This window comes from Amycolatopsis sp. NPDC041971, from assembly GCF_055588925.1.
Genome location: NZ_JBVJCE010000010.1, coordinates 79334 through 123020, shown reverse-complemented (window position 1 = coordinate 123020; position 43687 = coordinate 79334). Strand labels below are relative to the sequence as shown.

36 protein-coding genes (1 of these 36 only partly in view) are annotated in these 43687 nt (G+C 68.1%); 19 read left to right on the top strand and 17 right to left on the bottom strand.

The annotated features are described in order from the left end of the window. The first annotated feature begins 139 nt into the window (after nucleotides 1–139). The 3 genes from ACZ6DT_RS20750 to ACZ6DT_RS20740 are packed head-to-tail and all read left to right on the top strand — an operon-like array spanning nucleotide 140 to nucleotide 3382. The gene (locus tag ACZ6DT_RS20750; RefSeq protein WP_465597490.1) at nucleotides 140–1000 is read left to right on the top strand and encodes an ABC transporter permease subunit; all 861 of its coding nucleotides are present in this window, start codon (nucleotides 140–142) and stop codon (nucleotides 998–1000) included. After that, nucleotides 987–2690 (top strand): branched-chain amino acid ABC transporter ATP-binding protein/permease, encoded by a 1704-nt coding sequence (locus ACZ6DT_RS20745; protein WP_465597487.1) that lies wholly within the window; start codon nucleotides 987–989, stop codon nucleotides 2688–2690. The genes ACZ6DT_RS20750 and ACZ6DT_RS20745 overlap by 14 nt, the downstream gene beginning before the upstream one ends. Continuing rightward, nucleotides 2687–3382: an ABC transporter ATP-binding protein gene (locus tag ACZ6DT_RS20740; RefSeq protein WP_465597484.1), complete on the top strand. Its 696-nt coding sequence runs from the start codon at nucleotides 2687–2689 to the stop codon at nucleotides 3380–3382. The genes ACZ6DT_RS20745 and ACZ6DT_RS20740 overlap by 4 nt, the downstream gene beginning before the upstream one ends. A gap of 83 nt (nucleotides 3383–3465) precedes the next feature. Here ACZ6DT_RS20740 and ACZ6DT_RS20735 read toward each other — a convergent pair whose 3' ends face one another. Beyond that, entirely contained in the window at nucleotides 3466–4263 is a 798-nt protein-coding gene (locus tag ACZ6DT_RS20735) for an SDR family NAD(P)-dependent oxidoreductase (protein WP_465597481.1), read from the bottom strand. 14 nt (nucleotides 4264–4277) lie between these two features. Continuing rightward, nucleotides 4278–4997 carry an SDR family NAD(P)-dependent oxidoreductase gene (locus ACZ6DT_RS20730; protein WP_465597478.1) on the bottom strand — a complete coding sequence of 240 codons (720 nt, stop codon included), beginning with the start codon at nucleotides 4995–4997 and terminating at the stop codon, nucleotides 4278–4280. Between the two features lie 113 nt (nucleotides 4998–5110). Here ACZ6DT_RS20730 and ACZ6DT_RS20725 point away from each other — a divergent pair, with 113 nt between their 5' ends. Genes ACZ6DT_RS20725 through ACZ6DT_RS20710 form a run of 4 tightly spaced genes read left to right on the top strand, consistent with a single transcriptional unit; the run spans nucleotide 5111 to nucleotide 10044 of the window. Continuing rightward, entirely contained in the window at nucleotides 5111–6976 is a 1866-nt protein-coding gene (locus ACZ6DT_RS20725) for a primary-amine oxidase (protein WP_465597476.1), read from the top strand. A gap of 9 nt (nucleotides 6977–6985) precedes the next feature. Then, nucleotides 6986–7777 carry a molybdenum cofactor biosynthesis F family protein gene (locus ACZ6DT_RS20720; RefSeq protein WP_465597473.1) on the top strand — a complete coding sequence of 264 codons (792 nt, stop codon included), beginning with the start codon at nucleotides 6986–6988 and terminating at the stop codon, nucleotides 7775–7777. Between the two features lie 3 nt (nucleotides 7778–7780). After that, a complete protein-coding gene (locus ACZ6DT_RS20715) occupies nucleotides 7781–9415 on the top strand; it encodes an amidohydrolase (RefSeq protein WP_465597471.1) in 1635 nt (544 codons plus the stop codon). Nucleotides 9416–9456: 41 nt separating this feature from the next. Beyond that, nucleotides 9457–10044, top strand: a complete 588-nt coding sequence (locus tag ACZ6DT_RS20710; RefSeq protein WP_465597468.1) for a TetR/AcrR family transcriptional regulator — start codon at nucleotides 9457–9459, stop codon at nucleotides 10042–10044. A gap of 69 nt (nucleotides 10045–10113) precedes the next feature. Here the strand turns inward: ACZ6DT_RS20710 and ACZ6DT_RS20705 are convergent, their stop codons facing one another. Continuing rightward, nucleotides 10114–11049, bottom strand: a complete 936-nt coding sequence (locus ACZ6DT_RS20705; RefSeq protein ID WP_465597464.1) for an alpha/beta hydrolase — start codon at nucleotides 11047–11049, stop codon at nucleotides 10114–10116. Further along, a complete protein-coding gene (locus tag ACZ6DT_RS20700; protein ID WP_465597461.1) occupies nucleotides 11046–12032 on the bottom strand; it encodes a methyltransferase family protein in 987 nt (328 codons plus the stop codon). Before ACZ6DT_RS20700 ends, ACZ6DT_RS20705 begins: the two co-directional genes overlap by 4 nt. A gap of 233 nt (nucleotides 12033–12265) precedes the next feature. Here ACZ6DT_RS20700 and ACZ6DT_RS20695 point away from each other — a divergent pair, with 233 nt between their 5' ends. The 5 genes from ACZ6DT_RS20695 (at nucleotide 12266) to ACZ6DT_RS20675 (ending at nucleotide 18190) form a co-directional block, all read left to right on the top strand. Beyond that, the gene (locus ACZ6DT_RS20695; RefSeq protein WP_465597459.1) at nucleotides 12266–14026 is read left to right on the top strand and encodes a dipeptide ABC transporter ATP-binding protein; all 1761 of its coding nucleotides are present in this window, start codon (nucleotides 12266–12268) and stop codon (nucleotides 14024–14026) included. Next, nucleotides 14023–15603, top strand: a complete 1581-nt coding sequence (locus ACZ6DT_RS20690) for an ABC transporter substrate-binding protein (RefSeq protein WP_465597456.1) — start codon at nucleotides 14023–14025, stop codon at nucleotides 15601–15603. Before ACZ6DT_RS20695 ends, ACZ6DT_RS20690 begins: the two co-directional genes overlap by 4 nt. Then, nucleotides 15600–16544: an ABC transporter permease gene (locus ACZ6DT_RS20685; RefSeq protein ID WP_465597453.1), complete on the top strand. Its 945-nt coding sequence runs from the start codon at nucleotides 15600–15602 to the stop codon at nucleotides 16542–16544. The genes ACZ6DT_RS20690 and ACZ6DT_RS20685 overlap by 4 nt, the downstream gene beginning before the upstream one ends. Continuing rightward, a complete protein-coding gene (locus tag ACZ6DT_RS20680) occupies nucleotides 16541–17461 on the top strand; it encodes an ABC transporter permease (protein ID WP_465597450.1) in 921 nt (306 codons plus the stop codon). The genes ACZ6DT_RS20685 and ACZ6DT_RS20680 overlap by 4 nt, the downstream gene beginning before the upstream one ends. Nucleotides 17462–17536: 75 nt before the next feature. Then, nucleotides 17537–18190 (top strand): alpha/beta fold hydrolase, encoded by a 654-nt coding sequence (locus ACZ6DT_RS20675; RefSeq protein WP_465597918.1) that lies wholly within the window; start codon nucleotides 17537–17539, stop codon nucleotides 18188–18190. Between the two features lie 169 nt (nucleotides 18191–18359). Here the strand turns inward: ACZ6DT_RS20675 and ACZ6DT_RS20670 are convergent, their stop codons facing one another. Next, entirely contained in the window at nucleotides 18360–19301 is a 942-nt protein-coding gene (locus ACZ6DT_RS20670; protein ID WP_465597447.1) for an aldo/keto reductase, read from the bottom strand. 69 nt (nucleotides 19302–19370) lie between these two features. Here ACZ6DT_RS20670 and ACZ6DT_RS20665 point away from each other — a divergent pair, with 69 nt between their 5' ends. After that, complete coding sequence (locus tag ACZ6DT_RS20665; RefSeq protein WP_465597915.1) at nucleotides 19371–20087, top strand: SDR family NAD(P)-dependent oxidoreductase; 717 nt, start codon at nucleotides 19371–19373, stop codon at nucleotides 20085–20087. On the opposite strand, the gene ACZ6DT_RS20660 is transcribed toward ACZ6DT_RS20665, so the two are convergent. Beyond that, entirely contained in the window at nucleotides 20004–21383 is a 1380-nt protein-coding gene (locus tag ACZ6DT_RS20660) for an amidohydrolase (RefSeq protein ID WP_465597444.1), read from the bottom strand. The genes ACZ6DT_RS20665 and ACZ6DT_RS20660 overlap by 84 nt on opposite strands. 50 nt (nucleotides 21384–21433) lie before the next feature. Here ACZ6DT_RS20660 and ACZ6DT_RS20655 point away from each other — a divergent pair, with 50 nt between their 5' ends. The 3 genes from ACZ6DT_RS20655 to ACZ6DT_RS20645 are packed head-to-tail and all read left to right on the top strand — an operon-like array spanning nucleotide 21434 to nucleotide 24425. Next, complete coding sequence (locus tag ACZ6DT_RS20655) at nucleotides 21434–22537, top strand: zinc-binding dehydrogenase (protein WP_465597441.1); 1104 nt, start codon at nucleotides 21434–21436, stop codon at nucleotides 22535–22537. Between the two features lie 8 nt (nucleotides 22538–22545). After that, a complete protein-coding gene (locus ACZ6DT_RS20650) occupies nucleotides 22546–23505 on the top strand; it encodes an aldo/keto reductase (protein WP_465597438.1) in 960 nt (319 codons plus the stop codon). After that, nucleotides 23502–24425, top strand: a complete 924-nt coding sequence (locus ACZ6DT_RS20645; RefSeq protein WP_465597435.1) for an alpha/beta hydrolase — start codon at nucleotides 23502–23504, stop codon at nucleotides 24423–24425. The genes ACZ6DT_RS20650 and ACZ6DT_RS20645 overlap by 4 nt, the downstream gene beginning before the upstream one ends. On the opposite strand, the gene ACZ6DT_RS20640 is transcribed toward ACZ6DT_RS20645, so the two are convergent. Next, nucleotides 24409–25854, bottom strand: a complete 1446-nt coding sequence (locus tag ACZ6DT_RS20640) for a GMC family oxidoreductase (RefSeq protein WP_465597432.1) — start codon at nucleotides 25852–25854, stop codon at nucleotides 24409–24411. The two genes, ACZ6DT_RS20645 and ACZ6DT_RS20640, sit on opposite strands and share 17 nt — an antisense overlap. Nucleotides 25855–25992: 138 nt before the next feature. Between ACZ6DT_RS20640 and ACZ6DT_RS20635 the strand changes: the two genes are divergently transcribed. Both ACZ6DT_RS20635 and ACZ6DT_RS20630 read left to right on the top strand, forming a co-directional pair. Continuing rightward, entirely contained in the window at nucleotides 25993–27426 is a 1434-nt protein-coding gene (locus tag ACZ6DT_RS20635) for an aldehyde dehydrogenase family protein (protein WP_465597429.1), read from the top strand. Continuing rightward, nucleotides 27423–28094 (top strand): GntR family transcriptional regulator, encoded by a 672-nt coding sequence (locus ACZ6DT_RS20630; RefSeq protein WP_465597426.1) that lies wholly within the window; start codon nucleotides 27423–27425, stop codon nucleotides 28092–28094. Before ACZ6DT_RS20635 ends, ACZ6DT_RS20630 begins: the two co-directional genes overlap by 4 nt. Before the next feature lie 435 nt (nucleotides 28095–28529). Here the strand turns inward: ACZ6DT_RS20630 and ACZ6DT_RS20625 are convergent, their stop codons facing one another. The 10 genes from ACZ6DT_RS20625 to ACZ6DT_RS20580 all read right to left on the bottom strand — a co-directional run bounded on the left by ACZ6DT_RS20625 (nucleotide 28530) and on the right by ACZ6DT_RS20580 (nucleotide 43038). After that, nucleotides 28530–29504: a hypothetical protein gene (locus tag ACZ6DT_RS20625; protein WP_465597423.1), complete on the bottom strand. Its 975-nt coding sequence runs from the start codon at nucleotides 29502–29504 to the stop codon at nucleotides 28530–28532. Between the two features lie 72 nt (nucleotides 29505–29576). Beyond that, nucleotides 29577–30071, bottom strand: coding sequence for a hypothetical protein (locus tag ACZ6DT_RS20620; protein WP_465597420.1), 495 nt, complete (start codon nucleotides 30069–30071; stop codon nucleotides 29577–29579). Continuing rightward, nucleotides 30043–31020 carry a hypothetical protein gene (locus tag ACZ6DT_RS20615; RefSeq protein ID WP_465597417.1) on the bottom strand — a complete coding sequence of 326 codons (978 nt, stop codon included), beginning with the start codon at nucleotides 31018–31020 and terminating at the stop codon, nucleotides 30043–30045. Before ACZ6DT_RS20615 ends, ACZ6DT_RS20620 begins: the two co-directional genes overlap by 29 nt. Then, nucleotides 31017–33242, bottom strand: coding sequence for an SPOR domain-containing protein (locus ACZ6DT_RS20610; protein WP_465597414.1), 2226 nt, complete (start codon nucleotides 33240–33242; stop codon nucleotides 31017–31019). The genes ACZ6DT_RS20615 and ACZ6DT_RS20610 overlap by 4 nt, the downstream gene beginning before the upstream one ends. After that, complete coding sequence (locus tag ACZ6DT_RS20605) at nucleotides 33235–34308, bottom strand: toll/interleukin-1 receptor domain-containing protein (RefSeq protein WP_465597411.1); 1074 nt, start codon at nucleotides 34306–34308, stop codon at nucleotides 33235–33237. The genes ACZ6DT_RS20610 and ACZ6DT_RS20605 overlap by 8 nt, the downstream gene beginning before the upstream one ends. Before the next feature lie 23 nt (nucleotides 34309–34331). Next, a complete protein-coding gene (locus ACZ6DT_RS20600) occupies nucleotides 34332–36809 on the bottom strand; it encodes a hypothetical protein (RefSeq protein ID WP_465597408.1) in 2478 nt (825 codons plus the stop codon). 4 nt (nucleotides 36810–36813) lie between these two features. Next, entirely contained in the window at nucleotides 36814–40116 is a 3303-nt protein-coding gene (locus tag ACZ6DT_RS20595) for a tubulin-like doman-containing protein (protein WP_465597405.1), read from the bottom strand. Between the two features lie 17 nt (nucleotides 40117–40133). Next, nucleotides 40134–41687, bottom strand: coding sequence for a hypothetical protein (locus ACZ6DT_RS20590; protein WP_465597402.1), 1554 nt, complete (start codon nucleotides 41685–41687; stop codon nucleotides 40134–40136). Further along, complete coding sequence (locus tag ACZ6DT_RS20585) at nucleotides 41684–42709, bottom strand: hypothetical protein (protein WP_465597399.1); 1026 nt, start codon at nucleotides 42707–42709, stop codon at nucleotides 41684–41686. Before ACZ6DT_RS20585 ends, ACZ6DT_RS20590 begins: the two co-directional genes overlap by 4 nt. Continuing rightward, on the bottom strand, nucleotides 42709–43038 hold the full coding sequence (locus tag ACZ6DT_RS20580) for a hypothetical protein (RefSeq protein WP_465597396.1): 330 nt from the start codon (nucleotides 43036–43038) through the stop codon (nucleotides 42709–42711). Before ACZ6DT_RS20580 ends, ACZ6DT_RS20585 begins: the two co-directional genes overlap by 1 nt. 298 nt (nucleotides 43039–43336) lie before the next feature. Between ACZ6DT_RS20580 and ACZ6DT_RS20575 the strand changes: the two genes are divergently transcribed. Further along, nucleotides 43337–43687, top strand: partial view of a hypothetical protein gene (locus ACZ6DT_RS20575; protein ID WP_465597393.1) — the start only. The gene runs 1923 nt beyond the window's last position; the window shows 351 of its 2274 coding nt (coding positions 1–351); its start codon is at nucleotides 43337–43339; its stop codon lies off the right edge, out of view.

Sequence of the window (43687 nt, the reverse complement as noted above, 5' to 3'; positions counted from 1 at the left end):
GGGGTGCGGGGGGTGGTTGTGTGGCTGTGCGCTCTCCCCCTCCCCCTCCCCCCCCCCCCCCCCCCCCCCCCCCCCCCCCCCCCCCCCCACCACCTGGACCGAACGACCACTCGCCCCTCCCCCTCACAAGGAGGATTCGATGCTGCAGGGAGCGCTGGCAGGCCTGGCCGCCGGCGGACTGTACGCGGTGTTGGCGGTCTGCCTGACGCTGATGTCGCACCTGGTGCGGGTGGTGAACTTCGCCCAGTCCGCCACCGGGATGGTCGGCTGTTACGTGGCGGTGTTCCTGTCCGTCCACGCGGGACTGCCGACGTGGCTCGCCACGGTGGCGGGGATCCTGCTCGGCGGGCTGCTCAGCGCGCTGCTCGGCTGGATCGTGTCCACCTGGCTCGCCGAGGCGGACACCGGCACCCGCTCGGCGGTCACCGTGGCGGTGCTGCTCCTGCTGATCTCGTTGTCGTTCATCCTGTTCGGCAACAAACCGCAGCCGTTCCACCCGATCCTCGACGGACCGGCGGCCACCGTCGGCGGCGTGGTGATCAGCCAGGTCACCGTGGTCACCGTCGCGCTGGCGGTGCTGGTGGCGGTGGCCAGCCGGATCGTCCTGAGCCGGACCTCGGCGGGGGTCCAGCTCAGGGCGCTGTCGGAACGTCCGACGACGGCGGAACTGCTGGGCATCCCGGCGAAACGGCTCAGCGTCGCGGTCTGGGCGGTCACCGGCGTGGTCAGCACGCTGGTCATTTCGATCGTGGCGCCGTCGCAGTCCAACGACGCGACTTCGCTGGCGATGCTGGTGGTCCCCGCGGCCGCGGCGGCCCTGCTCGGCGGGTTCCGCCGTCTCGACCTCGCCGTCGCGGGCGGCCTCGGCCTCGGCCTGGTCCAGGGTGCGGCGGCGCAGGTCGACGGACTTTCGGTGGTGCGGTATTTCCTGCCGTTCGCAGTGATCGTCGCGCTGCTGCTCTGGTCGCAACGCAAGGAGGTGTGGGATGCGGCTCGCTGAACGAGGGATGCCGTTCGTCGTCGCGTTGGTGGCGATCGCGGCGGGCTACGGTCTGAGCGTCGGGCTCGACGGGTATTTCGTGTACCTCGGCATGAGCGCCGTCGTCGCCGGGATCTCGTTGCTCGGGCTGGGCGTGGTCACCGGGAGCGCGGGCATGATCTCCCTGTGCCAGCTCACCTTCGGCGCGGTCGGCGCCTGGACGGTGTCCGCGCTGAACGAGGCGCAGGCTCCGGGCGGGTTCCTCACCTGGCTGCTGCTCGGCGGGCTCGCCGCCGGGCTGGTCGGGGTGCTCGTCGGTCTCCCGGCGTTGCGGCTGCGCGGGATCAACCTCGCCGTCGTCACACTGGGACTCGCCGCCGCGGCCGACCTAGCGCTGGTGCAGCTCCAGTTCCCCGGCGTCGCCGGCGGGATCTCGGTCGAGCGGCCCGACGCCTTCTCCGACGACCGGTCCTACTTCCAGCTCGCGATCGTGGTGCTGGTGCTGTGCTGCCTGGCCGTGTACTTCCTGCGCCGCGGGCGCTGGGGCAGCGCCTGGCAGGCGGTGGCGTTCTCCGAACGCGGCACGGCCGCCGCGGGGACGAGCGTGCGGATGTCGAAACTGACCGCGTTCGCGGTGAGCGCCACCCTCGGCGGGATCAGCGGTGGCCTGCTCACCGGTCAGGTCGGGCTCGCCTTCCCGGCCAGTTTCACCGCGATCCAGTCGCTGGCGCTGTACGTGCTGGCGATCATGTCGGGCGCGCATCTGATCGACATGGCCGTGTTCGGCGCGGTGTTGTGGGTCGGTGTACCGGAACTGCTGAAGCGCTGGGGAATCCCGCAGGACTGGGGTTTCGTGGTTTTCGGCGTGCTCGGGGTCCAGGCGCTGGCCAGTGGCGGGAACCTCGGCACCACGGTGCGGAACGTCTGGTACCGGCGGTCCAAGAAGGAACCCGCGAAACTCGACCTCGCCGCCGGGACCGCGGACATCGAGTCCAAGGCGCCCGGCCCGCCGGTGCTCACCGTGCGCGGGCTGAGCGTGAACTTCGGGCACGTCGCCGCATTGTCCTCAGTGGACATATCGGTGCCGGAGCACGGAGTGCTCGGCGTCATCGGGCCGAACGGCGCGGGCAAGTCGACGCTGGTCGACGCGATCAGCGGATTTCTGCCGAACGCCGAAGGCCGGGTCGAACTCGGCGGCGGCCCGCTGACCGGATCGCCGTCGAACCGGGCCCGAGCCGGGTTGCGGCGGACGTTCCAGCAGGATCGGGTCCCGCCTGGGCTGACGGTCGGGGCGTACCTCAAGTTTCTCGCCAGGCGGCGGCTCACCGCCGAGGAGATCGGCGAGGCGCTGGACTTCTTCGGCTGCCCCTCCGCCCGCACTCCACTGTCGCAAGTGGACGTCGGCGCGCGCAGGCTGGTCGAGGTCGTCGGGCATCTGCTGGCGCGGCCGCGTGTCCTGCTCCTCGACGAGCCGGCCGCGGGACTTCCACACGAGGAGCACGTCGCGTTCGGGGAACGGCTGCGGCAGGTTCCCGCCCGGTTCGGGGTGTCGGTGCTGCTCATCGAGCACGACCTCGACCTGGTGCGCTCGGTCTGCGACACGATCACCGTCCTCGACTTCGGCCGCGTCCTCGCTTCCGGCCCGCAGGCCGAGGTGCTCGCGGATCCGGCCGTGCTCAAGGCGTACATGGGTGAAACGGAGCTGTTGTGAACGCTTTGCGGATAGCGGGGCTGACGGTCACCCGCGGCGCCGGACCGGTGATCTCCGGAGTCGACCTGACACTGGAACCGGGCCGGATCACCGCGCTCGTCGGCCCCAACGGCGCCGGGAAGACCAGTCTGCTGGAAGCCGTTTCAGGTGTGGTGCCCGCCTCGGCGGGCACCGTCCACATCGGACCGGACGAGATCACGAAGCAGTCGCGCGTTTCCCGTGCGCGGCGGGGTCTGGCGCATATCGAGCAGGGGCGCGCGGTGTTCGGCGGCCTGACCGTGCTGGAGAATCTGATGCTGACCGCGCGCACCCGCACGCGGGCCGACGAGCTGTTCGAACTGTTCCCCGAACTGGAGAAACGCCGTGACTCACCGGCCGCACTGCTCAGCGGGGGCGAGCAGCAGATGGTGGTGCTCGCCCGCGCTTTCGCCGCGCGGCCGTCGTTCCTGCTGATCGACGAGATGTCGCTGGGACTGGCGCCCGTGGTGTTCACCCGGCTGCTGCCGATGGTGACCCGGTTCGCCGAGGAGGGCGCGGCGATCCTGCTCGTCGAGCAGTTCACGCATCTGGCCCTCGGGGTGGCGAGCGACGCGCTGGTGGTGTCTTCGGGCCGCGTCACCTACGCGGGTTCCGCGCAGGACCTGCTGGACTCCCCCGGCACCCTGCACTCGGCGTACCTCGGCGAATCCTGATCGTTCGGAATTCCGTGAAGGCCTCCTTGAGGGACTCTGGGTCCCTCAAGGAGGCCTTCACGGACAGGTTAGGCGCCTGCGCACTAGGAACCCATGCCCGCCCGTTCGAAGGCCAGCGTCGGCAGATCGACGGCGTGCGCGCCGCCGTCGGCCACGATCACCGCGCCGGTGATGTACGACGACTCCGAAGACCCCAGGAACCGCACGATCGACGCGATCTCCTCGGGTTCGGCGGGACGGCGCAGCGGGACCTCGGCGGTGACCCGCCGGTAGCCCTCGGCGTGCCCGCCGTCGAAGCCCGCGGCCTCCGCGAACTGCTCCATCTCGCCGTCCGCCATCGGGGTGCGCACCCAGCCGGGGCAGACCGCGTTCGCGCGGACGCCCTTCGGCCCGTAGTCGCGGGCGATCGAGCGCGTCAGGCCGATCAGCGCGTGCTTGGCGACGGTGTAGCCGGCGACGTTCGGCCCGGCGAACAGCCCGGCCAGCGACGACACGATGACCACCTGGCCACCGGTTTCGACCAGCGACGGCAGCGTGGCCCGGCAGAACACGAACGCGCTGGAGAGGTTCGAGCGCAGAGCCAGTTCCCATTCCTCGTCGCCGGTGTCGACCACCGAAGACAGACCGTGCCCGCCGGCGTTGGCCACCACGACGTCCAGCCTGCCGAACTCGCCGACGATCTCCGCCGCGGCGGACTCGGCGGCTTCGCGATCGCTGGCGTCACACGCGATGACGCGCGCGCCGGTCTCGACGGCCACCTTCTCCAACGGCTCGCGTCGCCGTCCGAGCACCACCACCTGGGCACCCTCGTCGGCGTACCGGCGGGCCACCGCGGCACCGATACCGGTACCGCCACCCGTGATCGCGACAACCTTCTTCACTTGCGGAGTCCTTTCTAAGCGGGAAAACCGGACCGGGCCGAGACGCCGAAGTCGGCGAGCACGGCCTGGCCGTTGACCGCCCGCGAACGCGCGGACGCGAGATGGAGCACCTGCCAGGCGACTTCTCCAGGAGCCTGCACCGGGAACGCGGGATCGTCGAGCACCTCGCCGAGATCGCCGCGCGCCATCGGGGTGTCGACCACCGAGGGGCAGACACAGTTCACCCGGACGCCGGGAAGATCGACCGCGAGTGCCCTGGTCATCGCGACCACGGCCCCCTTCGAAGCGCAGTACGGCACCATGCCGGGCGCGCTGGTGAACGCCGAGTCGCTGGCCAGCAGCACGACCGAGCCGCCTGACGCCGTGAGCCACGGCGCGGCGTGTTTGACCAGCAGGAACTGGCCGGTGACGTTGACCGCCATGAGCGCGGCGAAGTCCGCCGCCGAGGTTTCGGTGACCGGTGTCCCCACCGGACCGGAGATCCCGGCGCAGCCGACCACGACGTCGAGCCCGCCGAACCGGTCGGCCACGGCGCCGACCGCGGCGGCCACCGACGGCTCGTCGGTCACGTCGGCCTGGACCGCCAGGAGACCGTCGGCGAGGGTGGGCACGGGCGCCCGGTCGAGGGCGCCGACCCGCGCGCCTTCGGCGAGGAAGGCGTCGACGCAGGCAAGGCCGATACCGGACGCCGCGCCGGTCACCAGCACGGCCTTGCCCGCGAGATCCAGTCGCATGACGCCATCCTCCGGTCCGGGCCACGAACGGGCTTGGCCATCAGTGCACCCTTCTTGTCCGCAGCCGCACGGCGGCCTTTTCAGTCGGGGACGGACCGGCAAGACTGCGAAGCATGACCAGGCCGCATCCGCTCGACCCGTTGACCGCCGACGAACTCATCGCGGGCCGCGCGATCCTGGCCGGCGAGGGCCTGCTCACCGAGACCACGCGGTTCCCGGCCGTGCTGCCGGTGGAGCCGGGGAAGGACGACGCCGCCCCCGACCGCCGCGTCCAGTACACGCTGCTGGACACCGCGACCGGCCAGGCGTGCGACGTGGTCGTCTCGTTGGCGAAGCGCGAAGTGGTCTCCAACGACGAATGCGGCGAAGGCCAGCCCGCGTACCTGTTCGAGGAGTACGACCTCGCCGCGTCGATCACCAAGGCGTCGCCGGAATGGCAGGCCGCGATGGAGCGGCGCGGGCTCGGCGACCGGATCGGGCACGCCTTTTGCGCTCCCCTGGCGCCTGGCTTCTTCGGCAGGCCCGATGAGACCGGCCGGGTCATCCGCTCGCTGACCTTCCTGCGCGACGACGAATCCGACAGCCCCTGGGCACATCCGGTCGAAGGCCTGATCGTGCACATCGACCTGACCGGGCAGCGTGTCATCCGGATCGAAGACGAGGGCGACGTGCCCGTCCCGCCGGAGCACGGCCGCTACGACGGTGTCCCGGCCCGCACCACCCTCAAGCCGATCGAGATCACCCAGCCGGAGGGCCCGAGCTTCACCGTCGACGGCAACGAGGTCACCTGGGAGGGCTGGAAACTCCGGGTCGGCTTCAACGCCCGCGAGGGCCTGACACTGCACCGGATCTCGTTCCAGGACCGCTCGGTGCTCCACCGGGCCTCGGTACCCGAGATGGTGGTTCCCTACGGCGACACCGCACCCGGACGGTTCTGGATCAGCTACTTCGACGCGGGCGAGTACCTGCTCGGCAAGAACGGCAACGACCTGCGGCTGGGCTGCGACTGCCTCGGCGTCATCCACTACTTCCCCGCGTTCGTCGCCGACGACCACGGCCATCCGGTCGAGATCCCGCGCGCGATCTGCATGCACGAGGAGGACTACGGGATCCTCTGGAAGCACACGGATCTCGGCGGCCGTGCCGAGGTGCGCCGGTCGCGGCGGCTGGTGATCTCGTCGATCTCCACCATCGGCAACTACGACTACGGCTTCTTCTGGTACCTCTACCTCGACGGCACCGTGGAACTGGAGGCCAAGGCCACCGGCATCGTGTTCGCCGGCGCCGCGCATCCCGGCACGGGACAGCCGCACGCCAACGAGATCGCGCCCGGTCTGTTCGCGCCGGTGCACCAGCACCTGTTCTGCGCGCGGCTGGACGTGGCGATCGACGGCGAACGCAATTCGCTCGTCGAGATCGACGTCGAGCGGGTGGCGATGGGCGAGCGGAATCCGTACGGGAACGCCTTCACCTGGAAGGAGACTCCGCTGCGGACCGAACGGGAGGCGCAGCGGCTCGCGGATCCGGCCAAGGCACGTGTCTGGGAGATCCGCAGCGCGGAACGGACCAACCGGCTCGGCTCGCCGACGGCCTACCAGCTCGTGCCGAGGCCGTCCGCGACTCTGATGGCGCAGCCGGAATCGACCGTCCACCAGCGGGCGACGTTCGCCACCCGTCACCTGTGGGCGACGCCGTACCGGGCGGACGAACGCTTCCCGGCGGGCGACCGGCCGAACGCCCATCCGGGTGGAGCGGGCCTGCCGTCCTGGACCGCCGCCGACCGCGATCTCGTCGACGCCGATCTCGTGCTGTGGCACGTATTCGGCCCGACCCACATCCCGCGTCCGGAGGACTGGCCGGTCATGCCGGTCGACTACTCCGGTTTCTCCTTGCGCCCCTACGGCTTCCTGGACCGCAACCCGGCTCTGGACCTGCCTTCCGGCGCCGCCGGCGATCACTGTTCATCCCACGAGCACTAGGACTCATCGATGCCCGAACTGACCCTGTCCGACACCTCCACCTGGCTGCCGCTCGACGGTCTTGCCCCCGGTTTCGACGCGAACAAGGCCCTCACGGTCGGCGACCTGCACGGCCGTACCGTCGACCTCGCCTGTGAAGACGGCACCACGTTCACCGCGGCCTTCTCGGGCACCCGGATCGAATGGACCTACCACGGCACGGGTACCGACTGCTGCGAGACGTTCCTGGTCGACGACGACCTGTACTACGTCCAGTTCCACCCGCAGGCACGGCAGGACGAGGCCTTCACGCTGCTGCTGGACCTGCGCCGCGGCCGCGCCCTCCTGGTGCTGAGCAAGATCGGTGACACCTCGCCCCGGGTGACGCAATCCTTCGTGGCCGCCACGATCGGCGGCATCGAGCCGACCGGGGAGTCGCTCGCGCCGACGACGTCGCTGGTCGGGCGCCGGGTGCTGTGGGTGTACAGCACCGAGCACGCCTACGAGCACGTGTACCTCAGTCCGCACTGGTACACGTGGCAGTGTCTGGCCGGTCCGGAGCGCGGGCTCGCGGACACCGACGAGAACTCGGTCTACGAACTGCGGCCGGGCATTTACGTCTTCGCGTGGCGGGAGAAGGTGATCCCGTGCGCCTCGGTGACCGTGGCCGACCACCGTGACGCGAAGCGGCTGCGCTCGCACGGTGTCCTTTTCGGACTGGACGCCACCGGGAGCACTCCGACCCATTTCACCTTCGGCGCGCACGGCAAGCTGCTGAGCACCACCGTGCACCCCGAGGCTTACGACCCGGCCGGGAGCTGAGCCTTGACCGCCGACCTCGTCCTCACCAACGCCACCGTGTACACAGTGGACGGTGGCAGACCTTGGGCCTCGTCGCTGGCGATCAAGGACGGCAAGGTGCTGTCCCTGGAGGACATCGAACGCGGGCCGAACACCGAGGTCGTCGACCTCGAAGGTGCCTTCGTGATGCCTGGTCTGGTCGACGTGCACAACCACCACGCCCTCGCCGGTCGCGCGGCCCTGTTCGAACTGAACTTCGGCCTCGACGCCGGACTGGACGACATCCTCGCGGCCGTCCGCTCACGGGCCGCCGGGCTCGGGCCGGACGAGTGGGTGGTCGGCGGTGCCTGGGCGTCCACTTTGGTCAGCGCCCTTTCGCGGTCCTCGGCTCGGCACGCCCTCGACGAAGCCGCCGGCGGACGGCCCGTCATGCTCTCGGACGACAGCAGGCACAACCGCTGGGTGAGCAGCCGGGCGCTGGAGCTGGCGGGCGTCTCCGTCTCGACACCCGACCCGGCGGGCGGGGAGATCGTCCGCGATCCTTCGACCGGGGAGCCCGTCGGCATCCTGCTCGAGGCGGCGGGTGTCGCCGTCGAGCGGGCGCTCAGCGAGACCCGGACACTCACCGCGGAGCAGCACGTCGCGGCGTCACGGCACGGCATCGGCACTCTGCATTCGTACGGCGTGACCGCGTTCCAGGACGCCGGTGTCTCCTCGGACATCCTGCGCGCGCTGAAGTCACTCGACGACGCGGGTGAGCTGCACGCGTGGGTCGTCTCGTCGCTGCTGATCAACGATCCGATCTTCGGTTTCGACCCGATCGGGGCGCCGCTGCTGGAGGTCGCCGGGCAGTACCGGAGCGAGCACCACCGGCCGGACTTCGTGAAGATCTTCCTCGACGGTGTCCCGCCGACCCGGACCGCCGCGTTCCTGGAGCCGTACCTGCCGGACGCCGCGCACGGAGCCTGTCACCACGGTGCCACCACCATGCCGGGTGACGAACTCGTGGGCTGGCTGCGCACCGCGGCGGCGGCCGGGCTTTCGGCGAAGGTCCACTGCACCGGGGACGCGTCGGTGCGCGCGACGCTCGACGCCGTCGAGAAGGTGCGGGCCGAGGGTTTCACCGAAGCGCGGTTCCAGGTCGCGCACGGCCAGTTCGTCCACCCCGACGACCTCCCCCGCTTCGCCGCCCTGGGCGTCGCCGCGGACATCTCGCCGTTCCTGTGGGTGCCCGGCGTCATCCCGGCGGCCATCGCCGAGGTGCTGCCCGGCGATCGCGCCGGGCGGATGCAGCCGAACCGGTCGCTGCTCGACGAGGGCGCGCTGGTCGCGGGCGGTTCGGACTGGCCGGTCAGCGAATCCCCGAACGCGTGGGAGGGCATCCACGGCCTCGTCACCCGTCAGGATCCGACCGGCACGTTCCCCGGAGCGCTGTGGCCGGAACAGGCGATCACCCTGGCCGAGGCGGTCGAGGTCTTCACACTCGCGGCCGCCCGCGCGATGGGGCTGGGCGACGTCACCGGCTCGCTGGTCCCGGGGAAGTCGGCGGATTTCGTCGTTCTCGACCGCGATCCGTTCCGAACCGATCCGGCCGCGCTCGTCAAGACAAAGGTGACACAAACGTGGTTCGCCGGGCACCGCGTGTATCACCGCGCCTGATCTCCTACACTGGTAGAAGAACCAGTGCGGGAGGTCTGCCGATGCCGAAGATCATCGACCACGACGAGCGGCGCAGCCATATCGTCGACGTCACCTGGGATTTGATCACCCAGGGCGGGATCGAGGCCGCCACCATGCGCGAGATCGCGGCGGCCGCCGGCTTCGCCAACGGTGCGCTCAAGCTGTACTTCCCGAGCAAGGAAGACATCATCCAGGCCACCTACGAACGCGCGCTCGGCATGATGCGCGAGTACGTGGACCTGGACGAGTTGCGTGGCCTGACCGCGCTCCGCGAGCTGTGCGTGTCGTCGATGCCCATCGACGAAGACCGCATCGCCGCGGGGCGCGTCCTGCTCACCTTCTGGCAGCTTTCGCTGACCAACCCGAAACTGCAGGACAAATACCTCGAGCACATCCGCTCGTGGCGAGGTCTGCTGCACCGGTATCTCACCGAAGGGCGGGAGGACGGCGACATCGTCACCGAGACCCCCGACGAGCAACTGGTCGACGAGGTCGTGCTGATCAACGCCGGGGCGAACGTGATGAGCCTGGTCGCCGGGGAGTTCTCGACGATCGCTTTGCAGCGGCGGCACCTCGAGTCTTTCTTCGAGCGCCTCACCCGCCCCTGACACCACGTACTACCGCATTTCGTCCTCTGAATGCGGTAGTACGCAGCGCCAACGATCGCATTCAGAGGACTAAACGCGGGGGGTGAAGACCCGGGTCAGGAAGTCGGCGACGTGCCGGTGCGAGCGCGGCGAAGCCGGAAGATCCGTGTGGAGGCCGTAGAAACCGTGGATCTGCCCTGAGTACCGCGTCAGCTCGACCTGGGTCCCGGCGTCGGTCAGGCGCCGCGCGAACTCCTCCCCCTCGTCTCGCAGGACGTCGTACTCGGCCGTGAGCACCAGCGCCGGCGGGAGGTTCGTCAAGTCGGAGGCGCGCAGCGGCAGCAGATACGGATCGTTCAGCTGTGCCGGATCCGACACGTACTGCTCGAAGAAGAACCGCATCGCACCGGCGGTCATGCCGAAGCCTTCGGCGAAGTCCACATAGGACCGGAAGCCGTCGTCCGGGTGCCCGTAGACGGGGCAGATCAGCACCTGCGCGGTCAACGGCGGACCACTCCGGTCGCGGGACATCATCGAGACCACCGTGGACAAGTTGCCGCCGGCGCTCTCCCCGCCGATCGCGATCCGCCCGGAATCGACCACGGGACCCGCACCACCCGATGCGAGCCACTCGACGACGGCGTAGCAGTCGTCCGGGGCAGCCGGGAACGGATGCTCGGGTGCGAGCCGATAGTCCACCGCGACGACGGCGACCTTGGCCACGTTGCACACCGTCCGCGACGCGACCTCGTTCTCGTCGATCGAGCCGAGCGTCCACCCGCCGCCATGGATCCAGACGAACGCGGGCACCGGAGTGGCCGATTCGGGCAGGTAGATCCGCACGCGCACGCCGGAGGGCAGCACGTGATCGGCGACCGAGGCGACCTCTTCGACCGCGTCGGGACGTCGCCACGATGCGGCGAAGGCGGCTCGCAGCTCGGCGGCCGTCGGGGGAACAGCGGGCGCTTCGGGCTGCGGGCTGCCGGCGAGCAGTTCCTTGACGGCGGGATCGAGGGGCACCGTCACACCGCTTCCGCGACGAGCACCCGCGGGCTGCCCGGCAGCGCGAGCCGGTCGGTGACCCGCCAGCCCGCCCCGCTCAGCCAGTCCCGGACCTCGGCCTCCGGGTAGACGACCGTCCCGTCGATCACCAGGTACTCCCCCGCGTGCAGCGCGTCGATCGGCCGCTGGACCGCGTCGTCGTCGAGGAAGAAGTCGAGCAGCAGCAAAGTCGCTCCCGGCGCGGCGGCGGCACGGGCGTTGCGCAGGATCTCCGCGTTCTGCTTCGCGTCGAACCGGTGGACGACGTGGTTGACCATCACCAGGTCGAACTCGCCTTCGGGGCGCGCGGTGGGTGTCTCCGCGCCGACGACGGTCGCGCGGTCCGCCAGGCCCGCCTCGGCCGCCGCGGTGGTGACCGACTCGGTGAAGCCCGGGTCGAAGACGAACGTGGTGCGCAGTTCGTCGTTGGCCTTCATGGCTTCGACCGCGAACGCGCTCGAGAGGCCGCCCAGGTCCAGCAGCTTCCGGTGGGGGCCGAAAGCGAACGCGCCGGCCAGCATCTTGGCGTGCAGGGCGTTATACGTCATGACGCCGGACATGAAGGTGCCCCAGCGCGCGTCGTCCATCTCCAGCTTTCCCGGCTCGCCACTGTCGGCGGTGTGACCGAATTGCAGCCAATGCGGGTAACTGATCGAGTCCAGGAACGTCAGGAACGGCGCCAGATCGAGGTCGCCGCCGGCGAGGTATTCCGCCGCGTCGGCGGCCAGTGCGTACCGTCCGTCCACACGGGACAGTAGACCGAGTGATGACATGGTGTCACCGAGGATGCGGGTGATCTTCTCCGGCTTGCCGGTCTTTTCCGCCAGTTCCGCGGCCGTCAGCGGCCCGTCGGCGAGTGCGGTGAACAGGCCGATCCGGCTCGCCGCGAAGAGTTGCTTGGCCGCCATGTAACCCACGGCGATGTCCACGATCCGCTCGGGACCGGCAGTCTTGGTCGACCCGCTCACGGGTGCCTCCTTAGCTCGTTTCCGCCGAGAGTCTACAGGTGTAGACAAAAGAATCCAGTGCAAGTTTCCGCCCACCACCAGGAAAAACCTGCGGGATATCAACTTCCTACATTCGTAGAATATACCCATTGACAGCATCCCCGCCCAGTGTCAACATGCGTAGAACTACCCCCGCCGGCGGCCCGTTCCCCGGCAGTGCGGTCCGCTTCGGGCGGGCTCGGGAAAGGGGATTCATGACCCTGCTCGAATTACGAGAACTGACCGTCGGCGTGATCGCCGACGAAACCGAACGCGAACTGGTCCGCGAACTTTCGTTCGACCTCGAACAAGGCCGGACACTCTGCGTGGTCGGCGAATCCGGCAGCGGTAAAACGGTGACGGCCTTGTCGATCATCCGGTTACTGGAGTTCGTCGCACCGGTGTTCACCCGGGGCGCGATCACCGTCGACGGCGTGGACGTCACCCGGCTTTCCGCCGACGAGATGCGCGCCTACCGCGGCCCGCGGATCGGCATGATCTTCCAGGAAGCGCTGGATTCACTCAACCCGAGTCAACGGGTCGGCAAGCAGCTGGTCGAGGCCTACCGGAAACCCGGTTCCCTGCCACGCCAGGCCGCGCGCAGGGGCACACCGCTGCACCGTGAGGCCGAGGCGAAAGCACGCGGCCTGTTGGAGGAGGTCGGGCTCACCGATACCGACCGCGTGCTTTCCCTGTACCCGCATCAGATGTCGGGTGGGATGCAGCAACGCGTGATGATCGCGCTGGCGCTGATGGCCGACCCGAACCTGCTGATCGCGGACGAGCCGACCACGGCCTTGGACGTGACCACGCAGGCGGAGATCCTCACCCTGTTCGACCGCGTCCGCCGTGACCACGGCACCGCTTGCGTCTTCATCACGCACGACATGGGCGTGGCCGCGCAGGTCGCCGACCGGATCGCGGTGATGTACCGCGGCGAACTCGTCGAACTCGGGTCCACAGAGGACATTCTGCACGCGCCGAGGCATCCCTACACCAAGGCGTTGCTCGACTGCGTCCCGCAACTCGGGGTGAGCAGGCGCGACGGTTTCCCCACCATCTCCGAAGCGCTGCTCGAAGCCGCGATGAACGGCGAATCGGCGGTCGCGACCGAAACCAGGTCGTTGAGCCGCGCGAAGACCGAAGACACCGGCGAGGGCACGGCGCTCGTCATCGATTCGGTGTCCAAAGTGTACGGACGCCGCGGCCGGTTCTCCCTGAGCCGCGAACCCGAGGTGCACGCGGTCAAGGACGTGTCGCTGGAGATCGCGCCCGGCGAATTCTTCGGCCTGGTCGGGGAATCCGGTTCGGGCAAGACCACGCTCGGCCGGCTGGTGAGCGCGCTGGAGACGCCCACCGACGGCACCATCACCTTCGGTGAGCACCGGTGCACGCCGTCCGGGCTCGACGGGGACGAGCGCGCCTTCCGCCGCCGCGCGCAGCTCATCTTCCAGGATCCGCAGAGCTCGCTCGATCCGCGGCATACCGCCGCCCGGATCATCGCCGAACCATTGCGGGAACTCACCGGCCTCCGCGGCGCCGAGCTGGACCGCCGTGTCACCGAACTGATCGACGAGGTCGGTCTCCCGTCCGACACCGCGAAGAAACTGCCATCGCAACTCTCCGGCGGGCAGCGGCAGCGCGTCTCGATCGCCCGCGCGATCGCCGCCGAACCCGACCTCATCGTCGCCGACGAGCCCACCTCCGCGCTCGACGTGTCGGTGCAGGGCCAGGTGATGAACCTGCTGCTGGACCTGCGGCGCACCCGCGCGCTCAGTTTCCTGTTCATCACGCACAACCTCAGCCTGGTGCTCTCGGTCGCCGATCGGGTCGGCGTGATGTACCGGGGCGAACTGATCGAAATCGGCGACCCGGACGAGATCCGGCTCCGCGCCCGGCACGAGTACACCCGCCGTCTCCTCGCGGCGAACCCCGAACTGCCCGCCCACCCCCACACTGGAGTGCGGAACCCATGAGACGAACCTTGACCAAGGCCGCGCTCGGCCTGGCGACCGTCCTGCTGATCAGCTCGTGCATGGGAGGGCAGGCGGGCGGTGGGGCCGCCGATGGTCCCCCGGTCCGCGGCGGCAACCTCGACGTCGCCGTCCCCACCGACCCGCAGTCCCTCGACATGGTCGCGAATCCCGGTCAGGTGACCGCGCACATCGGCAACATGATGTACGAGAAGCTGTTCGAGGTGGACCGCGGTTTCACCGCCCGGCCCATGCTGGTCGAGGACTACACCACCAGCCCGGACAGGCTCAACTACACCTTCAAGCTGCGCCAGGGAGTCACCTTCCACGACGGCAATCCCCTGACCTCCGAAGACGTCGTGGCGAGCCTCAAGCGATGGCAGCAGGTCCACCGCACCGGCCAGCTGGTCACGCCGGACATCGAGGCGATCACGCCCGCCGACCCGGCGACGGTGACCATCAAGCTCAAGCAGCCGCGCTACCCGCTGATCAACGAACTCGCCGGCGCGGGCACGGAGATCTACGAGGCGAAGAACCTCACCGGCGTCGCGCCGACCGGTTTCGGCCAGGACAAGGCGATCGGGACCGGGCCGTACAAGCTGAAGAGCTGGGACATCGGCCGTGAACTGGTGCTGGAACGCCACGCCGGTTACAAGTCCCGGTCCGAGGAGGACTGGGGCGGGCAGGCGGGTGCCAAGCACGCGTACCTCGACACCGTGACCTACAAGGTGGTCTCCGACCAGGACGCGCTGATCAACGGCCTCCAGACCGGCCAGTGGGACCACATCATGCCCACGAACGACCAGTACGAGCCGTTGCGCGACAACCCGGCCGTGGTCGTGCACAACCTGCCCGGCGGCAACGACAACGTGGTGATCCCGAACTTCAACACCGGTTCGAAGTTCGCCGACCCCCGCGCCCGCGAGGCGCTGAACCTGTTACTGGACAAGCGCGCGATCAACGCGGCCACCGGCGGCAGCAAGGACCTCACCATCGAGACCGGTGCGTTCGCCTCACCGGACAACAAGCAGTTCTATTCGACCGCGGGCGAAGAGGTCTACAAGGCGCACGACCCGGAGAAGGCCAAGCAACTGCTGGCCGAGGTCGGGATCACGGCCGGCGCCACGATCCGCATCGTCACCACGAACTCGTACCCGGAGTTCGGCAAATGGGCGGTGCTGATCCAGGACAGCCTGTCGAAGATCGGCATCAACACCAAGATCGACACCTTCGACTTCGCCACCATGCTCGGCACGCTGACCAAGGAACCGGGCGGCTGGGACATCACCACGCTGTTCTTCGACTCTGCGCTGACCTCGCCGGCGCAGATGCCCGCGCTCACCCTGGGCACGCTGAACGGTTCGTCCTCGCCCGAACTGGACGCGCTCATGGCCGAGTTCAACGCCTCGACCACACCGGAGCAGGCGAAGGCGGTGGTCGACAAGCTGCAGGCGTTCACCTGGAAGCAGTTGTCGGTCATCACTCTGAGCCAGTCGAAGCTGTACGCGGCCTACTCCCCCAAGCTCAAGGGTTACGGCGACTTCTACCGCGTCTTCTGGAACACCTGGCTGGCGTCATGACCGGTCTGCTGCTGCGCAGGCTGCGCGATCTGGTGATCATCCTGGTGATCGTCGGGACGATGATGTTCTTCGTCATCCGGTTGATCCCCGGCGACCCGGCGCAGGCCATCCTCGGCCCGACCGCGCGACCGTCCGATGTGGACGCCCTGCGGGAGAGCATGGGGCTGAACGGGACACTCTGGGAGCAGTACCTCAGCTGGGCCGGGAACGTGCTGCAAGGTGACTTCGGGACGTCGATCACCTACCACGCGCCGGTGCTCGGCGTGGTAGCCGACCACATCCTGCCGACGCTGACCCTGGCCGTGCTGTCCACCGTGATCAGTTTCCTCCTCTCGGTCGCGATCACCTCGTGGCAGGCGGTGTCGCCGCGCAATCCGGTGGCGCGGGCGCTGGACCGATTGTCCGCGCTCGGGATGGCGATGCCGGACTTCTGGATCTCGCTGATGCTCGTACTGGTATTCTCGGTGACGCTGCGCTGGTTCCCCTCCAGCGGCTACGAGAACCTCTTCACCGATCCGGCGACGGCGGTGCCCGCGCTGGTGCTGCCGTTGACCGTGCTGGTCATCGGGCAGACCGCGTTGTTCGTGCTCACCCTCCGGGAAAGCCTGCTCGGCGAACTGCCGCTGGCGTATCTGCGCACCGCGCGGGTCAAGGGACTGTCGGAGCGGCAGGTGATGACCGAACATGTCCTGCCGAACGCGCTGATGCCGCTGATCACCCAGCTGGGCAGCAACTTCGCCATGCTGGTCGGCGGGATCGTGATCATCGAGTCCATCTTCGTCGTGCCGGGGCTGGGCCATCTGCTGATGGGCGCGGTGTCCACTCGCGACTTCCCGCTGATCCAGGGCGTGACCCTGTTCGTCGCGGTGCTGTTCGTACTGGTCAACCTGCTGGTGGACCTGTCGTACGCGCTGCTCGACCCGAAGGTGCGTGTCTCGTGAGCGTGGCACTGGTGGAAAAGACGTCGCCGGTCCGCGAAACGCCGCCGTCCGGCCGGGCGGCCAGGGTGTTCCGGCGTAACCGGATGCTGGTGATCACGACCGGGTTGCTGGCGGTGATCGTCCTGGCCGTGATCGTGCTGCCGTTCTTCCTGCCGAGCGTCAGCGCGACCGACCCGGTCAACCGGCTCCTGCCGCCGTCGGCCGCGCATCCCCTCGGCACGGACTCCCTCGGCCGGGACGTGCTCGCCCGGCTGGTCTCCGGCGGACGGGCGTCGCTCGGGCTGTCCGCGCTGATCACGCTGTGCGCGGCTTTCACCGGCCTGGTGATCGGGCTGATCAGCGGGTTCTTCCGCGCCGCCGACGCGGTGCTGATGCGGGTGATGGACGCTTGGATGTCGTTTCCGGCGATCATCCTCGCGATGGCGCTGGCGATCTCGCTCGGCGCGAGCATCTGGACCGAGCTCATCGCGCTGACGGTGATCTTCACGCCGTTCACCGCCCGCGTCATCCGCAGCCGGGTGCTCGGCATCGCCGGCCGTGCCTACATCGGCGCGGCGCGGATCTCGGGAATGAGCAGGCGGAAGATCCTTGTCGTGCACGTGTTCCCGAACGTGCTGCCGCTGGCGCTGGTGCAGGTGGTGATCCTGTCCGCGGCGGCGATGCTGGTGGACGGGGCGATGAGCTTCCTCGGTCTCGGTATCGCTCCCCCGACCCCGACCTGGGGGAACATGATCGCCGAAGGCCGGTCGTACCTGGTGCAGGCGCCCTGGCTGGTGATCGTGCCCGGTGTGACGATCATGGTGTGCGTGTTCCTGCTGAACCTCATCGGCTCGTCGCTGCGGATCGCCGTCGACGCCCGCGCGCGGACGCTGAGTGAGATGCAGCGCCTGCGCACCCGCCGCCCCTCCGGCAGCTGAGAAAGGATTCCCTTGTCTGCCACTACTTCCTTGGCCTTGCGCCGCTTCGTCCCCGAGACCGTTTCGGGGCCGCCTGTGCTGCTGGTGCACGGATTCGCTTCCGACGGGCACACCGACTGGATCACCACGGGCTGGCCCGCCGCGCTCACCACCGCGGGCCGTGAGGTGCTCGTGCCCGACCTTCCCGCGCACGGCTCCAGTCCGGCTTCCTCGGGCTCACTGGGTGCCGCCGCGATCACTTCGGAACTGACCCGCCTGGTCTCGGATCTGTCCGAAGTGGACGTCGTCGGGTACTCACTCGGCGCGCGGCTGGCTTGGGAACTGCCCGCGCAAGCTCCGGTCCGGCGGCTCGTGCTCGCCGGCGTGAGCCCCTTCGAACCGTTCGGCGCGGTCGACGTCGCGGCCGCGCTGTCGTTCGCCGACGGCGGCAAGGCGCCATCGGATCCGCTGACCGGGATGATCGCGCACATGATCACCGCGCCGGGACGGAATCCCGCCGCGCTCGCGCGGTGCATCGAAGACCTGCGGGCGGAGCCTTTCGCGCCGATTCCCGGTGCTGTGTCCGTGCCCACCCGGTTCGTCGCGGGGGTGGAGGATCCGGTGAGCCAGGGCATCGAGACGTTGGTGGAGCTGGTGCCGGGGTCCTCGCTGGTACGGGTACCCGGGGACCACGGTGGGGCTTTGCGGAGTCCGGAGTTCAAGGCGGCCGTGCTGGAGTTTCTCGGCTGAGGTGGCCCTGCGCGTCTCGCGAAGAGGCACGACCGATGCCATGAACGGTCCGTTACTTGCAAAATTTGCAAGGAACGGACCGTTCCTAGCACGTTAAGCGGGGATGGCGCCCTACGCGTCGCGAAGGAGCGACGAGGTTAGGGCCGGCGCTCTCGCCGCCGCGAAGGCGTCAGAAGGTCCCGTCAGCGGCGACCGAGCGGTCCAGCCAGAGATCCTCCAGAGCCGCCCGCACCTCAGCCCCTCGAGAAGCGGCCAACGCGACAGCGCCCAGGTTGTCCTCCAGCTGAGCCATCCTGCTCACCCCGAACAGAACGTTCGCCACCGGCGCGTACGCCAGGCAGAACGCGAGAGCCAGCTGCGAAGGACTCACCCCGAAGTCCCCGGCGACAGCGGTGACACGCGAGGCGGCGGAACGGATCGACTCCCGGATCCCGCCCGGATCCGCGCCGATCTTCCGCGACGGTGTCTTGCCGAGCAGCACACCGCCCTCGAACACGTCCGACGCTTGCAACGTCAGCCGTCCGGCCTCGAAATGCGTGCCGTAGAAAGGACCTTCCGCCATGGAGCGCCGCGTGACGCTGTACTTCAGCTGGGCGAAAGCAGGTGCCGGAAGCCCTTCGCGAGAAGCGAAGTCCAACGCGCGGTCCAGGTCCGCGGCCTGCCAGTTGTTCACGCCCCAGACGTCGAAGCGGCCGAGCCGGATCTGTTCGGCCACCTCGGTGACGATCCGCGGGATGTCCGGGCGTTCGAAGTAGTCGCCGACCACGACGGCTTCCGCGTGGTCGACGCCGACGCGGTCGAACGAGGTCGCGAGCTGCTCGGCGAAACCGGTGTTCGGGTAGTCCCAGAGCCAGAGTTTTCCGCACAGCTGGTATTCCTCGCGGTTGATCCCGGCCGCCCGGATGGCCTCGCCGAACAGGAGATCCGTGCGTGACTGTTCGGCATGCGGTCCCATGTTGTAGTGGGCCACGTCGAACAGCGTGACCCCGGCGTCGATCGCGTGCCGGATCAGGCGCACCGCGTCGTCGAAGTCCATGCGGTCCCAGGTGTTCCACGATCCCAGGCCCAGCGCCGAAGTGGCGAAGCCCAGTCCGTTCTGCTTCTCGTGCACGAGATTTCCTTTCGCTGGCAACGGAAACAATTTTTAGTCTACGATCGTAGAATGAACAAGAGACTCGTAGTGGTGACCGGCGGCGCCAGTGGCATCGGCCGCGGGGTCGCCGAAGCCTTCCAATCCGCGGGTGACCGTGTGGTCATCGCCGACGTCGACGCCCGCGCGGCCCATGACCTGGCCGGCGAACTCGGTGCGGAGCACGTCGAACTCGACATCTCCGACCCGGGTTCGGTCGACTCGGCGCTGGCGCTGGTCACCGACCGGTTCGGGCCGGTCGAGGTCCTGGTCAACAACGCGGGCCTCGCCGGGGGCGGCGGACCGTTGGTGGGACTGGACATCGGCGTCTTCGACCTCTGCATGCGGGTGAACTTCCGCGGCACGTTCCTGATGACCCGCGCGGTCGGCGCGCACATGCTGGAAGCCGGCACCCGAGGCGCCATCGTCAACATCACCTCCATCGGCGCCCGGCAGCCGACCCCGGGTCTCGGTCACTACGAGGCCACCAAGGCCGCCGTCGAGGCGCTCACCCGCTCTGCCGCGCTCGAGCTGGCACCGCACGGCATCCGCGTCAACGCCGTCGCGCCTGGCCCGGTGCTCACGCCGATGACCGCCGGTTTCGCCTCGGACACCGCTGCCCGCGCGGCGTGGGAAGCGAGGATTCCGCTGGGAAGCATCGCTTCCGTCGCCGACGTGGTGCCGTCAGTCCTGTTCCTCGCCTCCGCCGACGCCTGCCATCTCACCGGGGTGAGCCTCCAGGTCGACGGCGGGCAGCTGCTCACCTGAGTACACGACGCGGCCGCCGGACACGGTGAGTTCGACACCGACGTCCGGCAGGTCCGCGAACGCGATCTCGAGCGGGTTCGCCGCCAGCACGCAGAAGTCGGCGACGCGGCCCACGGTCAGCGATCCCTTCAAATCCGCCGCCCCGTCCTGTTCGGCGGCCACGACCGTGTAGCAGCGCAGCAACCGAGCCATCAACTCGGCGTCCACTTCGGACACATTCAGCATCCGGGCGGCCGCGGCGATCTGGACCCGCCAGTCGGGAGTGACCACCGGCGCGTCACTGCTCAAGGTCAGCGCGACACCCGAGTTCAGCATGTCCGCCAGCGGCCAGGCACGGGCACCGACCTCGGCACCGAGCGCGTCCGACAGCATGCCTCTCATGGCGACGGCGATCGCGGGCTGTGCGGTCAGGCCGATCCCCGCCGACGCCATCCTCGACAGCTGATCCACCGTCACCAGATCGCCGTGCACCAGATGGTCACCCCGACGAAGCGACCCGAGCGCGGCCTCGATGCTGCGGTCCCCCGTGGCGTGCACGGCGACCGTCATCCCGGCGTCATGGGCGAGACGAATCATCGCGGCGAGGTTGCCCGCGCGTTCCGGGTCGTCGTCACCGTCGACGAGCAGCGCACCGTGTGAACCGTCGGCGTAGCAGTGATGCGTCCACGCGGATCGCATCGGCGGGATGCCGTCGGCGAAGATCTTCACGCCGGGTACGGTGAGCCACAACGGATCCGCGACCGGCGACGACGTGGCCAGCCCTCGCCGGAAGTCCGCGAGCGAACTCGCGCCGTCGAGCAGGCCGAAGAGTCGCAGCGCGGTGACCCTCGCGCGCAGAAGCCCTTCCGCGGCCAGCGCCGCGTACTCCTCCAGCACCTCGGCGCCGAAGCAGCCCGTCTCGCCGGGGCCGAGACCGGGTTCGGTGTAGCTCGTGATGCCCAGTGACGCGCACAGGTCGCCCGCGCGCAGGATGGCAACCCGCCGCTCGGCCGCGGTCCGTACCGTCTTCTCTTCTCCCCCGGTGAATCCGGCGCCACCGATGAGCGTGTCCGGCCACCGGGCACCGAGCCAGGTCGCGTGGAGGTGCGAATCGTTGATGCCGGGCAAAGCGGTTCTGCCCGCGAGGTCGATCACCTCGGTCTCCGGGCCGATGTGGTCCAGCGCGACATCACCGAGGGCGACGATCCGGTCATCGCGGACGGCCATCGCCCGCACGACCGTGCCCGCCGGGTCGAAGGTGAGGATCGGACCGCCGCGAACCACGAGCGATGCGGGACGAATACGTTGCGACGGCATGGTTTCCTCCAGGATCTGGACTTTTTCTCCTACGACTGTAGACTAAAAAGATGGTCAACAGAACCGAAGCGGCGGTGCTCACCGAACACGGCTCCGCGCTCACCCTGCGGGAACTCCCGCTGCCCGAGGAGCCGGAACCGGGCGCCGCGCTGGTCCGGATCACCTGCACCACGCTGTGCGGCACCGATGTGCACCTCTGGTCCGGCCAGATGACCTTCCCCGGCATGCTCCCGATGGTGCTGGGTCACGAGATGGTCGGCGAGGTGGTGGCCGTCGGACCGGGCACCACCGACACCCTCGGCCGCGAGATCGCCGAGGGCGACCGCATCGGCTGGTCCGAGTCGACGTGCGGAAAGTGTTACGGCTGCGCGATCCTGCGCGAACCGGTCGCCTGTGAGAAGCGCGGGTACGGCTTCCTCCAGCGCTCCGACGTCTTCCCGTACGCGACCGGGGGTCTCGTGCGCTACTGCTACGTGACTCCTGGCGCGGCCAAACTCCTTCTGCCGGACGACGTCAAGGACACGTGGGCCTCGATGTCCGGTTGCGCGGGCAAAACCGTGCTGCGGGCGGTTTCGCGGGCGGGCGGGATCCGGCCCGGCGCGACGGTCGTGGTCCAGGGTGCGGGGGCACTGGGCGTGTTCGCCACCGCCGTCGCCCGGATCTCCGGAGCGGGCGACGTGATCACCATCGGCGGGCCCGCCGACCGGCTGAAGACGGCCGAACGTTTCGGGGCCACCGCGACGATCCCGGTCGACGGCGGCACGGAAGACCGCGTCGAGCGGGTCAAGGAACTCACCGGCGGCCGGGGCGCCGACCACGTCTTCGACTTCGCAGGCGGGCCGACCATCGGTGAGGAGGCCGTGGCGTTCGCCGCCCAGCGCGGCACGATCGCGGTCGTCGGTTCCACCGGTCCCGCCCCCTCCCCCGTGGCGCTGGGCACGGTGATGGGCAAGGAACTCACGGTCGTCGGCTCACTCAACGGCGACATCGCCGACTACCACCGTTCGGTCGACTTCTTCCGCACGTTCGCCGATCGGTTGCCGTGGGATGAACTGTTCAGCACACCCGTCGGTCTTTCCGAAGCTTCGCAGTGCGTCGAGTCGATGTCTCGGCTCGGCGAGCTCAAGGCCGTCATCGACCCCCGCCTGCCCTAGGAGATCCCATGTCCGTCATTCCCCAGCGCCGGATCGGCCGCGACGGGCCGCTCACCGGCGTGCTCTCGCTCGGCTCCTGGCACACCTACGACCGGATGGACTTCCGCGAGGCGGTGAACCTGGTCCGCACCGCGGTCGATTCCGGGATCACGCTCTTCGACGTCGGCGTCTACGGCTTCCCCGGCGCCACACCGGTCTTCACCGACGTCCTGTTCTCCGCCATGGTCCGCGCGGCCGGGCTCCGCCGCGACGACTACCTGCTTTCGGCCAAGCTGTGGCTGGAGGGCTATCCGGAGCACAACCTTCGCGACCAGCTGGACAACGCGCTGTTCCGCGCCGGCGTCGAGCACGCCGATCTGGTGGTGCTGGGCGATCTCCGACACGACGACACCGATTTGCACCGGCTGGTGCTGGACTTGAACGAGCTCCGCGAGGCGGGACTCATCCGGCAGTGGGGCGTCAACAACTGGTCCGCCGCCACGATCCAGGCCCTGCACGACTTCTCCGCCGCCGAGAACGTACCAGGCCCCGCCATCGCGCAGCTGAAGTACAGCGTCGCGCGAAGGTCCATTCCGGACGGTGAACCCTTCAAGAAGGTCTTCGGCGAGCTCGGGGTCACACTCCAGTCCTCGGACATCTTCGAAGGCGGGATCCTGCTGGGCAAGAACAGCGGCGCGCGGCAGGTCGGCCGCGACCCCGGCGACATCCGCGAACGCATCGCCGCCTCCGCCCCGGAGCTGGCGAAGATCGCGACCGAACTGGATGTCACCCCGGCCCAGCTGTGCCTCGGGTTCACCCTCACCCATCCGGCCAACACGACCACGCTCTTCGGCGCGACGAGCATCGAACAGCTCAAGGACAATCTGGGCGCGGTAGACCTCGTCGAGCGCGTGGGCGCGGACCGGCTCCGCGAACTCGTCGAGCCGTACTGGGCCGATCGCGGTGTTGTGGATCCGGAGGGACCGTGACGGCCTTCGATCCCGAACTCGCCGCGGCCCTCGAAGGATTGCCGACGGGACCACCACTGGGCGCCGACTCGCTGGCGGGTATCCGGCAAGCGATGGCCGACGGTAACCTGAGTTGCGCCGAGGCGATCGGCGACCGGGATCTCGTCTGGGAGGACCGGCGGGTGCCCGGTACCGAGGTGGTCGTCACCGTCGTCAAGCCCCGGGACGCTCAGGGCGCGCCGGGGCTCTACAACATCCACGGCGGCGGCATGGTGCTGGACAACCGGTTCGCCGACCTGCCCCGGATGGTCGCGCTGGTCGAGGAGTTCGGCTTCGTCGCGGTGACCGTGGACTACCGGCTGGCCCCCGAGCACCCGCATCCGGCGCCCGTCGAGGACTGTTACGCGGGGTTGACCTGGATGGTCGAGCACGCGGACGAACTCGGTTTCGATCCTGGCCGCCTGATCATCGGCGGCGGCAGCGCGGGCGGTGGCCTCAGCGCGGGAATCGCCTTGCTCGCCAGGGATCGCGGCGGACCGGCGCTGGCCGGTCAGCTGCTGCTGTGTCCGATGATCGACAGCCGCAACGACTCCGCGTCCACAGTGGAATTCTCCGAACACGGGGTGTGGGGACGGGTCGCCAACGAGTTCGGCTGGCGGTCACTCCTGAATGGACAAACGTCGCCATACGCGGTCCCGGCGACCGCGGAAGACCTCACCGGGCTCCCGCCCGCCTTCATCGAGGTCGGCGCGGCCGAGATCTTCCGCGATGAAGACGTCGACTACGCACGGCGCCTCTGGCAGGCGGGTGTGCCCACGGAACTGCACGTCTGGGCGGGCGCCTACCACGGTTTCGACCGGATCGCCCCGGGCAGCGAGGTGACCCGGGCCGCGCTCGCCGCCCGGGCCTCCTGGTTGCGCCGCACTATCGGCCGAGCATGAACCGGGCGGCCTGCTCGCCGACCAGCACCGCCGGCGCGTTGGTGTTGCCCGTGGTCACCCGCGGCAGCACCGACGCGTCGGCGATCCGGAGCCCGTCGATGCCGTGCACGGCGAGTTCCGGATCGACCACGGATTCGGCGTCGGTGCCCATCCGGCAGGTCCCGACCTGGTGGTGATAGGTGATCGCGGTCCGCCGGACGTACTCGCGGACGTCGGCGTCCGGACCCGGATACAACTCGCGGGCACCCCAGTCCTCCGCCAGCGCGGCCGCCCGGCCGATCTCCCGGCACTGCTCCACCGACGCGACCAGGCTTTCGAAGTCGGCAGGGTCTTCCAGTGCGGCGAGGTCGATCAACGGCTCGTCGAGCGGACTCGGCCCCGAAAGCCGGAGGCTGCCCCGGCTGCGCGGCGTGACCATGCCCGCCATCATCGAGAACCCGGTCTCCGGGCCGGTCATCCATGACTCGTACATCGGCACGCTGAAATGGATCGGCTGGGTGTCGGGCACCGCCAAACCAGGACGGCTGCGCCAGAACAGATGCGTCTGGGTCACCGAACGCCCGGGCGCGGGCGGGTCGACCTGGCGGCGATCGGTCGTGAAGATGACCGGCGAGAGCAGGTGGTCGTGCAGGTTCTTCCCCACTCCCGGCAGATCCGCCACGACGTCGATGCCGTGCGCGGCCAGTTCGCCGGCCGGACCGACACCGCTGCGCAGCAGGATCGCCGGTGACGCCAGCGCGCCGGCGGCGAGCACGACCTCGTCGGCGAAGACCTTGCGTAGTTCGCCGTCGACCTCGGCCAGCACACCGGTCACCTTGTCGCCCTCGAACAGCAGCCGGTGGACGAGCGCTCCCGTGTGGACGGTCATCCGATCGGCGGCGGGTTGTCCATAGGCGAGCCAGGTGTTGAGCCGTTTGCCTTCGCGCGTGGTGACGCGCTGCACCGAGACGCCGTCGAGCTCGTCGCCGTTGTAGTCCGGGTTGAACGGCAGGCCGATCTGCACGGCCGCGTCCACAATGGACTGCTGGATCGGGTGCAGCGGCTCGTTCGGCACGACGTCGAGCAGATCCTTCTCGATCCGCTCGAACACCGGGCGCACGTCGTCCCACCGCCAGCCGGGCAGATCCCAGCCGTCGTAGTCGGCCGGGGCGCCGCGCACCCAGATCATCGCGTTGAGCGAATGCGATCCGCCGAGCACTTTGCCGCGCGGCAGATGCAGCCGCCGGTTCGCCGCGTGCGGCTGCGGCACCGTGTAGTGGTCCCAGTCCTCCGGGCCATGCCACAGCTCCCCTGCCCGCGAGGGGTCGTGGATGGCCGGGTTGGTGTCCGGCCCGCCCGCTTCGAGCAGGGTCACCCACGCCCCGGAGTCGGCCAGTCTCCTGGCGACCACCGAACCGGCCGAACCCGCTCCCACCACGATGACGTCCATGTCCTTCACCCTCGCAAGGCGCGGCCGCGTCCGGCGGATTCGGTTCGCTGGCCGACAATCGGCGTGCCCTGGCGGGCAAGACCGGGGACCTCGTGGCGCCCGATACTCGATCACACACCGGTCGAGGAGGAGCTAGCCATGGCCACACGCCTGTTCATCGACGGACAGTGGACCGCCGCGGGAGGCGGGTCCCTGCCGACGTACGATCCGGCCACCGGCCAGGTGATCGAGGACGTCGGCACCGCGTCGGCCGCCGACGTCGACGCGGCCGTCGGCGCCGCGCGGAAGGCGCTGGACGACCCCGCCTGGGCGGGACTGCTGCCGGTCCAGCGGGCCGCACTGCTGTTCAAACTGGCGGAACTGGTCGACAAGCACCACGAGGAGCTGGCCGCGCTCGAAACCCGCGACCAGGGCCAGCCGATCGGCATCTCCCGCCAGGTCAGCGTCACCGGCGCGGCCGAGCATCTGCGGTACTTCGCGGGCTGGGTGACCAAGATCCAGGGCACCACCAACCCGGTGTCCTTCCCGGACACGCTGCACTACACCCGCCGCGAGCCGGTCGGGGTGAACGCGCTGATCACGCCGTGGAACTTCCCGCTGATGATCCTGGTGTGGAAGCTCGCGCCCGCGTTGGCCACCGGCAACACCGTGGTGATCAAACCCAGCGAGGTCACGCCGCTGACCAGCATCCGGCTGGTGGAACTCGTGCACGAGGCCGGGTTCCCGCCGGGAGTGGTCAACCTGGTCACCGGCGACGGCGCGGTGGGCGCGCTCCTGAGCAAGCACGACGACGTCGACCACCTGTCCTACACCGGGTCGACCGCCGTCGGGAAGCTGATCACGGCCGCCAGCGCGGAGTCCAATCTCAAGCGGCTCACGCTCGAACTCGGCGGCAAAGCACCCAGCATCATCGCCGGGGACGCCGACATCGACGCCGCCGTCGCCGGCAACCTCGCGGGCGCGACGCTGAACAGCGGGCAGGTCTGTGCCGCGTACACCCGGTTCTTCGTGGACCGCAAGCGCGAGCAGGAGTTCGTCACGAAACTCGCCGCCGGGCTGGAGGGCCTCAAGCTCGGGCCAGGCCTGGACGAGTCCACCCAGCTCGGGCCTCTCGTGTCCGCGAAGCACCGCGAGCACGTGGACTTCCTCGTCTCGACCGGCCGTGAGCAGGGCGCCGAACTGGTCACCGGCGGCCAGAGCATCGACCGCGAAGGCTACTTCTACTCGCCGACGCTCTTCGCCGGCGTCGCCGACGACATGACGATCATGCGCGAAGAGATCTTCGGGCCGGTCCTCGCCGTCACCGCCTACGATGATCAGGACGAACTCCTCGCGCGGGCGAACGACACCGAGTACGGGCTCGCGGCCACCGTGTGGACCCGCGACCTGGGCGTCGCTCATCGGTTCGCCAACGGCATCCGGGCGGGCGCGGTGTTCGTCAACATGCCGCCGATCCCGGACATGGCCGCGCCGTGGGGCGGTTACAAGGCGTCGGGCTGGGGCCGCGAGATGGGGCCGTGGGCGATCGACGCCTACACCGAGATCAAGTCGGTCTGGCTGCACTACTCGTGACCGCCGGCGACGCGGTGAACTCGACCGCGATGAGCAAGTCGCAGATCGCCTACCACTGGATCAAGGCGAGGATCGACGACGGCACCTTCTCCCCCGGCTACCGCCTCGTGTTCGGGCAGATCGCGCAGGAACTCGGGGTCAGCACCGTGCCCGTGCGCGAGGCCGTCCGGCGGCTGGAGGCCGAAGGGCTGGTGACCTACGAGCACAACGTCGGCGCACAGGTCGCGATGGCCGACGAACGCGACTACCAGCACACCATGCAGACACTCGCACTGGTCGAGGGGTACGCCGCCGCCCTGGCGGCGCCGACGTTGCCCGCCGAAGCACTCGACAAGGCCAAGGGACTCAACGCGGAACTGACCGCCTGCCTGGACAACTTCGAACCGTCGCGGTTCACCGCGCTGAACCGCGACTTCCACCGCGTCCTGGTCGGCACCTGCCCCAATCCGCAGGTGCTCGATCTGGTCAACCGCGGCTGGAACCGGCTTGCCGGACTGCGCACGTCGACGTTCAGCTTCGTCCCCGGCCGCGCGCACGAATCCGTGCGGGAACACCAGAACATCCTCGACCTGTTCGATCGGAACGCGCCGGCCGGGGAGATCGAACTGGCCGTACGAGAACACCGGCTGACCACGCTGGAGACCTTTCTGGCCTGGCGGCATCCCTAGACCGGGGCGGCCTCCGGTGGCGGGAAGGCATAGGGTGCCGTGGTGAGGTTCGGCGGCGGAAGCGACCTGCCAGCGACTGACACCTTCTCAACTGTCCATAGAGGACTACTTTCGAGGCACACTCGTCTCATCTGGGTGATTCACCTAATTTTGCGAAGGGGTCGTGAGTGGTATCTAGTGGTGACGCAAAGGTGTCGGGTCGCGGGGTTTCGCTCGCGACCGTGGGGCGATGGTGTCGCGAAAGCCACTTACGGGACGTCAGGCGTCGCGAAAGTGGCTTTCGCGACGCATCTCGACCATTGGTTCGGCAAGGCTACGGCACCGGCGTAGCGAAGGCTTCTCGTCGCTGCCGCACCCTGCCACCTGTGCCCTACCCCTCGAATTCGAACTCCAGAACTTGCCCCTTGTGGACACTCTGGAGCAGGCTCGTTCCTGTCACGCTTGCCTTACCTCTCGATACACCACACCCGCCACACCGCCTCCCGGCGGAGGTCCCTTCCTGGCCTGGCGGCATCCCTGGACCGGGGCGGTCTCCGGTGGCGGGAAGGCATAGAAGCGGACGGAGAGTTCCTTCTCACCTTCCCCCGGACGACGTCGGCGCCCGCAGTACCGCGCGATCAGTTCGCGGTACTCCGCGTCCAACTCGCGGAATTCCCCTTCCGTCAGCCGCGTCGAGGTCCGTTGGGCTGTCGACCACGGACCGAACTCGTCGCGGTGCTCCGCGGCCCAGGACAGCAGGGCGACCTCGTTCGCGTACTTCACGTCGAGGAACGCGGTGACCCGCTCCCGCTCTTCGCCGTCGTAGTCCTCCGGCCTCGGCTCACGCAGGTCCTGCGGGATCGCGTTCCAGACGCCTTTCCGATTACGGCGCACGAAACCGTTGTCTCGCAATATTTTCAGGCACTCGGCGACTTCTTCTCGACCCAGTCCCGTCCGGCGCGCGACCTCTTCCGCTCCGGCGGGCAGCTCGCGGGTCACCTGGTGGTATCGCGGGTCCTCCCGCATCGCGATGTCCCGCAACGTGACCGCTCGCCGCGGCATCGCGGTGCTCGACAACCGCCGCGCGGCGAGGGCGAACAACACGGCGACCGGGATCTCGACGAGGACGGCGAGCGCGACGCTGGTCCACCGTTCGGACGACGTCCAGCCGAGCGTGACGTCGAACCACGCGTCGCAGCACAACATCGCGGCCGTGGCGGACAGCAGCGGCACGGCCGCTCGGCGACGACGCAGCCCGAGCCACGCTCCGGCCGCGAAGCAGAGCAGGAGGGCGACGTCGAATCCGACCCAGGCCGCGCGCCACTGGCCGGTGTCGTACCGGTCGGGCAACGTGTGCGCGAGGTAGACGGTCCAGGGCACGAGCAGGACCGCCGCGCCCGCGAGCACCGTCAGCAGTATTCGTCGGATCATGATCACGACGGTAGAAGCGGGCGACGGCAAGGGCATCCGGGTTTTCCCTGGTCCGGCCTCAGGGTCGCCGCACTAGCGGGGAAGCGAATTGCCCCAGAGCAGGAACCAGACGCCCACGAACACGAGAAGCAGCCATCGCGGCGCGGAACGGCTGCCGGTGAGTTTCGGCAGGCCGCGATCGGCGAGCTCTTGCATTCGGTCGACGAACCTCATGACCACGCCGCCGTAGTCATAGACCACCTGCGGAGGAATACGTCCCGCTCGCCGGAAGACGCGGCTAAGCGCCCAGTCCGGCGTGAGCAGCACGAACCGGAAGCCTTCGACGACCTTCTTGACCGGCCGACGCAGGGCCGAGCCCGCCCACGGCACGACATAAGTGAGGAGCAGCCACGCGATGAGATAGCCGAACGCGGCCGCGTAGACGAAGCCCAGGAAGACCCTGAACCACAGCGCGAACCCGAGTCGGTCAGCGGCCTCGTCTAGCAGGCCGAAAAGACCGCTGACCAGCGGTATGTCCGAAATCGGGTTCACCGGAGCGTCACCAGGCATCGTCGTCTTCGTCATCATCGTCGTCGTCCTCCACGCGGCGGCTCGCGACCCGTGTCGGCGGCGGCGGTTTTTCGTCCACGGCGGCCGACTTGCGCGTAGCCAGCGGGTTGACGTCGCCGATGTGGTCCGAAACCGTCTTGGCCGCGTCGTTCATGATCACCTTGACGTCGTGGCGGTTGACCAGTTTCTTCTCGATCAACATGTCCAGGACTTCGCGCGCCTTCTCCGCGTTCTTTTCCTTTTCCCGAAGCACCAGGTTGATCACGGCCTTGGCATCCTCGCCGTGTCCGGAGAGCACCAGGGCGAGCATGCTCATGTTGTCGTCGCGCAGCGCACCGACGTACATGTCCATACGCTGCTTCTTCAGCGCGAGGTCGTTCTCTTCTCTGAGCATGGACAGTTGCCGGTCGTGCTCGGTGATCCGCAGTTCCTCCAGATGTCTGCGCTGGCCGGCTTCGGGATCGATCAGTACCGAGCAGCGGTCGATCACCAGCGCCGAAGACACGACGATCGGCTTGTCCCGGTAGCTCGCGTTGATCTCGGCCTCGGCTTGGGGGTTCTCGGTGAGCGAGAATTTACGGGTGACCGTGCGCAGTTGTCCTTCGAGAGCGCGTCGCACCTGCCCGACCGGATCGTTCAACCCGGTCCGCACCGCGATGATCGGATCGGCGACTCGCCAGCTGACATGCACGGTGGCGGGGAAACGAAACGCTTCCTCACGTGACGGCAGTTCGAGCGAGAGGACGTCGTCGTGCGTGGTGAGGTCGACGGTGTACATCTCGCTCGGCGTATCCAGCCAAAGCTCACCCATGGTCAGTCTGCTGGTCGCGAGTTCGTAGGAACCGCGCCTGGTGAGGTAGACGATGGCCGTATGTCCCGACGAGGCCGGGTTGACCTTGCGCAGGCTCGCCCGGGTGACATCCATGGTGCGCACGATCTTGCTGTCGTCGGCGGGCTCCTCGCTCATCCAACGGTCCTTTCTTCGAAGTGGAGCAGCAGCGTTTGTACGGTTCCGGCCAAGTTCCGCTTCGCGGTGGCCAGGTATTCGAGATGTTCGCGGATACTGCCGAGTTCGCCGGATTCTCGACCCAGGTCGTACAGGAACCGAGCGAGCGGTTCACGGAGCGTCCGGTCGCGCCGCGCCCGCCTGACCCAGTTGTCGATCCGGGTGTAACCGCCGTGCATGAAGCCCGCGGCGATCAGCACACGGCCGAACAGCGTGAGGACCTGCGCGCGTTGCCCGGCGTCCTGCTCGGCCACCCAGAGGAAGATCGGCCACTCCTCGGCACTCTCCGCCACTTCCACGTCCAGATAGAGGGAGATGATGAGTAATGCTCTGAGGCCGGTCTCGCGCCGCTGCGGGAATCTTTCGTCCGCTGTCCAGTTCAGGAGAGCTTCCAGTACCGGCGTACGTTGTTCCGGTTCCCGGAAGAGACGGCAGACGCTTTCGCCGATCACGTGAGAAAGGACCCGGTCCTTTTGTCGGGCCGCGTATTTCAGCAGACTGAGGACCTTGTCCGTGCTCATCGCCTCCGTGGTGCCCAGCGCCTGCGCCGCGGTCCGTCGATAGGTACCCGCTATGCCAGGCTTCTTTATCCAGTCGGTGAGCAGCCTCCCGACGACCCGGCCGAGCGCCGGATCTCGGCTGGGTATCTGCAATGCGGCGGCGGCTGCCCACCGCGGATCGCGACTGTTCGCCATCACCCAGGCGTCGATGATCTTGCTGTAGATCGACGGGAAATCGTAACCGCTCAACAGGCCGACAGCCACAGCCGCACGCGTACTCAATCGTTCGTTGTTCTGCTCACCCAGATCGATGAGCCATTCCCTGACGAGCTCGAATTCCTCGCTGTACTGCGCACAGATGTGATCCAGGAGGCGACGCGGGAATCGGTCATCGTGAAATCGGACCTTCCGGACCGCGACATCGCCGTACTTCAGTTTCAGGGTGTCTTGGAAGACTTCAGCCTTGGCAGCATCGAGTCGCTGTTGTAGCGAAGTTTTGAAGAGCGGCTTCGCCCGGTCGAATCGACGCGGGACCTCAACCGCCTTGATCCGCTTGGCGAGCATGGCCGCCGCGTCCGACACCAACGTCACCGTCTCGTTGTTGAGCACCGCCAACGCGATTACGAAGGCTCGTTGCTCCGGGTCGGATTGCCGGCCGAACCACTCGAGAAAACTGGCTTCGGTCACGCGCGAGTAGCGCTCGCGAACCAGGTCGAGACCGATGCGGTCGTGTGCCACCTCCACCAGCAGAGCACCGAGTTCGGCGAGTTCGCGCGGAGGCACATCCTCGGTGATCTCGGCGATGATCTCTTTCACTTCGGGGCGGGACAGCAGTGTGTTGGCCGTGCTCTCGGCGGGTGACCCCCGCAGGCCCCATTCGATGTGCCGGGTCAACAGAACCTGCGGTTCGATCGCGCCGATTTCGCGGATGACGAAATCATCGATTTCGCGAGCGGGCAACGGCACGTTCTCGCCGACGATGACGATCATCATGCAGCCCTTTTCCCGCATCAGTCGGCTGATCTTTTCGACGTGGAAAGACCGAATCCCGGCCGCTTGGTCCGGAGCGAACGATTCGAGGAGGTAGCCGTGGGCTTCCTCGAAGTCGTCGGCTTCGAGCGCCTTCAGTTTCGTGTCGGGATCGAGTTTGCGCACCCCGGTGCGGCAAGCCTGGTCCAGTAGACGCAGTGCGGTCGTCGTCCGTCCGGAACCGTTGCGCGCCCTGACGAAGACCACCTGATGTGACTCCAGTGCTCGCTTCAACTGTTGATAACCCGCCGGTTCCACGAATGAAGCGCGGATCCGGTCGAGCAGCGCGGACGAGACCGGGCCGCTACGCAAGGGAGAGCCAAAGCCACGCGTACTCGCGGCCGAATAGTTGTCGCCGAGTGCGGAGACCGACGTCGACCCGAAGAAGATGTTGTTCGTGCCGGTCCCGCCGAGCCGGAGCCCGCCGCCGAGCAGTGATTGCAGGGCATCGTCGAAGTTACGGTTTTCTTCCTTCCACGTGGCCGGGTCGGTGTCCGGTTTCTCTTCCGCCGGAACGCTTTCCTTGGCATCGACCGGTACCGCCGCCTCGGGCTCCCGCTGGGGGGCCGGCTCCGGTTCCGATTCTTGCGGCGCGGCGTCAGCCTCGGGCTGGTCCGCGCCTTCTTGTGGAGCGATGTCTTCGTCATCAGACATTCGAGCCCCCGTAGTGGTTGTCGCCCAGGTGATTGATGGATGCCTGACCGAAGAAGGCATTGGTCGTCGTTTTGCCCGGCATCCCGTGCTTCGGTTCTCCGGGAACCGGAGGCTTCGGGTAGCCGGGCACCCTCAGGAAGAGAGCGCTGCCGTCGGGCTGAGTGACCTGCCGGTAGCTCGACGCACCGGCACGCCCCGAGCGGAGCACGCTGTCGTGGATTCGTTGGGAGGCGACCACCACGCAATCCGCCTTGGGCGCGGCCGCCAGCGTTTCGCCGACGACGGACGCGTTGACCGAGGCTTCGGTCGTGGTGATGTCGAGGCATCGCAGGCCGTTGCCCGCGGGCACCTCCCCCTCGTGCACACCGATCCGGAGGCTCGTGCCGGACAATCGGGCGAGCTGCTCCTCGGCGACCGATTCGAGCGCGGGGATCACGGTGGACATCACTTCGGCCGCGGTCCGTTCCGAGACCGGAATCACCGTCGTGCTCCGGGAAGCCGTTCGCGACCGCAGCTCCGGCGGTACCTCCACCCGGCAGCGGGTGAGGGCGATTTCGAGGATCCGGTCGAGGTTCAGGTCCGGATTCTCGGTGGCGAGGACCAGAATGGTCCCTCCGACCGTCCTCAGGACGGGTGTGCGCCCCATTTTCGCTATGAGCTTCTGCACCACGGTGGCCGGTGAAGTGTCCCTAGCGTCGATGTAGCCGATGGTCTCCCGTAGTCCCGGGATCTTCGTGTCGTCGAAGCGGATCGGCAGGATGTAGGCCTCCGCGCTGCGGATGGCGCGTGCCTGGGCGGAGACCCGCTCGTGGTTCGGCCAGACCTTGCGCGCGAAGTCCGCCGAGGCGAACAGTAGGCAGAACCGGGACTGGTAGTTGTAGACCTCGTCGAGATGGGTGTAGGTGTCCTCGCCCCACATGTCCACGGTCTTGTACTCGTCGAAGAAGACCTTGACGCCACCTGCCTCGAGCAGCTCGGCGACTTCTCTCGCGTAGTCGCGTTGCTGCCCGGCGAAGGACAGACAGACGTCGTACCGCTGCTCGGCCGATCGGTTGTGGTCGGTCATTCCCATGCTCCTTGGTGTCCAGATCACCCGACGTCGCCGACGATCCCGTCGGCTGCCTGTTCGTCGCCCGGTTGTTCGCAAGCGAACAGGGCCAGGTCCGACCAGACGATCGGCGGGGTCGCGTCGAGTCGCGCGGAATGCGCGGTGACAGGGTCTTCGGCCAGATCCGGTGAGCCGATCGGCGTCGAGGTGGCCGTATGCTCCGGGCCCAGCGCTTCCGGCAGCCAGACCTGCGTCGCGGTCGCGACGGCACGGTATCCGGACCCCGGGTTCCAGTACCGGGTGTTGAACGTCCCTTCGCTCGGCTCGCCGGTAGCCCGAAGTGCCGTGAAGAACGAGACGGCCGAAGTCGGTTCGCCGTCGACCGGCGAGACAGCCGGGAACAGCTCCTCGAGTCGTTGGCCGGGAAGCTCGTCAATGACGTGCGCGCGGATTTCCTCGACAAGGATCTCCTCTGCCGCACCTTCGCGCAGGTCGGACCACAGCGCGCGGCGCGCGGCGGGCTCGGTGTCCGGATCCGGCCTGGGATCCGAGTCGGCCAGTCCTCGGTCGAATCTGAGCGCGGACATCGACTTCGCGACGGTTTCGGCGTACAAGGCGGAAGTCCAGCCGCTGACGAACAATCGGCCACCGACGATCGACGTGAGCCTTGCCAAGGTCCGCGGTGCTATCTCGGCCGTCGCCACCCCGAACGCCCACGGTCGGGGCAGTGCCGCCAGATCGGCAGGTGTCAGCTTGGGCATCGCCGTGCCGTCGCAGCCGGAGTGCGTGACCATCGCGATCGTCGTGGCGACGTCCTGATATTCACCACAGGCCGTCGTGAGCCGGATCAGTTCGGCCGCCTCGTGTTCGGCCGCGCGGTGTGCGTCTTCGTACTCGGCCGTGACGCGGACGAACCCGCGCGCGTCGGCGAACCACAGGTGGAACCCGTACGTGATGATGATCATCGAGCAGACGACGAAGCCCGCGACGGAGCCGCCCGCGAGCAGCGCGGCCTGTGACCGATCGAGCGTTCCGGCGAGACCGGCGATCAGGCCGCCGACGGTCCCGGTCAGGGCAAGCACGCATATCACCAGCCAGGCCCACCACAGTCGCACGGTCACCGTGAAACTCGCGAACAACGTCGGCCGCGCCTCACGCAGGCGCTTCAACGCCGTCAAGAACGCGTTCTTCGCCGCGTTCGCGTCGTCGAGCAGGCGGGTGCCGATACCGGACAGCAGTGAACCGGGCCGATCGTCCTGCCATGCCCTCAGTGACGTCTCCGAGGCGGGTGGTGGTGGGCTGATCGACGTCGGGCCGAGAGCCTCGCGCCGCGCTCCGGACACCGGTTCCAGGCAGCCGTCAGGGAGTCGTCCCGCGTCGGCCAAACCGAAGGCGAGCTGTCGCAGGCACGACCATTCGGCGGTGAAGCCGCCTGGCCTGCCGTGCTTCGCGACGTCGGCGAGCAGCGCCCGCGCCAGGTCGACCGTGCCTTTGGTGACCTCCAGATCGGGAAGTCTCTCCGTGTCCAGGTCCCGTTCGTCGAGCCCCACCACCGCATCGGTCTCCGCGTCGACGCGGAGCCGCTGGGCGAACCGCTTGGCCCGGTCGTGGGCCCCGTCGGACGCCACCGCGCCGAGTTCTTCACGCAGTTCGGGGATCCGGCCACGGACGAACAGCCCCAGTAGCCGGAGCACCTGTCCCGGCGTGATCCGCAGAGGACGGCGACCTCGGCCGACGTACGGCGTGCGGCGCACCCGTGCGCCAGGCCCGCCCAGGTAATCGGCGGTGGCACGCTCGACGACCCCATCCGGATCCTTGGCAGGCACGGCGTTCGCGCATAGCGCCACCCAATCCGGTTCGCGTCGGCGGGACAGGGTCGCGCGCACGAGCTCCGCGGCGATGCCGTCCCCGCGCACGGCACGCGCGTGAACGCGTACCAGTCGGACTCGAGGTTCCTGGTGCCCGGCACCCGCCACGTCGTCGTCGAACGGGGCGTCGTCCATTCCCGGCCAGTTACCCCCGATCGAGGCGACCGCGAGGGCGGCATGCGCGGCCAAGTCCTCGGCGGTGTGTATCTCGCGGCTGCTGTGGCGGGGATCCACGCTGTCCTGGTCCACGACGACCGCGGTGGTGTCCCATCGGTTGGACAGCACCGAGCAGGACACCTTCGCCACTCCCGTCGCCGGCACCAGAACGCCCACTGTGGACAGTCGCTGGCCACGGCCGAGATGGCGCTCGATGAGTCCCTTGACCCGTAAGGAGAGCGCCACCGATCCGAGCTCACTCTCGTTCCCGGTCAAGGTCTGGAGGCAGAGCAGGCGCACACGGTCGTACTTGACCGCCGCCAGCGCGTCGAGCAGCGGGACCGGATCGGCACTCCGATCACTGTGGCGTACCCAGTGCCTGCCCTCTTCTTCCGCCTCCCACCACAGAAACGGCCGGACGAGGCCCGCCGCTCGCCAGGCCGTCAGTACGTCTCTGGTTTCACCGGCTCCGATCACGACGGTGATGGTCCGCACCGGCTCACCCCACATCGGACGGATCGATGGATTCACCGTTGACCACGGCATCGTGGAAGGTCGCGAGCGCGCTCCAGATGTCTTCCCGTATCTCCCAGGCTCGCGAGACCCCGAGTGCCGACACGGAATTGAGCGGCAGATCGCGGAACGAATCGTAGTGGTGCTGGTACTTCTGCACGTACTGGAGGGCAAGCTTCACCCGGTCTTCCGGTGGGTCGTGCCTGGTACCCGCGACCTCCGGCTCCGGAACGGGTGCGTCCGCCACGGTGAAACCGTTCTCCAGCCAGCGCGCGAATTCACCTTTGTCGCTGAGTTCGTCCTGTTGCTCGAGCGACTCGCCGAGCCGGATCAGCCGTTCATAAGGCGCGGAGTCGGCGACGCCGACGACGGTGACGGCCATGGACTCGAGCACCGCGGGCAGCCACTCGTTCAGTTTGCGGATCTTCCTGCCCAACAGCGGGAAGGGGAACTTCGCATATCCGTCAGGAGTCCACACTTCGGTGGGCACCGTGCGCAGGTCGCCCCCCTCGCATTTGATCTGATTGAGGAAACGCGCCACGAACCAGCCTCGAACGATGTTGCGGCGGACGGTGGGAGGACAGGGCACGAACCACGGAAGCCCCCTCGCCCGGCGCCAGGTCCAGAAGCCCGCCATGTTCGGCTGACTCCTCTCCTGCTGCCATTGTGCGGCGATCGGGTGGGTGAGCGAGGAAATCACCGAGGGCTGTACCGGTGCGTCGAGGAAGGTGAAGATGTCGATCCGCTCGGTGTCCCGCGTCCCGAGCAACTGCCCGAAGTCGGCGTCGCTGTGCGAGGCGAAGACCTTCCGCGCGGCCTCCTGCCCCGGATGTCCGGTCGGGAACGGCAGCGGTGTCATCACCTCGCGGTAGCCGAGGGACCGCTGGTGCACCCGCATCAGGGCGGGTGCGTCGATCGCGATCAGCGGGCGCGACAGTTTCACCGCCTGTGCCAGCAGATTGCGGAAGTGCTCGAGCCGGAGCTCGTGTTCTTGCCGCCGGTCGCCCTTCTCCGCCAGATAGGTACGCAAGGTCTGGCCGAGATGCCGGGCCATCGGGGTGTCCGGGCGCCGGATCCAGTCGCGGGCACGCTCCCGCAGCGCTGTCACGGCGAGCCCGGTCTTGAATTTGGCGGCGGACGGACTTTGTGCCTGCCGCAGCCGTGCGTCGCGAGGGACCCAGCGCTTCGTGGTTTCGATGGCGCGTTGATCCTGCCCGGTGATCACCTCACGGCGAGCACGCACGAGCGCGTTGCCGTCGTTCTCGTCGTTCGACTGCGCACGCAACAGCCGGGTGAACTCTTCGGGATACGAGCTCACCCGCTCCAGCACGAGTTCGTTGCCCGCGGGGTAGTAGGGACCGGGGACCGGTGCGTCCTCGACCGGCCAGCCCGGTACGGGCGACGGCTGGACGGACGACCCCACACGATCCGCCTGCAAACCGTCCAGACCGCCGACGAGTGCCGTCCTGAGCGGATCGAGCAGGTTGTCTCCGATGTCGCGGATGAGCTCGATCGCCAGTTCGTGCACCAGCACTTCGGTCCGATTATGGAAGCAATCGATCGCCGCGTCGATCGCCTGGGCCACTTTGGGGTGGTCGGCGGGCATCGTGGTCGTGCCGGCCAGCGCCGCACTGACCCGGCTGTTCATCTCGGTGACCATGCGTTTCTGGCTGTTCAGCTCGTCGACCAGTTCTTTGACGACGATCTCGGTCAGCTCGATCTTCACCTGCCGAAGCACGGCGACCGCCACCGGACCGCCTTCGGCCGCGAGCAGTTCCGCGGTGTGTGCCTGGATGACCTTCTGCAGATCGCGGGTCCATCCGGTCGTGGCTTCGAAGTAACGCGCCTCGCAGGCGGTGAACTCCGTCGTCCATTGCTCGGTCATGCGCTCGGTGACGCGCTTGGCCACCAGTCGGGCGTCGGCCTTCGGCGGCCATTGCGCCCGCACTTTGTCGAGCAGCCTCGGCCTGATCTGCGCACGGACGTCGTCGCGGGCCTTGTCGCTGCTCAGGCCACCCCGGATCGCGTCGAGAATGTCGTTGCGGTGAGGCCCTTGTTCGTCGAGGCCGCAGTTGGAGAGGAAGCTTCGTACCGATACCTCCACCCGGTCCTGTCGCGCTTTCTCTTCGTTGACCACCTTTTCGTCAGCGACGCGCCAATGACCGGACAGCACGTGTTCAACCGCTTCCCGGGTCAGCCGATCAGTGCTGTATCCGGCGAAGCGATCCAGCCCGATGCCGACTGACGCGCACCCGAAAGAGCTGAGCGGGATCTCGGTATTGTCGCCGGTCAGTCCCGTCCGATCCGGCCCGTTGGCACGCGACGCCCAGTTTCCGATCTCGTAGCTGGAGAACCTGGACTGGATCTCGGGGCTGGTGGCCCACACGGTCATGCCACGTGCCACCGCCTCGTAGACCTCCCCCTGGTCCGAGTAGTTCACCTGACCGTTGGTGCGGCCGATCAGGTAGGGAATCCGCGGTCCGCGCGTCGTGATCCTGTCCACCGCCGCCGCGCCCGCCGCGCGCAGGAACGAAAACTCGTCCTGCGAAGACGCCTCGCCGTTCCACCGGCCGTTGAGGAGTTCACAGACGGTCGCGAGCGCGTTGGGGTTGATCCCGGCACGGTCCGCGGGCGACAGCTCGTCGAAGACCTCCGGTGTGTACATCACCGAGACCAGGCGCCCCTGCACGCTCGGCTCGAGCTGGCGCAGCATGTCGCAGACGTCGAGGAACAACCCGGACCCCGAGCCTCCTGCGAGCGAGGTGACCACCACGACCTGCGTTGGGTTCTGGCTGGGCACGCCGTCCCCGGTCAACCGTCGGCAGACCTCGCTGAACTCTTCGTTCGCCTGTTCACTGTGGAGCGCGTTGACCGCGGTACGCAGCCGTTCGTGCGCCGAGGCCATCCGCGCACCGAGGATGACGCGCCCCACCGCGCGGAAACGGCCCCCACCGGACTCCGGCGCGACGTTGCACTCGTCGGGATCGGGCCGCCAGCCGGCGGTGTGCCGGACCACGGCGTCGCCGCGCGCGCACAGCATTTCGTCGACGTCGCGATAGGTCAGCCCCTCGACCGCCAGCCCGACGTAGTCGCTGGGCGGCAGCAGCGGGACCCGTTCCGGTCTGCGGTCCTGTTCGAGCGGCACATCGATGTGGATGAGCTGCCACGCGGCGGGCATACCGCCGTCATAGCCGCGTTCCGCGAGGTGTTCGAGCAGCCTGGCCCGGAGCATTCGCAGGGTCACCCCGCCGGATCCGCCGACGCCGACGACGAGGAACTTCTGCAACATCTCGTTCTCCTAGAGAGTTATTTGGGCGGGATGAACGGTTCCGGTTCCGGTTCCGAGTCCCGTGCGAGACCGGTTTCCCGGAGCCGGATCCGTTCCGCGGAGTTGCGCACCTCGGCCGGCACTTCCGTTTCGACGGCTTCCAACAGGCGCGCCAGCTTCGCCCGGAGGTGGAAGTCCGTCACGAACAAGTGCAACGTCGCGCGAAGTGGTCCATCGGTGCCGGGTGAGGCCTGGTCGACGACGAGCACCCAGGTCTGGCCGAGGTCGAAACCGACCCGTCCCCAGTCGGCCTTCTTCCGCCCTCCGCCCGCGGCGGTGAGGACGCCGGCACCGCCGGCGCGGACGGTTCCGTGTGGCAAGGACCACGGCAGCAAAGGGATTCGACGGCCGAAGCTCAACGCGCCGGACGCGAACCCCTTGCACCTCTCGCTGGGAGCACCGTCGAGGTAACTGAACGATTGCACTTCCAGCACTTCTCGAAGCGGTCTCGCCGTCACGGCGTCACGGACGTCGATGCTCGTGACTTCGACCTCGCGTTCGGCATGGCGAATCTGTCCGGGATCGAGGAACCGCGCGGACCACCGGTTCAGCAGCCACAGCAGCACGAACGGCAGAAGCACGCCGCCCGCGACGATCAGGACGAACAACGCCCACTGCGTGACCGCGTCCGGCGGGCGGTCCATTTGGAACCGCACCGGGACGTTCAGTTCACGTGGGGGTTCGCCGTCCGCTGTGAGCGTCGCGGTGAACTCACCCTGCGCGACTCCGCTGCGCACGTTCTCCGGCGAGACCTCGACGCCGATCTGGGTGCTCTGACCCGGCCCGACGCGCACGCAACGCTGGGGATCGGTGGCGTCCGGAGTGAAGCGGGTGGTCATCGCCCCGGTGTTCGGCGGGGTCCGCGTGAACCTGGGGGTGAACCAGACACACCCATTGCCGCCACGCCCCCCGGTGACGGTCAGCGAGCCCGTGGTCGTCCCGCTGTCGAGGATCGGCGGCAGGTCCAGCGTGCCGGTGACAGTGGGGTACGCCGACGGAGGTTTGACCGTCACCTGCCGCGTCACGGCGCGCGGCTGCAACCGCAGGCCGGACGCAGTCACTACGTCGAGAGTCACTTTCAATGTCGCCACCGAGGAGACTGTGGTGTCGGGCATCGCGAAAGCCGCCGTGTACGAACCCTTGGCTCCTGGACTCATCGGGATGTCGGCCGACTTACCCTGCGGATCGGTCAGCGTCGCGGAAACAGTGGCGGAGCGCACGAAATCGGCCGGCGTACGCGGTGATCCCGCTGTGTCGGTCACCCGGACCTGGAAATCGGTGCGCTTTCCCGCCTGGAATTCGGGCGTCGCGGGTTCGATCACGGGGATCAGGCCACCGAACACGGTGAGCTGCGACTGCGCGATCGCCGCGGGATTGGTCCCACCGGTGTCGACGAACCGGACGGTCCAGGTACCCGCCCATTCCGGCGTTGCCGCGGGTAGTCGCCCGTCGACGACCAGATCCGCCGGGGTCAACGCGGAAACGGTGAGCTCGGCGCCGCCGATGGTGAGCGGGCTTCGCTGGTCGGTCAACCGGACGGTGTTCCCCTTGGGGGAGTCACGTCCACCGCAATCCCAGGGCCGCCGAGCTTGAGCAGCAAGTGAAACTCACGAAGGGACTGATCGAGCGTGAAGCGCTGAGCGCAGCGTTCGTCTGCGGGTGAGGCGAGTGCGCACACGGTGACCGGCTGTGGCGCCGGGACAGGAGTGCCACCGAGCGCCTGTGCGATCGCGGAGTCGAACGCGCTGCGCAACTCCTCGAGACCACCGACGGCCACGTACTCGCCGGGTGGGCTCTTCGAGTCGCCACAGCGGGTTCCCGGCGCGTCCCGTTCGGCGATGGACTGCAGAAAACCTTGTTCCCGGGTTGCCAGCCCGAGCGCGACGATGGCCGTGCCCGCCTCGCGAAGCTGATCGGACAGCTGTCCGGGTCCACAGAGGAACTCCTTACCACGGGCGACGATCGCATCGAGGTCGGTACGGTTCACATTGCCGCTGTAGGGCCGGTCGAGGTTCTTGGTGGTCAGCTCGTACATCCCGTCGGTGAACAACAGCAGGAGGCGGCAGGGCGGTTGCGCTCCGCTCGCGGCGTCTTTGCGGACGAACTCGTTCTGTGCTCCGAGCAGCGCCGTGGCGAAGTCGGTGTCGCTGGCCGTGTTGCGTTCAGCGAATCCCCTGGCTTGGCCTTCGAGGTCACCGATCGTCGAGTGGTTCAGTTCGCGCCAGGGACCCGCCGCGAATGACGTGCCGAATCCCGCGAGTTGCACTTCTATCGTTTTCTTCGACGTCCCCTCACCGGTCGAGCCGTACCTCGCGAGCGTTCGCAACATGCTCACCAGCGCGTCGACCCGATTCGCGTCGACGTCGGTGCTCTTGAGGCTCTTGGATTCGTCGACCAAAGCCAGCACTGCGAGCTTCCCCCGTGCCGTGAAACACGAAGCGACCTCGCTGTACGCGGTCGACGGGCCGTTCTGCGCGGAGGTGCTGCCTGCCGGTGAAAAGGTCGTCAGGACGAGTGCCAGCAATACCGGCATCAGACGGGTGAAGCGGGTCATCAGCGCACCGCCAGTTCCGTGGCGATCGACCAGGCATGTGCCCCGGAGGCGACGATTCCGCCTAGCAGTACGGCCGACCAGCCGAACCGGGCCGAAGTCGACGCCAGGTACACCACATCCCGGGCGGTACGGCGATTCATGTCGACCTTCATGAAAACCGTGATCAACCCGGCGCAGACCACCGATCCCAGCAGGTAACCCACGAGATGGCTGCCGAAATCGCCGAAGAGGAGCAAGATGTACGAGCCTGCCACCGAAATCACGGCCAGCAGGAGAAGGGCCATAGGCGGCCTCTTCTCCTGCCATGAGTCGGCGTATTCATCGTTCATCGGGGACAACCATCCGTTTCCAGTCACCAGGCCGGGCCCCCACATAGTCGATTACTCCGATCGCCGCATCACGGTTTGGTCAGCCTTTGTCCAGAAGTTGTCAAACGTGACGCCGGAACCTTATTTCTGGACGTCGGAGCACGTGTTTGGTCAGAACCTGGACAAGTTTCCGTGCTCCTGGTGAATCCGGCGGAGAAACAGGGCAGGGTGAGGAGCAGTGTCGAGTGGATGTCACGAACATCGCCATCGACCGCGCGACGACTCACTGAGCAGGCAAAATCGGAGGAATCGAGCACTGATGTCCGAGAACGATTCCAGCGCGTCGGCCGAAGCCGACCTGCCCGGCCGGGTGCGTTGGTCGTGCGGCTTCGTCGGCAGGCGTCCGCAACTGCGTGTGATCCACGACGTCCTGTGTGGTGACACGTCCCCCGCGGTGCTCGTGATCACAGGTCGGCAGGGGATCGGCAAGAGCAGTCTCGCGGCCGAGTACGCCCGCAGTCGCCAAAACGCCTATCCCGGCGGAATCTTCTGGATGGGACCGTTCGGGCAGCACCCGCCGGAAGATTTCCTTTCGCGGTTTCATCTCGACCTGGCACGCGTGACGACGGAGAAGTTCGGCATCGACGTTCGTGGTACTTCGTTGACCCGG

Excerpts from the sequence above, each read along its gene's own strand:
- ACZ6DT_RS20585 (WP_465597399.1), bottom strand. The coding sequence starts at position 42,709 with ATGACCCGCTTCACCCGTCTGATGCCGGTATTGCTGGCACTCGTCCTG.
- ACZ6DT_RS20655 (WP_465597441.1), top strand. The coding sequence starts at position 21,434 with ATGGTCAACAGAACCGAAGCGGCGGTGCTCACCGAACACGGCTCCGCG.
- ACZ6DT_RS20610 (WP_465597414.1), bottom strand. The coding sequence starts at position 33,242 with ATGTCTGATGACGAAGACATCGCTCCACAAGAAGGCGCGGACCAGCCC.
- ACZ6DT_RS20635 (WP_465597429.1), top strand. The coding sequence starts at position 25,993 with ATGGCCACACGCCTGTTCATCGACGGACAGTGGACCGCCGCGGGAGGC.
- ACZ6DT_RS20750 (WP_465597490.1), top strand. The coding sequence starts at position 140 with ATGCTGCAGGGAGCGCTGGCAGGCCTGGCCGCCGGCGGACTGTACGCG.
- ACZ6DT_RS20720 (WP_465597473.1), top strand. The coding sequence starts at position 6,986 with ATGCCCGAACTGACCCTGTCCGACACCTCCACCTGGCTGCCGCTCGAC.
- ACZ6DT_RS20710 (WP_465597468.1), top strand. The coding sequence starts at position 9,457 with ATGCCGAAGATCATCGACCACGACGAGCGGCGCAGCCATATCGTCGAC.
- ACZ6DT_RS20685 (WP_465597453.1), top strand. The coding sequence starts at position 15,600 with ATGACCGGTCTGCTGCTGCGCAGGCTGCGCGATCTGGTGATCATCCTG.
- ACZ6DT_RS20690 (WP_465597456.1), top strand. The coding sequence starts at position 14,023 with ATGAGACGAACCTTGACCAAGGCCGCGCTCGGCCTGGCGACCGTCCTG.
- ACZ6DT_RS20745 (WP_465597487.1), top strand. The coding sequence starts at position 987 with ATGCGGCTCGCTGAACGAGGGATGCCGTTCGTCGTCGCGTTGGTGGCG.
- ACZ6DT_RS20595 (WP_465597405.1), bottom strand. The coding sequence starts at position 40,116 with ATGTTGCAGAAGTTCCTCGTCGTCGGCGTCGGCGGATCCGGCGGGGTG.
- ACZ6DT_RS20620 (WP_465597420.1), bottom strand. The coding sequence starts at position 30,071 with ATGATGACGAAGACGACGATGCCTGGTGACGCTCCGGTGAACCCGATT.
- ACZ6DT_RS20725 (WP_465597476.1), top strand. The coding sequence starts at position 5,111 with ATGACCAGGCCGCATCCGCTCGACCCGTTGACCGCCGACGAACTCATC.
- ACZ6DT_RS20625 (WP_465597423.1), bottom strand. The coding sequence starts at position 29,504 with ATGATCCGACGAATACTGCTGACGGTGCTCGCGGGCGCGGCGGTCCTG.
- ACZ6DT_RS20605 (WP_465597411.1), bottom strand. The coding sequence starts at position 34,308 with ATGACCGACCACAACCGATCGGCCGAGCAGCGGTACGACGTCTGTCTG.
- ACZ6DT_RS20650 (WP_465597438.1), top strand. The coding sequence starts at position 22,546 with ATGTCCGTCATTCCCCAGCGCCGGATCGGCCGCGACGGGCCGCTCACC.
- ACZ6DT_RS20660 (WP_465597444.1), bottom strand. The coding sequence starts at position 21,383 with ATGCCGTCGCAACGTATTCGTCCCGCATCGCTCGTGGTTCGCGGCGGT.
- ACZ6DT_RS20615 (WP_465597417.1), bottom strand. The coding sequence starts at position 31,020 with ATGAGCGAGGAGCCCGCCGACGACAGCAAGATCGTGCGCACCATGGAT.
- ACZ6DT_RS20730 (WP_465597478.1), bottom strand. The coding sequence starts at position 4,997 with ATGCGACTGGATCTCGCGGGCAAGGCCGTGCTGGTGACCGGCGCGGCG.
- ACZ6DT_RS20640 (WP_465597432.1), bottom strand. The coding sequence starts at position 25,854 with ATGGACGTCATCGTGGTGGGAGCGGGTTCGGCCGGTTCGGTGGTCGCC.
- ACZ6DT_RS20580 (WP_465597396.1), bottom strand. The coding sequence starts at position 43,038 with ATGAACGATGAATACGCCGACTCATGGCAGGAGAAGAGGCCGCCTATG.
- ACZ6DT_RS20695 (WP_465597459.1), top strand. The coding sequence starts at position 12,266 with ATGACCCTGCTCGAATTACGAGAACTGACCGTCGGCGTGATCGCCGAC.